At 63.4% G+C, this 57,671-nt stretch carries 48 protein-coding genes and 1 other RNA gene (1 of these 49 running past the window's edge); 21 read left to right on the forward strand and 28 right to left on the reverse strand.

Annotated elements, in window-relative coordinates:
* Positions 1 to 444, forward strand: a 444-nt coding sequence (locus AC1D1Y_RS08335) for a sodium/proton-translocating pyrophosphatase (RefSeq protein WP_477681933.1), incomplete at its 5' end; no start/stop codon positions are given.
* 100 nt (positions 445 to 544) lie between these two features.
* Here AC1D1Y_RS08335 and AC1D1Y_RS08340 read toward each other — a convergent pair.
* On the reverse strand, positions 545 to 2,692 hold the full coding sequence (locus tag AC1D1Y_RS08340; protein WP_477681934.1) for an AAA family ATPase: 2,148 nt from the start codon (positions 2,690 to 2,692) through the stop codon (positions 545 to 547).
* Between the two features lie 286 nt (positions 2,693 to 2,978).
* On the opposite strand from AC1D1Y_RS08340, the gene AC1D1Y_RS08345 reads away from it, so the two are divergent.
* The 5 genes from AC1D1Y_RS08345 (at position 2,979) to moeA (ending at position 8,563) form a co-directional block, all read left to right on the forward strand.
* Complete coding sequence (locus AC1D1Y_RS08345; RefSeq protein ID WP_477681935.1) at positions 2,979 to 4,412, forward strand: aldehyde dehydrogenase family protein; 1,434 nt, start codon at positions 2,979 to 2,981, stop codon at positions 4,410 to 4,412.
* Positions 4,413 to 4,508: 96 nt separating this feature from the next.
* On the forward strand, positions 4,509 to 5,270 hold the full coding sequence (locus AC1D1Y_RS08350) for an SDR family oxidoreductase (protein ID WP_477651591.1): 762 nt from the start codon (positions 4,509 to 4,511) through the stop codon (positions 5,268 to 5,270).
* A gap of 209 nt (positions 5,271 to 5,479) precedes the next feature.
* The gene (moaA, locus tag AC1D1Y_RS08355; RefSeq protein WP_477681936.1) at positions 5,480 to 6,607 is read left to right on the forward strand and encodes a GTP 3',8-cyclase MoaA; all 1,128 of its coding nucleotides are present in this window, start codon (positions 5,480 to 5,482) and stop codon (positions 6,605 to 6,607) included.
* Between the two features lies 1 nt (position 6,608).
* Positions 6,609 to 7,256, forward strand: coding sequence for a molybdenum cofactor guanylyltransferase MobA (gene mobA / locus AC1D1Y_RS08360; protein ID WP_477681937.1), 648 nt, complete (start codon positions 6,609 to 6,611; stop codon positions 7,254 to 7,256).
* Positions 7,253 to 8,563, forward strand: a complete 1,311-nt coding sequence (gene moeA / locus AC1D1Y_RS08365; protein WP_477681938.1) for a molybdopterin molybdotransferase MoeA — start codon at positions 7,253 to 7,255, stop codon at positions 8,561 to 8,563. The genes mobA and moeA overlap by 4 nt, the downstream gene beginning before the upstream one ends.
* 30 nt (positions 8,564 to 8,593) lie before the next feature.
* Here moeA and AC1D1Y_RS08370 read toward each other — a convergent pair whose 3' ends face one another.
* The 5 genes from AC1D1Y_RS08370 to AC1D1Y_RS08390 form a co-directional block, all read right to left on the reverse strand.
* Positions 8,594 to 9,832 carry a hypothetical protein gene (locus tag AC1D1Y_RS08370; protein ID WP_477681939.1) on the reverse strand — a complete coding sequence of 413 codons (1,239 nt, stop codon included), beginning with the start codon at positions 9,830 to 9,832 and terminating at the stop codon, positions 8,594 to 8,596.
* A 57-nt stretch (positions 9,833 to 9,889) separates the two neighbouring features.
* Positions 9,890 to 13,054 carry an efflux RND transporter permease subunit gene (locus AC1D1Y_RS08375; RefSeq protein WP_477681940.1) on the reverse strand — a complete coding sequence of 1,055 codons (3,165 nt, stop codon included), beginning with the start codon at positions 13,052 to 13,054 and terminating at the stop codon, positions 9,890 to 9,892.
* Positions 13,055 to 13,087: 33 nt separating this feature from the next.
* On the reverse strand, positions 13,088 to 14,506 hold the full coding sequence (locus AC1D1Y_RS08380; protein ID WP_477681941.1) for an efflux RND transporter periplasmic adaptor subunit: 1,419 nt from the start codon (positions 14,504 to 14,506) through the stop codon (positions 13,088 to 13,090).
* 267 nt (positions 14,507 to 14,773) lie between these two features.
* Complete coding sequence (gene rnhA, locus AC1D1Y_RS08385; RefSeq protein WP_477681942.1) at positions 14,774 to 15,256, reverse strand: ribonuclease HI; 483 nt, start codon at positions 15,254 to 15,256, stop codon at positions 14,774 to 14,776.
* A 68-nt stretch (positions 15,257 to 15,324) separates the two neighbouring features.
* A complete protein-coding gene (locus AC1D1Y_RS08390) occupies positions 15,325 to 16,149 on the reverse strand; it encodes a class I SAM-dependent methyltransferase (protein WP_477651583.1) in 825 nt (274 codons plus the stop codon).
* A gap of 27 nt (positions 16,150 to 16,176) precedes the next feature.
* Here AC1D1Y_RS08390 and AC1D1Y_RS08395 point away from each other — a divergent pair, with 27 nt between their 5' ends.
* Both AC1D1Y_RS08395 and AC1D1Y_RS08400 read left to right on the forward strand, forming a co-directional pair.
* Positions 16,177 to 17,028: a hydroxyacylglutathione hydrolase gene (locus AC1D1Y_RS08395; protein ID WP_477681943.1), complete on the forward strand. Its 852-nt coding sequence runs from the start codon at positions 16,177 to 16,179 to the stop codon at positions 17,026 to 17,028.
* On the forward strand, positions 17,025 to 18,572 hold the full coding sequence (locus tag AC1D1Y_RS08400) for a transglycosylase SLT domain-containing protein (protein WP_477681944.1): 1,548 nt from the start codon (positions 17,025 to 17,027) through the stop codon (positions 18,570 to 18,572). The genes AC1D1Y_RS08395 and AC1D1Y_RS08400 overlap by 4 nt, the downstream gene beginning before the upstream one ends.
* A 19-nt stretch (positions 18,573 to 18,591) precedes the next feature.
* Here AC1D1Y_RS08400 and AC1D1Y_RS08405 read toward each other — a convergent pair whose 3' ends face one another.
* From AC1D1Y_RS08405 to dnaX, 8 genes are all read right to left on the reverse strand, one after another.
* Entirely contained in the window at positions 18,592 to 18,744 is a 153-nt protein-coding gene (locus tag AC1D1Y_RS08405) for a DUF3096 domain-containing protein (RefSeq protein WP_477651576.1), read from the reverse strand.
* 165 nt (positions 18,745 to 18,909) lie between these two features.
* Positions 18,910 to 19,749, reverse strand: a complete 840-nt coding sequence (locus tag AC1D1Y_RS08410; RefSeq protein WP_477681945.1) for an ABC transporter permease — start codon at positions 19,747 to 19,749, stop codon at positions 18,910 to 18,912.
* A 2-nt stretch (positions 19,750 to 19,751) separates the two neighbouring features.
* Positions 19,752 to 20,579, reverse strand: coding sequence for an ABC transporter ATP-binding protein (locus AC1D1Y_RS08415; RefSeq protein WP_477681946.1), 828 nt, complete (start codon positions 20,577 to 20,579; stop codon positions 19,752 to 19,754).
* A 203-nt stretch (positions 20,580 to 20,782) separates the two neighbouring features.
* Entirely contained in the window at positions 20,783 to 21,832 is a 1,050-nt protein-coding gene (locus AC1D1Y_RS08420) for an ABC transporter substrate-binding protein (RefSeq protein WP_477681947.1), read from the reverse strand.
* A 154-nt stretch (positions 21,833 to 21,986) separates the two neighbouring features.
* Positions 21,987 to 22,400 carry an MAPEG family protein gene (locus AC1D1Y_RS08425; RefSeq protein ID WP_477681948.1) on the reverse strand — a complete coding sequence of 138 codons (414 nt, stop codon included), beginning with the start codon at positions 22,398 to 22,400 and terminating at the stop codon, positions 21,987 to 21,989.
* A gap of 84 nt (positions 22,401 to 22,484) precedes the next feature.
* Entirely contained in the window at positions 22,485 to 23,111 is a 627-nt protein-coding gene (gene recR, locus AC1D1Y_RS08430; protein ID WP_477651571.1) for a recombination mediator RecR, read from the reverse strand.
* A gap of 141 nt (positions 23,112 to 23,252) precedes the next feature.
* Positions 23,253 to 23,576 carry a YbaB/EbfC family nucleoid-associated protein gene (locus AC1D1Y_RS08435; protein ID WP_411882079.1) on the reverse strand — a complete coding sequence of 108 codons (324 nt, stop codon included), beginning with the start codon at positions 23,574 to 23,576 and terminating at the stop codon, positions 23,253 to 23,255.
* A gap of 81 nt (positions 23,577 to 23,657) precedes the next feature.
* Complete coding sequence (dnaX, locus tag AC1D1Y_RS08440; RefSeq protein WP_477681949.1) at positions 23,658 to 25,499, reverse strand: DNA polymerase III subunit gamma/tau; 1,842 nt, start codon at positions 25,497 to 25,499, stop codon at positions 23,658 to 23,660.
* Between the two features lie 232 nt (positions 25,500 to 25,731).
* Between dnaX and AC1D1Y_RS08445 the strand changes: the two genes are divergently transcribed.
* The 5 genes from AC1D1Y_RS08445 (at position 25,732) to AC1D1Y_RS08465 (ending at position 31,299) form a co-directional block, all read left to right on the forward strand.
* Complete coding sequence (locus AC1D1Y_RS08445; protein ID WP_477651569.1) at positions 25,732 to 25,974, forward strand: acyl carrier protein; 243 nt, start codon at positions 25,732 to 25,734, stop codon at positions 25,972 to 25,974.
* A 95-nt stretch (positions 25,975 to 26,069) separates the two neighbouring features.
* Positions 26,070 to 27,824 (forward strand): HAD-IIIC family phosphatase, encoded by a 1,755-nt coding sequence (locus AC1D1Y_RS08450; protein ID WP_477681950.1) that lies wholly within the window; start codon positions 26,070 to 26,072, stop codon positions 27,822 to 27,824.
* 1 nt (position 27,825) lies between these two features.
* The gene (locus tag AC1D1Y_RS08455) at positions 27,826 to 29,325 is read left to right on the forward strand and encodes an SDR family NAD(P)-dependent oxidoreductase (RefSeq protein WP_477681951.1); all 1,500 of its coding nucleotides are present in this window, start codon (positions 27,826 to 27,828) and stop codon (positions 29,323 to 29,325) included.
* The gene (locus tag AC1D1Y_RS08460; protein WP_477651566.1) at positions 29,318 to 30,253 is read left to right on the forward strand and encodes a class I SAM-dependent methyltransferase; all 936 of its coding nucleotides are present in this window, start codon (positions 29,318 to 29,320) and stop codon (positions 30,251 to 30,253) included. The genes AC1D1Y_RS08455 and AC1D1Y_RS08460 overlap by 8 nt, the downstream gene beginning before the upstream one ends.
* Positions 30,229 to 31,299 (forward strand): hypothetical protein, encoded by a 1,071-nt coding sequence (locus AC1D1Y_RS08465; protein WP_477681952.1) that lies wholly within the window; start codon positions 30,229 to 30,231, stop codon positions 31,297 to 31,299. The genes AC1D1Y_RS08460 and AC1D1Y_RS08465 overlap by 25 nt, the downstream gene beginning before the upstream one ends.
* Here AC1D1Y_RS08465 and AC1D1Y_RS08470 read toward each other — a convergent pair.
* On the reverse strand, positions 31,296 to 32,795 hold the full coding sequence (locus AC1D1Y_RS08470) for an MBOAT family O-acyltransferase (protein WP_477681953.1): 1,500 nt from the start codon (positions 32,793 to 32,795) through the stop codon (positions 31,296 to 31,298). The genes AC1D1Y_RS08465 and AC1D1Y_RS08470 overlap by 4 nt on opposite strands.
* Before the next feature lie 331 nt (positions 32,796 to 33,126).
* Here AC1D1Y_RS08470 and ffs point away from each other — a divergent pair.
* Positions 33,127 to 33,223, forward strand: an RNA gene (gene ffs / locus AC1D1Y_RS08475) — signal recognition particle sRNA small type.
* Positions 33,224 to 33,357: 134 nt separating this feature from the next.
* Here ffs and AC1D1Y_RS08480 read toward each other — a convergent pair.
* The 3 genes from AC1D1Y_RS08480 to AC1D1Y_RS08490 are packed head-to-tail and all read right to left on the reverse strand — an operon-like array spanning position 33,358 to position 35,551.
* Entirely contained in the window at positions 33,358 to 33,834 is a 477-nt protein-coding gene (locus AC1D1Y_RS08480) for a low molecular weight protein-tyrosine-phosphatase (protein WP_477681954.1), read from the reverse strand.
* Positions 33,835 to 33,850: 16 nt separating this feature from the next.
* Complete coding sequence (locus AC1D1Y_RS08485) at positions 33,851 to 34,132, reverse strand: hypothetical protein (RefSeq protein ID WP_477651562.1); 282 nt, start codon at positions 34,130 to 34,132, stop codon at positions 33,851 to 33,853.
* Between the two features lie 27 nt (positions 34,133 to 34,159).
* Complete coding sequence (locus AC1D1Y_RS08490; RefSeq protein ID WP_477681955.1) at positions 34,160 to 35,551, reverse strand: TIGR03862 family flavoprotein; 1,392 nt, start codon at positions 35,549 to 35,551, stop codon at positions 34,160 to 34,162.
* A 421-nt stretch (positions 35,552 to 35,972) separates the two neighbouring features.
* On the opposite strand from AC1D1Y_RS08490, the gene AC1D1Y_RS08495 reads away from it, so the two are divergent.
* Positions 35,973 to 37,115, forward strand: coding sequence for an ABC transporter substrate-binding protein (locus AC1D1Y_RS08495; protein WP_477681956.1), 1,143 nt, complete (start codon positions 35,973 to 35,975; stop codon positions 37,113 to 37,115).
* Positions 37,116 to 37,136: 21 nt separating this feature from the next.
* Here the strand turns inward: AC1D1Y_RS08495 and AC1D1Y_RS08500 are convergent, their stop codons facing one another.
* Genes AC1D1Y_RS08500 through AC1D1Y_RS08510 form a run of 3 tightly spaced genes read right to left on the reverse strand, consistent with a single transcriptional unit; the run spans position 37,137 to position 43,644 of the window.
* Positions 37,137 to 37,769, reverse strand: a complete 633-nt coding sequence (locus AC1D1Y_RS08500; protein WP_477651558.1) for a hypothetical protein — start codon at positions 37,767 to 37,769, stop codon at positions 37,137 to 37,139.
* A 44-nt stretch (positions 37,770 to 37,813) separates the two neighbouring features.
* Positions 37,814 to 41,116, reverse strand: a complete 3,303-nt coding sequence (locus AC1D1Y_RS08505) for a UvrD-helicase domain-containing protein (protein WP_477681957.1) — start codon at positions 41,114 to 41,116, stop codon at positions 37,814 to 37,816.
* Positions 41,113 to 43,644 (reverse strand): PD-(D/E)XK nuclease family protein, encoded by a 2,532-nt coding sequence (locus tag AC1D1Y_RS08510; protein WP_477681958.1) that lies wholly within the window; start codon positions 43,642 to 43,644, stop codon positions 41,113 to 41,115. Before AC1D1Y_RS08510 ends, AC1D1Y_RS08505 begins: the two co-directional genes overlap by 4 nt.
* A 239-nt stretch (positions 43,645 to 43,883) precedes the next feature.
* On the opposite strand from AC1D1Y_RS08510, the gene trxA reads away from it, so the two are divergent.
* From trxA to AC1D1Y_RS08540, 6 genes are all read left to right on the forward strand, one after another.
* Entirely contained in the window at positions 43,884 to 44,216 is a 333-nt protein-coding gene (trxA, locus tag AC1D1Y_RS08515) for a thioredoxin TrxA (protein ID WP_007875124.1), read from the forward strand.
* 245 nt (positions 44,217 to 44,461) lie between these two features.
* Positions 44,462 to 45,724, forward strand: coding sequence for a transcription termination factor Rho (gene rho / locus AC1D1Y_RS08520; protein ID WP_007875125.1), 1,263 nt, complete (start codon positions 44,462 to 44,464; stop codon positions 45,722 to 45,724).
* A 104-nt stretch (positions 45,725 to 45,828) separates the two neighbouring features.
* Positions 45,829 to 47,523 (forward strand): FxLYD domain-containing protein, encoded by a 1,695-nt coding sequence (locus AC1D1Y_RS08525; RefSeq protein WP_477681959.1) that lies wholly within the window; start codon positions 45,829 to 45,831, stop codon positions 47,521 to 47,523.
* A gap of 159 nt (positions 47,524 to 47,682) precedes the next feature.
* On the forward strand, positions 47,683 to 47,970 hold the full coding sequence (locus AC1D1Y_RS08530) for a type B 50S ribosomal protein L31 (RefSeq protein WP_411879876.1): 288 nt from the start codon (positions 47,683 to 47,685) through the stop codon (positions 47,968 to 47,970).
* A gap of 183 nt (positions 47,971 to 48,153) precedes the next feature.
* The gene (locus AC1D1Y_RS08535) at positions 48,154 to 49,935 is read left to right on the forward strand and encodes a hypothetical protein (protein ID WP_477681960.1); all 1,782 of its coding nucleotides are present in this window, start codon (positions 48,154 to 48,156) and stop codon (positions 49,933 to 49,935) included.
* A complete protein-coding gene (locus AC1D1Y_RS08540; RefSeq protein ID WP_477681961.1) occupies positions 49,932 to 51,302 on the forward strand; it encodes an MATE family efflux transporter in 1,371 nt (456 codons plus the stop codon). Before AC1D1Y_RS08535 ends, AC1D1Y_RS08540 begins: the two co-directional genes overlap by 4 nt.
* Here AC1D1Y_RS08540 and phoR read toward each other — a convergent pair.
* From phoR to pstS, 7 genes are all read right to left on the reverse strand, one after another.
* The gene (phoR, locus tag AC1D1Y_RS08545; protein ID WP_477681962.1) at positions 51,299 to 52,663 is read right to left on the reverse strand and encodes a phosphate regulon sensor histidine kinase PhoR; all 1,365 of its coding nucleotides are present in this window, start codon (positions 52,661 to 52,663) and stop codon (positions 51,299 to 51,301) included. The genes AC1D1Y_RS08540 and phoR overlap by 4 nt on opposite strands.
* On the reverse strand, positions 52,660 to 53,385 hold the full coding sequence (phoB, locus tag AC1D1Y_RS08550; protein WP_431096707.1) for a phosphate regulon transcriptional regulator PhoB: 726 nt from the start codon (positions 53,383 to 53,385) through the stop codon (positions 52,660 to 52,662). Before phoB ends, phoR begins: the two co-directional genes overlap by 4 nt.
* 7 nt (positions 53,386 to 53,392) lie before the next feature.
* On the reverse strand, positions 53,393 to 54,094 hold the full coding sequence (gene phoU / locus AC1D1Y_RS08555) for a phosphate signaling complex protein PhoU (RefSeq protein WP_411879881.1): 702 nt from the start codon (positions 54,092 to 54,094) through the stop codon (positions 53,393 to 53,395).
* A gap of 19 nt (positions 54,095 to 54,113) precedes the next feature.
* Positions 54,114 to 54,893 carry a phosphate ABC transporter ATP-binding protein PstB gene (gene pstB, locus AC1D1Y_RS08560; RefSeq protein WP_007871927.1) on the reverse strand — a complete coding sequence of 260 codons (780 nt, stop codon included), beginning with the start codon at positions 54,891 to 54,893 and terminating at the stop codon, positions 54,114 to 54,116.
* Positions 54,894 to 54,920: 27 nt separating this feature from the next.
* On the reverse strand, positions 54,921 to 55,784 hold the full coding sequence (gene pstA, locus AC1D1Y_RS08565; RefSeq protein ID WP_477651550.1) for a phosphate ABC transporter permease PstA: 864 nt from the start codon (positions 55,782 to 55,784) through the stop codon (positions 54,921 to 54,923).
* Positions 55,781 to 56,746 (reverse strand): phosphate ABC transporter permease subunit PstC, encoded by a 966-nt coding sequence (gene pstC / locus AC1D1Y_RS08570; RefSeq protein ID WP_477681963.1) that lies wholly within the window; start codon positions 56,744 to 56,746, stop codon positions 55,781 to 55,783. The genes pstA and pstC overlap by 4 nt, the downstream gene beginning before the upstream one ends.
* Positions 56,747 to 56,862: 116 nt before the next feature.
* On the reverse strand, positions 56,863 to 57,671 hold the 3' portion of the coding sequence (pstS, locus tag AC1D1Y_RS08575; protein WP_477681964.1) for a phosphate ABC transporter substrate-binding protein PstS. The gene runs 235 nt beyond the window's last position; the window shows 809 of its 1,044 coding nt (coding positions 236-1,044); its start codon lies off the right edge, out of view — the gene reads right to left on this strand; it ends in the stop codon at positions 56,863 to 56,865.

The raw sequence follows: 57,671 nt of genomic DNA on the forward strand, positions 1-57,671 counted from the left end.
GCCCGCCCGCAAGCCCTGGGCGGCCTGCTGATGGGCACCATCGTGACCGGCCTCTTCGTCGCGATCTCCATGTGCACCGGCGGCGGCGCCTGGGACAACGCCAAGAAGTACATCGAAGACGGCAACCACGGCGGCAAGGGCTCGGAGACGCACAAGGCCGCCGTGACCGGCGACACCGTGGGCGACCCCTACAAGGACACCGCCGGCCCGGCCGTGAAYCCGCTGATCAAGATCATCAACATCGTGGCGCTGYTGATCGTCCCGCTGGTGATGAAGTTCCACGGCGGTCCCGCCCAAGCAGCACCCAGCGCTCCCATGGCCGAACCCGCCGCCGTGAGCGCACCGGCCGCCACTCCCACGGCGCCGGCCATGCCGGCCCCGGCGCCCACGCAAGCGCCCGCCGCAGCTGCCACGCCAACGCCGGCGGCACCCGCTTCCCGCTAGCCGGATAAAGCGGCTACGGCCCCAAGCAAAAAGCCCTGCACTGCAGGGCTTTTTCTTTGTAGGCACACAGCAAGGCTGCAGCGGCGTGGCCGCCAGCCGGTCAAGCCGGCATCAGTTGGCCCGCCCCTTGCCCAACCTCCAGCAACGCCGGCGCCGCGAGGAATTCGAAGCGGCGAATCTCGCTCAGCGCTTCGCTGAGCGTCATCTCACCGGATCGCATCAGGCACCCGGTCAGGTGCTCCGTCAGGCCGGTGTATTGCGCCAGGACAGCCTTGGTTTCGCTGAAAAGCCGCTCGCTCTGGGCCTCCATGATGCTGCGCGTTTCCTCGTCCGGCGGGGCCGTGCCGCCGTCCTTGACGAGCGCTGCATAGTTCAGCCGGGTCTTGCGGTACATGCCCATTTCCGCCACCGCATGGTGCAACAGCCGGGTCACGCGCGTGATGTCGTTGTGGGCGCCGCCCGTGGTGCCGTCCTCTCCGAAGAAAAGCTCTTCATTGGCCATGCCGCCCAGCAGCACGCGCACTTCATGCTCCATGTCGCCTTTGGTCTTGAGGAGATTGCTGTCCTGTTTGTGCAGCACAAAGCCCAGCGCGTTGTTGCGCGGATTGGCTTTGAGTGAAATTTTGATGGTGTTCATGTCGGCTTGCAGGGCATCCCAGTTGCCGCCTGCCAGCTTGCGCTGGTGGTGAAAGTCCATCAGGAAGTGGCCCCACTCGTGCACGGCGATGATGCGCCGGTCCCGCTCGCGTTCCTTGGTGGTGTTGTCGTTGACGTTGCCCACCAGCACGCGCTCGGCGGCCTGCATCAGGGTGTGCGCGCCTATCATCTGGCCCGACTGCACCGCGATGATGCCGGCCTGGTTGACCATGGTCTCAAGGTCGGCCGGGCTGCAGCCTTCCGTCAGCTCGACAAAATGGCGCAGGTCCATGTCCGGCAGCACTTTTTCCGCGCGCTGGCGCAGGTAGTGGCCTGTGATGGCCAGGCGCTCCTGCTGGTTGGGCATGCGGAAATCGACCTTCATCTGGAAGCGGCGCAGCATGGCCTCGTCCATCTGCAGGTTGGCCGAATTGAAATTGGACGCCACGATCCAGATGATTTCGGCATCCGACTTGGTCCGCACGCCGTCCAGGATGGCCAGCAGCATGTTCTGCGTGTCGTCGTCGTATTTCCGGTTGCCGCCGCGCCGCATGAAAAGGTCTTGCGCCTCGTCGAGGAACACGATGCAGCGCTTGCGCCGGGTGGCTAACGCCAGGATGCGCGACAAGGTGTTGGAGCCGCCGGCGACATAGCCGGTCTCCAGGTTGGCGGCTGAATGGAAAAGAATCGGCAGGTTCAGCTCCTTGGCCAGGTAGCTGGCCAGCTTGGTCTTGCCGGTACCCGCCGGGCCGCTGAACATCACGTTGAAGGGCTTGTTCACGCCATACGCCGCATATTCAAGGCGGCGTTCGTACTGGTCGCGGATCTGCGCGACCTCGGCCTTGATGTCGTCCATGCCGACCAGGTCCTCCAGGTCGCCGCTGATTTGCTGCGGGGAAATGAACTTGAGGGACTTGCGCTGCCCGCCCACCTGGAACCACAGGAAGGCCAACAGGCCCACGGTCAGCGCGGCGGACACCAGCGCGCTGGCGCCGCCTTTCCAGGCGTCCTGTTCGGATTGCGGGCGCGCCTCGCCGAAACGCTGCTCGAGGCGTGCCAGCATGTCCTTGCTGGCGCCGTCAAGCGCGGCTTGCGGCACAAAAGCCAGCTTGCCGCCCCAGGGCGCCGTCACGGCTTTGTCGGCCAGTATCTTGGTCTCCATGTCCGAGGGGTAGTAGGCGTACTGCCGGCCCTCCGACTCGACCAGCACAAAGCGCTCGGAAACAGTCCAGAGAATCGGGCGGTAAATGATGGTGATGCGCGCGACCGGGTGGGTCTCGAGAAAACTCAGCACCGAGCCGCTTCCGAAGACCACCGGCAACGTGGTGTTGTAAGCCCAGGCCGCCTCGGCGCCTTGCCCCGCCGCCGTCATCGCCTTGACCTCCAGGCTCAGCTTCTCCTGGCGTTCCAGGGTGGACCAGGCGTAGTAGCCGCTGGCGGGAATCATCAGGGCAACACCCAGCACGGCCAGCTTCATGCCCAAGGTCTGGATTGCCAGCCAGTCGCGCAGGCGGGCCGCCAGGGCTTTCAGCCAGGCTTGCACGCCGGAGCCGGCGGTGGGTGCATCGCCGGCGGGAGCGGCATCGGTCGCGCATGAGGTGGGATCGGTCATCGCAATATGAGTCCAGATTGCGGCCCGCAGTTGCCGGCTGCGGCCGCGGTTTGCGCCCGCGGGGCGCAATGTGGGCACCGTTCCCGTTTGTAGGAATTGGCGAGGTGCGTGTGTAGGTTCAATCCTACAGAAAAGCCCATTTCCCCACAGCAAAAATGTTGTAAACGAGGCGTCCGCGCACCACGCCAAGACGTGAAAAACACACGCTTTTTTTAACCGTTACCTTCGGCCGGCCGCGAAGGCCTCGGCCGGCGCCCGCGCGGCCGGTTTCAAGCAAAATCAGGCGATGCAGCTCAATTACATCGCCAACGCCTCCCTCCCCTCCGTCTCAGGCAAGACCATCCCCGTCATCGACCCGTCCGACGGCCAGGTGTTCGACGAAATCCAGCGCAGCAACGCCCACGACATCGACACCGCCGTGCGCAGCGCGCGCGAATGCCTGGAACTGGTGTGGAGCCGCTTCAACGCCGCCGAGCGCGGGCGCCTGCTGATGCGCCTGTCGGCCAAGGTGGCCGAACACGCCGAGGAACTGGCCCAGCTAGAGCAGCGCGATTGCGGCAAGCCGACCAAACAGGCGCGCGCCGACGCGGCGGCCCTGGCGCGCTATTTTGAGTTTTATGCCGGCGCCTGCGACAAGCTGCACGGCGACACGATTCCCTACCTGGACGGCTACAGCGTGATGACCTGGCGCGAGCCGCACGGCGTCACCGGCCATGTGATCCCCTGGAACTACCCGATGCAGATCTTCGGCCGCAGCGTGGGCGGCGCGCTGGCCGCGGGCAATGTCTGCGTGGTCAAGCCGGCCGAGGACGCCTGCCTTTCCCTGATCCGCGTGGCGCAGCTCGCCGCCGAGGTCGGCTTTCCGGCCGGCGCCATCAACATCGTGACCGGCTACGGCCATGAAGTGGGCGACGCGCTGGCACGCCACAAAGGCATAGACCACATCAGCTTCACCGGCAGCCCGGCCGTGGGCACACTGATCCAGCAGGTGGCGGCCGAGCGCCACTGCCCCGTCACGCTGGAGCTGGGCGGCAAAAGCCCGCAGATCGTCTTTGCCGACGCCGACCTCGACGCCGCGATTCCCGCCATCATCAATGCCATCGTGCAAAACGCCGGGCAGACCTGCTCGGCAGGTTCCCGCCTGCTGGTGGAGCAGGCGATTTACGAGCCGCTGCTGCAGCGCCTGGGCCATGCCTTTGAAAACCTGCGCGTCGGCCCCGCCGCGATGGACCTGGACGTGGGCCCGCTGATCCGCCAAAGCCAGCAGCAGCGCGTCTGGGATTTCCTGAGCGACGCGCACGTCGCCAACATCGCCATGGTGGCCCAGGGCCAGATCGTCGACGAAGCGCCCGAGACCGGGTTTTACCAGGCCCCCACCCTGCTGCGCGACGTGCCGGCCACGCACCGGCTGGCGCAGGAGGAAGTCTTCGGCCCGGTGCTGTGCGCCATGAGCTTCAAGGACGAAAACCACGCCGTGGAACTCGCCAACGCCACCCAGTTCGGCCTGGTCACCGGCATCTGGACACGCGACGGCGCGCGCCAATTCCGCATCGCCAAAAGAGTCAAGAGCGGCCAGGTTTTCATCAACAACTACGGCGCCGGCGGCGGCGTGGAGCTGCCCTTCGGCGGCGTGAAGTCCTCGGGCTACGGACGCGAAAAGGGCTTCGAGGCCCTGTACGGCTTCACGACGCTGAAGACTGTGGCGGTGCGCCACGGCTGAGTGCCCCACCCGGCCTCCCTCCCGGTACGGCCCCAGGGCCGGGATGTAATAAGCTCACGTATCAGTTACTAAATCAAAACACCTGGAGACAAACCCATGCGGGTCAAAGACAAATCCATCATCGTGACCGGCTCCGGTGGCGGTATCGGTGAAGGCATCGCCCGGCGACTGGCGGCCGAGGGCGCCAAGGTCATCGTCAACGACATCAATGTCGCCCTGGGCGAAAAAGTGGTGGCCGCCATCGTCAAGGCCGGCGGCACGGCATCCTTCTTTGCCGCCGACGTGACGAAATCCGCCGAGGTCAAGGCGCTGGTCGATGCCGCCGTGCAGCGCTACGGCCGGCTCGACGTGATGGTCAGCAACGCCGGCTGGACGCACCGCAACCAGCCCGCGCTCGACGTCAGCGAGGACGACTTCGACAAGTGCTATGCCATCAACGTCAAAAGCATTTACCTGGCCACCATCCACGCCACGCCGGTGTTCCGCAGCCTGGGCGGCGGCAGCTTCATCAACATCGCCTCCACGGCCGGCGTGCGCCCGCGTCCGGGCCTGACCTGGTACAACGGTTCCAAGGGGGCCGTCATCACCACCTCCAAATCACTGGCGGCCGAGCTGGGGCCTGACAACATACGCGTCAACTGCATCAACCCGGTGTTCAACCCCGACACCGGCCTTTCCGCCGATTTCGCCGGTGGCCCGCTGGACGAAGAGCGCAAGGCACGCTTTCGCGCCAGCATCCCGCTGGGTCGCTTTTCGACTGCACTGGACGTCGCCAATGCGGCGCTTTACCTGGCCAGCGACGAGGCGGACTTCATCAGCGGCGTGTGCATCGAAGTAGATGGCGCCCGTTGTGTGTAGGAATCACCGTGCTCTGGCATGGGGCTCCCCCATCAGCAGGGGCCGCGGAACCGGCTTTGCCGGGCCGCAAGCGCCGCCCCCCCGAGGGGGGAGCAGGCTACACGAAGTGAGCCTGAAAGGGGGAGAGTCAATCTCTCTTTGGGGATAAGGCCTCGTTTTAGCGTCCGAGACGGGCCAATGGAGTAAATTCTCCCCTTGGGCCCCTCACGATGACGACCGAAAAAATCATTCCGCTGGCAGACATCCGCTACGCAAGCCGCGTGCCGCACATCCCTGCCCGGCTGGCGGCGCCCACCGGCCTGTTGAGCGACACGCGGGGCCGGCCGCTGCGGGACTTGCGCATCAGCGTGACCGACCGCTGCAATTTCCGCTGCAGCTACTGCATGCCGCGCGAGGTATTCGACAAGGACTACGCCTTCCTGCCGCAGACCTCGCTGCTGAGCTTTGAGGAAATCACCCGCCTGGCCAAGGTGTTCGTGGCGCACGGCGTCGAGAAAATCCGCCTCACCGGCGGCGAGCCGCTGCTGCGCAAACACCTCGAGGTGCTGGTCGAAATGCTGGCGAAGCTGCAGACGCCGCAGGGCAAGCCGCTGGACATCACCCTCACCACCAACGCCTCGCTGCTCGCCAAAAAAGCCCAGTCGCTCAAAGATGCCGGCCTGCAACGCGTCACCGTGAGCCTGGACGCGCTGGACGACGCCACTTTCCGCCGCATGAACGACGTGGACTTCCCGGTGGCCGACGTGCTCAAGGGCATCGAAGTCGCGCAAAAAGTCGGCCTGGCGCCGCTCAAGGTCAACATGGTCGTCAAGCGCGGCACCAACGATGCGGAAATCCTGCCCATGGCCCGGCACTTCCGCCACACCGGTGCGGTGCTGCGTTTTATCGAATACATGGACGTGGGCGCCACCAACGGCTGGCGCATGGACGAGGTGTTGCCCTCGGCGCAGGTGGTGGAGCGACTGAACGCCGAGTTCCCGCTCACCGCCATCGACCCCAACTACACCGGCGAGACCGCCGAGCGCTGGCGCTACGCCGACGGCGCGGGCGAGATCGGCGTAATCAGCAGCGTGACCCAGGCTTTTTGCGGCGACTGCAACCGGGCGCGGCTGTCCACCGAGGGCAAGCTGTTTTTATGCCTGTTCGCCAGCCAGGGGCAGGATTTGCGCGCCCTGCTGCGCGGCGGCTATGCCGACGAGCAGATCGCCGCGGCCGTGGCCCACATCTGGCAAGGCCGAGACGACCACTATTCAGAGCTGCGCGCCGCGCTGCCCGCGGATACCAGCATGCCCGACAGCAGCGGCAAGCGGGTCGAGATGAGCTACATAGGCGGATAACGTGACCAGCAACAGCCACAACACGACACTGCACGCCGAAGCCATCACCGGCCTGATCCTGGCCGGCGGGCGCGGCTCGCGTATGGGCGGCGTCGACAAGGGCCTGCAGAATTTCAACGGCGTGCCGCTGGCCCTGCACACGCTGATGCGGCTCTCCCCGCAGGTCGGCGAGGTGATGGTCAACGCCAACCGCAACCTGGCCGCCTATGAGGCCTTCGGTGTGCCGGTCTGGCCCGACAGCACCGGCCTGGGCGAATTCGCCGGGCCGCTGGCGGGCTTTCTCACCGGCCTGGAGCGCTGCGAAACGCCCTACCTGCTGACCGTACCCTGCGACACGCCCCTCTTTCCCGACGACCTGGTGGAGCGCCTGGCCGAGGCTTATGTGCGTGACGGCGCCGACTTCGCCRTGGCCTCCGCGCCCGAGGAAGACGGCCAGCTCAGGCCGCAGCCGGTGTTTTGCCTGATGGGCACCCACATGCTGGAAAGCCTGGTGTGCTTTACGCACGCGGGCGGCCGCAAGATAGACGCGTGGACGGCACAGCACAAGACCGTGGCCGTGCCCTTCGACCGGCCCGGCGACGATGCGCATGGTTTCTTCAACGCCAACACCCTGGCTGAGCTGCACCAGCTCGAATCGCGCCTGCCGTGAAGACGCTGGACCAGATCGCCGCGGAGCTCCAGGGCTACGACCCGCAAGCCCTGTCGGCCGGCCAGGTGCTCGACTTCCTCTCCCGGCTGGTGGCGCCCGTCCAGGATGCCGTCAGCCTGCCGCTGTTCGAGGCCCTGGGCCGGGTGCTGGCCGAGGACGTGGTCTCGCCCTTTGACGTCCCGCCGCACGACAACTCGGCCATGGACGGTTTCGCCTTTGACGGCAGCCGGCTGGCCCCGGACACTGCGCTGGAGCTGCGGGTGGCCGACGGCACGGCGCTAGCCGGCAAGGCCTGGCAGGGCAGCGTCCACCCCGGCCAGTGCGTGAAGATCATGACCGGCGCCATCATGCCGCCCGGCCTGGACACTGTGGTGCCACAAGAGTTCGTCAAACCGCAGCAAGACAGCGAGGGTGCGCGCATCAGCATTCCGCCCGGTCTGCTGCGCGCCGGCGACAACCGCCGCCTGCGCGGCGAAGACCTGGCGCAGGGATTGCCGGCGCTGCGCCAGGGCGAAATCCTCACGCCGGCCCGGCTGGGGCTGGTGGCCTCCCTGGGCCTGGCCACCCTGCCCGTCTGGCGGCCGCTGCGCGTGGCCTACTTTTCCACCGGTGATGAAATCCTCTCGCTCGGCGAGGCGCCGCGCGAAGGCGCGGTCTACGACAGCAACCGCTACACCGTCTTCGGCATGCTGAGCCGCCTGGGCTGCCAGGTCATAGACATGGGCGTGGTGCGCGACGACCCGGCCCTGCTCGAAGCCGCTTTCACCGAGGCCGCCGCGCGGGCCGATGCCATCATCACCTCGGGTGGCGTCAGCGTCGGCGAGGCCGACTTCACCAAGGCCATGATGAAAAAACTCGGCGACGTGGCCTTCTGGCGCATCGCCATGCGGCCCGGCCGCCCCATGGCCGTGGGGCGCATCCCGCCCGTCAGCAACCAGGGCGGCAACTCCAATGGCGCCATCCTGTTCGGGCTGCCCGGCAACCCGGTTGCCGTGATGGTCACTTTTTTAGCCTTTGTACGCCCCGCCCTGCTGCAGATGATGGGCGTCAGCGCCGCGCCGCCGCCGCTGCTCAAGGCCCGCAGCACGGAAGCGATACGCAAAAAAGCCGGCCGCACCGAATACCAGCGCGGCTGGGTTTCAACAGCGCCCGACGGCTCTTTACAGGTCAAGACCACCGGCAGCCAGGGCTCGGGCGTGCTGCGCTCCATGGCCGAGGCCAATGGCCTGATCGTGCTGCATCACGCGCAGGGCAATGTCGCAGTCGGCGACGAGCTTGATGTGCTGATGTTTGACGGCGTCCTGTAGATCCAGTCGAATGCCGCGGCGCCGGCGGCCCTAGTCGTTCCGCGGCTCCGGTAGCGGGGGCAAGTCTTCGTAGCCGAAAAAATAGGGCACCACCCGAAAGCTCATCAGCAGGCCGCCGTTTTCCGGCGTGGTGCTCAGGCGTTCATAGTCCTGCGCGGCCAGGGGCTGTATTTTTTCGGCATCGCGTTGCCGGCTGAAAACACCGTGGCGCCACTGATAAACCTCACCGAGTTTTTCCTGGTAGGTGTAGTGATGCTGGTTGTCGTTGTAATAGTCGTCAAATCGGTTGCCGCCCAGATAGATCGCGTTGGAGCCTTCATAGCCCGTCTTCTGGCTGGTGCCCGGGTCGGTGTTCAGGAAATAAGCCCAATCCCCCGGGACAAAGTTGCCGGCCGCAACACCGCCCACCATGCGCAGGACCTTGCCCGGCCGTTCAAGCTCCAGCGGATCAAAATCAGCTTCAAAACTCCACATGCGGCCGGGTTCCAGGTCGACCAGCGGCTCACCGTCGGCCAGCAATCGCCGCTCCACGGTGCGTGCCCTGCCTGCGTCCCCCTTGACGCGGCGAAAGTAATCCAGCGCACCTTGGGCAAACACCACCTTGGTCGCGGCGTAGCAGCCTATCTCGTACTTCCCCTGCTCAAAAAACATGTCGTTGAGCGCTTGATGCAGAGGGGTGCGGAGTTTGGGCGTGCCATTGACCCAATAGCGGGAATTCCACTTGGCAGGACCGCCCTCGGGCCAGCCCCATTCCAGCACCTCGGCCCAGATCACCGTGTTCTGGCGGATGCCAACGTGGTCGACCAGGGCCTGCACATCGCAGGCCTTTCCCCTGAACTCGGTCAAGCGGCCCGGGTGCAGCAAGGCCAGCAGGATTTCTTTCTTCGAGACGGTCTTGAGCTTGCGTGTCTTGTTGTTTTTCACAGGCACCAGCACCGTCTCGTCCTTGATGGCCAATTCCGGACGCTGCGCCAGCAACAGGGTGCTCACGGCAGCGCCTGAGCCCAGCAGGGAGTACGTCATGGTCCCTCGCGGCTTGTCGAAGGTCTCCTGAACCAACCGGGCCGGAATGCCGAGCCGCTGGAGATACCGGAACATGTCGGGGCTGAGTTGCGCAAGCTGGGAGGGCGAACAGAAAAACTGCAGGCCATAGGCCCCCGCGACGGCCGTCTCCTGCGCCCGCGCGGAAACCGCCAGGCCGGCCGCCAGCAGGAATGGAATCAGGAAAGAAGCAAGGGTACGGATTCGGCCCGCAGGGTGTGCGGTCAAACCGGCTTTCTCATCACCATGCCAGGAGCTCTGTGCGGCGTGTGCGGCATCTTCTGGTCATTTCGCCACGTACTCCGGGTGCTCAAGGTGTTCATCGGGCTGCTCTTTGGCAATGGTTTTGTTCGCGCCCGGAATGGCCTTGCGGGCAAACAGGGTGTACATCGTGGGCACCACGAAGACGGCCAGCAAACTGCCCAGCGACATGCCGCCCACGATCACCCAGCCGATCTGCGTGCGGCTTTCGGCGCCGGCACCGTGTGACATGGCCAGCGGCAGTGCCCCCAGCACCATCGCGCCGGTGGTCATCAGGATGGGGCGCAGGCGCTGGGACGAGGCCTTGACCACGGCGTCTATCATCTCCATGCCCTGCCCGCGCAGCTGGTTGGTGAACTCGACAATCAGGATGCCGTGCTTGGTGATCAGGCCGACCAGCGTGATCAGCCCGATCTGGGAATACACATTGAGCGAGCCGCCCGTCCACTTCAGCGCCAACAGGGCGCCCAGCATGGACAAGGGTACCGACAGCATGATCACAAGCGGGTCGATAAAGCTCTCAAACTGCGCGGCCAGCACCAGGAAAATAAACAGCAGCGCCAGCACAAACACAATGGCCAGCGCGCCCTGCGAGTTGCGGAATTCGCGCGAGGTGCCATTGAGGTCGGTGCTGTAGCCGGTCTTGAGCACCTTGGCGGCGGTCTGGTCCATGAACTTGAGCGCTTCGCCCAGCGAGTAATCGCCCGAGAGGCTGGCGGTAAACGACACCGAGCGCCGCTGGCCGAAGTGGTTGAGTTCGCGCGGCGAGACGCTTTCACGCACCTTGACCAGCGCCGACAACGGAATCATGGCATCGTTGCGGCCACGGACATAAATACGATCGATGTCGTCGGGCGTGGTGCGGCCGCTGGCCTGGGTCTGCACGATCACGTCGTATTGTTCGCCGTCGCGTTTGTAGCGCGTCACGTTGCGCCCGCCCAGCAGGGTTTCGATCGCCTTTGCCACCACCTCGACGCTCACGCCGAGATCGGCAGCCTTGTCGCGCTCGACTTCAATGCGAAGCTCGGGCTTGTTCAGGCGCAAGTCGACATCGACCGAGACGATGCCCGGGTTCTTGGCGATCTCGTCCTGCATCTGGCGCGTGACGGCATTGAGGTTCTGGTAGCTGTCGGAGGTCTGGATCACGAAGTTGACCGGGCGGTCGCGAAAGCCCTGGCCAAGCGAGGGCGGCGTGATGGTGAAGACGTTGACACCCGGCAGGGCATTGAATTTGGGCTGCAGTTCGCGCGCCATGTCCATGGTCGAGCGCTTGCGTTCGTCCCAGTCCACGGTGCGGTAGACCACACTGGCTTGAGCTACCGTGGGGTTGCCGACGTTGCCGAAAATACGGTCGAACTCGGGAAACGGCTGGCCCATTTTTTCAAGGGCCTGGGCATAGCGGTTGGTGTAGTCCAGGGTGGCGCCGTCCGGTGCGGTGACGTTGGCCAGGATGACCCCGCGGTCCTCCATGGGAGAGAGCTCCCGCTTCATGCCGGGAAAAACCAGCGCGATGGCCAGCGCGCTGAGCGCCATGACACCGATGACAATCCAGCGCGCCTGGAAGGCAAAGGCCCTGAACTTCTGGCCCCAGCCCGGGGTGTCGCCCGAAGGTTCCCAGCGCTTGGTGACCACCCATCGCAGCACCGAGCCGTACCGGTCGGAGATTGACGTCAACACCCGCTCCATGAAGCGGTCAAAACGATTCGGCTTGGGGTTGTGCTTGAGCAACTGGGTGCACATCATGGGCGTGAGCGTGAGCGCGACAAAGCCCGACACCACCACCGCGCCGGCCAGCGCCAGCGCGAACTCCACGAACAGCCGCCCGGTACGGCCCGGCGTGAACGCCAGCGGCGCGTACACGGCGACCAGCGTGGCCGTCATGGTGACCACCGCGAAGCCGATCTCGCGCGCGCCCTTGATGCCGGCCGAGAACGGGTCCATGCCCTCCTCGATGTGGCGGAAGATGTTCTCCAGCATCACGATGGCGTCGTCCACCACCAGGCCGATGGCCAGCACCAGCGCCAGCAAGGTCAGCGTGTTCACGGTAAAACCCGCCAGGGCCATCATCGCGAAGGTGCCGATCAAGCTCACCGGGATGGTGATGATGGGAATGATGGAAGCGCGCATGGTGCGCAGGAACACAAAAATCACCAGCGCCACCAGGATGATGGCCTCGGCGATGGTGCGGTAGACGTTCTTCACGGACCGGTCGATGAACACCGAGTTGTCGTTGGCGATGTCGATCAGCACGTCGGGCGGCAAATCGGCCTTCAGCTTGGGAATGGCCTCGCGCACGCCTTTGGACAAATCCAGCGGATTGGCGGTGGCCTGCCGGATCACGCCGATCGCCACGGCCGAGCGGCCATTGAGCCGGACGGCCGTGCGCTCGTCGGCGGCGCCCTCTTCCACCCGGGCCACATCACGCACCTTGACCGAAAAGCCGTTGACGTTCTTGACCACGATGTCGCTGAACTGGGCGGGCCTGACCAGGTCGGTCTGCGAGGTCACGCTGAATTCGCGCTGCTGCGACTCGATGCGGCCGGCCGGCAACTCCAGGTTGCTGCGGCGGATGGCGTCCTCGACGTCCTGCGTGGTGAGGCGGTAAGAGGCGAGCTTGTCGGTGTCCAGCCAGACGCGCATCGCGTACTTGCGCTCGCCGAAGATGCGCACGTCGGCCACGCCGGTGACGGTCTGCAGGCGCGGCTTGACGATGCGGTTCACCAGGTCGTTGATCTGCAGCGGCATCATCGACTCGCTGGAAAACGCGATCTGTATCACCGGGAAGGCGTCGGCCTCGACCTTGGCGATCACCGGCTCCTCGATGGCTTGCGGCAGGCGGTTGCGGACACGCGAGGTGCGGTCGCGCACCTCGGCGGCGGCGGAATCGGCGTCTTTTTCGAGGCGGAAACGCACGCTGATCTGGCCCTGGTCGGCGCGGCTGATCGAGGTGATGACATCCACCCCGTCAATGCCGGCGATGGAGTCTTCCAGAGGCTTGGTCACCTGGGATTCGATCACTTCCGCGGAGGCGCCCACATAGCGCACGCTCACGGTCACGACCGGCTCGTCGATCTTGGGGTATTCGCGCACCGTGAGGCGGTTGAAACTGACCGCCCCTATCAGCACGATCAGCAGCGACAGCACGGTGGCGAAGACCGGACGGCGTATGGAGACTTCAGCGAGTTGCATAGGTGTCTGTGAAAGCTTCTGGCCGGTCGGCGCTCAGGCCGGGTCGCGCGCCGGCGGGCCGGACGGGCCGCGCTCGGCGGGTGCCACGCTGCGCACCGGAACCAGTGCGCCGGGAGCCTCCGACACCACCACGCCGCAGGGATTGGGGCCGGCCAGGGGGGCTTGCTGGGCTGCGGGGGCCGCCGCGGTCGCGGCAGTCTTCACCGGCGCGGCGGCCTCGGGAGCTGCGGGGGCGGCCGTTGCCGGTGAAGCGGGGGACGCCGGCGATGCGGGTGAAGAAGCGCCGGCGGCTGATTTTCCATTGCCCGCGCGGCTGGCGGCATTCGCGGCCAGGTCCACCACGCTGACCACCGTACCATCGCGCTGCACGCGCTGCTGGCCGGTTGCGACCACGACGTCACCGGGTTCCAGGCCTTCGAGGATTTCGACCTTGCCCGGGCTGCGCAGGCCGACCTTGACTTCCACGCGTTTGGTGATTCGGGTCTGCCCGTTCGGGCCCTCCAGCAGCTTGATGACGAACTGCCGGCCGCCCTGCGGAACAATCGCTTCCTCCGGTATCACCCGGGCGTTTTCACGCACGCCGAACACCGCGTTGACGCGGGCGAACATGCCGGGGCGCAGCTGCAGCTGGCGGTTGTCGATGCAGCCGCGAATGCCGATGGAGCKGCCGTTGGCGTCGATCAAAGGGTCGATGGCCTGGATCTGCGCGTTGTACTTGCGCCCGGGCAAGGCGTCGATGTCGAGCGTCGCCGTCTGTCCGCGCCTGACCTTGTTCTGGAAGCGCTCGGGCAAGCGGAAATCGACAAAAATCGCTTCAATGTCCTCGATGTTGACGATGTCCGCGCCGTCCTTGAGGTAGTCGCCGACGTTGACCAGGCGTATGCCGGCAATGCCGTCAAAAGGCGCGATGATTTTCAGGCGCGCCGCCGTGGCCTTGGCCAGCGACAGCTTGGCTTCGGCCACCTGCAGGTTGGCCGCGCTTTCATCGAGGGAACGCTGGCTGATGAAATTTTGCGCCACCAGCTCCTGGTTGCGCTTCTGGTTGGCCTGGGCGATGGAAAGTTCGGCCTGGCTTTGCTGCACCTGGGCCAGCGGCAGCTGGTCGTCGAACTGCACCAGCACCTGGCCTTTGCGCACACGCTGGCCGTCGGTGAAATTGAGCTGGGTGATGCGCCCGCTGACCTCGGGCCGCAAGACCACGCCGCGGCGCGAACGCAAGCTGCCCACGGCCTGGGTGTCGTCCGACAGCCTGGCGATTTCCACCCTGGCGGCTTCCACCGTGACTGGTTTTCCCGCATTGGCGCCATTGCCACCGGCACCACCGCTGCCGGCAGCCGAAGGCGCAACCCCGGTAGCATCCGGCGCCTTGGGTTTCTGGAGCCACCAGGCGGCCCCCGATGCGACCGCTATGCCCGTGACGGCGACCGCTGTGTAGAGTGCTTTTGATGCCATGGGGAGGAAAACTTGTTATACAAAGAGATACAAAGTTCCAATGTAGCAGGACACCATGGCGCGCGCAGCCTTTTCCGTCCTCTGCCAGGGGCAAGCGCGGTAGCTTTACAACGGCTTTACCAATCGGCCGGCGCGGCCGCGAAGCCGTGGATGCTACGTACGCTTATGGTGCGTGCCCGGGCTCGGGGATGTGCGCCGGCCGTCCCTGCTTGGTGCCTGTTTTCGCGCACATGTTCCCGCGGCGCTCCAGGCCCGCCCAAGCCGCTGTTACAAGCGGCCCAGCGCGCGTTCCACGCCCTTGTTGGCCAGCGCATCGGCGCGCTCGTTGCCGGGATCGCCGGCATGGCCCTTGACCCAGCGCCAGTCGATCTTGTGGCCGCTGCCGCTCACCAGCGCATCCAGGCGCTGCCACAGGTCCACGTTCTTCACGGGTGCCTTGGCCGCCGTGCGCCAGCCCCTGGCCTTCCAGCCGTGTATCCACTCGGTGATGCCTTTACGCACGTACTCGCTGTCCAGGTACAGGGTCACGCTGCAGGGCCGCTTGAGTGCCGTCAGCGCCTCGATGACGGCCATCATTTCCATGCGGTTGTTGGTGGTGCCGAGTTCACCGCCGAACAGCTCCTTTTCGGTGCCGCCCTGGGACAGCAGAACGCCCCAGCCGCCGGGCCCGGGATTACCCTTGCATGCGCCGTCGGTGTAGATCACGACGGGCTGGGGGATGGCTGCTGGGCTGGTGGATAAATCGGTCATGCGTTGTGTTTGCTTTGTAAAACGAAAACGCCGGGCCCATGCCCGGCGGTGAAAAAAGAAAAATCAGCTCAGGCCGGCGGCCGCAAGCGGACGGCCGGCTCCTTGTTGGCCACAGCCGCCGGCGCCGCGGCCGGCGCCTTGCGGGTTTTCCACGCGGGCTCCAGCAGCCGGACGCCCCGCACGCGCTTGACCGCCGCGAGAAAGTACACAGCACCGAAAATCGGCCACCAGCGCTCGCCTGCCGCGTCCATCCACTCGAAGCGGTCCAGCCAGGCCTGGCTGGTCAGCGCCGGTCGGTAGCAGCCGAAGCGCCCCGACTCTACCTCAAAGTCCAGCAGCCTCAGCCAGTCGCGCAGCCGCCAGTAACCGATGAAGTCTCCCGTGCTGGGCAAAAACAGCTTGTCGTAACCCCAGCGCTGGTACAGATGGCCGCGGCGTTGGCGCAGGCCCCAGAGGCTGGTGGGGTTCAGCCCGCTGATGACCACGCGGCCCTCGGGCACCAGCACGCGGCTGACTTCGCGCAGCGTGGCGTGCGGGTCGCGGCTGAGCTCCAGCGTGTGCGGCAGCACCACCAGGTCCAGGCTGCTTTCCGGGAACGGCAAGGCGCCCGAGTCGGTCAGCAGGGCCGCGCGCCGGGAACTTGCCGCGGGGGCGGCAGTCGCACCAAGAGCCGGTGAAGGCGCGGCGGCAGGAGCAAGGGACTCGAGCGCCAGCCATTTGTGCGGCATGCGGTTTGCTTGCAGGGCATCGAGTTCCGGCAGGCCCAGCTGCAGGGCGTGGTAGCCGAACACGTCGCTCACGGCCTCGTCGAAATGCGTGCGCTCCCAGCCCAGCAGATAAGCGCCGGGCGGCGTCTTCAGCCAGTCGGTCAAACCTATAATTTCAGAGCTCATCAAGTTCCAACCACCGCATGTGCATGTATGTTTTTGATCCCGATTCCCGCCTTTGACGACAACTACCTCTGGTTGTTGCATGACGGCAAACGCGCCCTGGTTGTGGACCCGGGAGATGCCGGGCCGGTGCTGCGCACCCTGGACGAGCACGCATTGCAACTGGAGTCGATTCTAGTCACGCACCACCATGCGGACCACACAGGCGGCGTGGATGCCCTTCGCGAAGCCACGGGCGCCCAGGTCTGGGGCCCGGCCACCGAGCGCATTCCCCAGCCTTACACACACCTCAAGGGCGGCAGCACGGCCAACGCGCTCGGCCTCGATTTCCAGGTGATTGACGTGCCCGGCCACACGGCGGGCCACATCGCCTATTACCTTGCCCCCACGCTTTCCGCTTCGCGTGATGCGCTGCCCCCCGAGGGGGCTCATCCGGCTTGGGGCGGCCCGGCGCCGGATGGCCTTGCCGTGGACGGCCAACCCCTGCTGTTCTGCGGCGACACGCTGTTCTCGGGCGGTTGCGGGCGCCTGTTTGAAGGCACGCCGGCGCAGATGCTGGCCTCACTCGACAAGCTCGCCGCCCTGCCCGGCAACACCGTGGTCTGCTGCACCCATGAATACACGCTCAGCAACCTGCGTTTTGCCATGGTCGTGGAGCCCGGCAACGCCGACCTGGCGGCCTACCAGGCCCAATGCATACGCCTGCGCGAGCAGGGGGTGCCGACCCTGCCGAGTTCGATAGCGCAGGAATTGCGGATTAATCCCTTCTTGCGGACGCGGCAAGCCACTATCATGGCGGCTGCCCGGCACTTTGATGCGTCGGCCCGTGACGAGACCACCGTATTTGCCGCCATCCGGCAGTGGAAAAACCAATTCAAATGACGCCACATTCCCGCACCACTGCCGCTTCAGTCCCTTCCTCCTTCTCTTTTTTCCGCCTTGTTTCGCTGGCCGCCGTCCTCGTCACGGCGCTGCTGGCGGGTTGCGCCACCCAGGCGCCCGGCCTGCCCAGCGACCCGGTGCTGACCACCGGCGGCCCCGCCACCAAACCGCTGCTGCCCAGCGGCCCGCTGCAGGCCATCACGCCGGGCCAGGCAGGCTCGCACCAGAACGTCGCCTCCACCGAGCCCCCCAAGGAACTCTGGGACCGCATACGCCGCGGCTTTGCCATGCCCGACCTGCAAAACGAACTCGTCACCGATCGCGAGCAGTGGTATGCCAGCCGGCCCGACTACATCCAGCGCATGACCGAGCGCTCCAGCAAATACCTGTTTCACATCGTTGAAGAGCTCGAGCGCCGCCAGATGCCCACCGAGCTGGCCCTGCTGCCCTTCATCGAGAGCGCCTTCAACCCGCAGGCCGTCTCCAGCGCCAAGGCCGCCGGCATGTGGCAATTCATGCCGGCCACCGGCAAGTATTTCGACCTGAAGCAAAACGCCTTCCGCGACGACCGCCGCGACGTGCTGGCCTCCACCCGCGCCGCGCTGGACTACCTGCAAAAGCTTTACGGCATGTTCGGCGACTGGCACCTGGCGCTGGCCGCCTACAACTGGGGCGAAGGCAGCGTGGGCCGCGCCATCGCCAAGAACCAGCGCGCCGGCCTGGGCACCACCTATGCCGACCTGAACATGCCCGCGGAAACCCGGCTCTACGTGCCCAAGCTGCAGGCCGTCAAAAACATCGTCGCCAATCCGCAGGCTTTCCGCGCCGAACTGCCGCTGATCGAAAACCACCCCTACTTCCAGCAGGTGCTGATCACGCGCGACATCGACGTGGCCCTGGCCGCGCGCCTGGCCGACGTCAAGATCGAGGACTTCAAGGCGCTGAACCCTTCGGCGCACCGCCCCGTCATCATCGCCGCCGGCACGCCGCAGATTTTGCTGCCCTGGGACAACGCCACGGTGTTCCAGCGCAACTTCGAGGCTTACACCCAGGGCCAGTACGCGAGCTGGACCGCCTGGACCGCGCCCAGCACCATGAACCCGGCCGAGGCAGCGCGCCGCACCGGCATGAGCGAAGCCGACCTGCGCGGCGTCAACAACATTCCGCCGCGCATGCTGATCAAGGCCGGCTCCACCCTGCTGGTGCCGCGTTCGGCCAAGGTTGAAAACGACGTCACCTCCCACATCGCCGACACCGCCCAGGTGTCCTTCGCGCCCGAAATCGTCACGCGGCGCACCACCGTCAAGGCCCGCAAGGGCGAATCGGTGGCCACCATCGCCAAACGCTACGGCCTGAGCGCCGCCAGCGTGGCCGAATGGAACAACGTCAGCGCCTCCAGCGCCTTCAAGGTCGGCCACCAGGTGGTGGTGTTCCTGCCGGTCAAAAGCCATGCCGCTTCGGCTGGCCGCGGCAAAGGCAAAAGCAGCGTGAAGGCCGTCAAGCGCAGCACGGCCAAGCCCGTCGTGAAATCCAAAAAACGCTGAAGCCCCAGGCCTCCCGCCGCTAAAGCTTGAGGGTGCCGACGCCGAACAGGCCTATCAGGCCGATGACGATCAGGTAGATCGCCACGATGTAGTTGAGCAGGCGCGGAATGATCAGGATCAGGACGCCCGCGATCAGGGAGACAAGCGGGCCTATGCTGAGAGAAAGGTTCATGGCGTTTTCCTTGGAGTTTTGGATGCCGGCCTGCCCGCCTCCCCTTGCGCGGCGGCAAGGAGGCCCGGAATGGCGCAAGTCCGGCCTTGACTGTAAGCAGGCAAGCAGCCGGAGACTGTAGGACGACAGGAACTTGCGGTACAGGGAAAGGGGATGCGCAAAGCGTCAGAGCTTTTCCGTCTCGCCGCTGCGCGGCTGCCACTTCATGAGGCGTTTCTCGAGCCGCCCCACGATACCGTCCAACACCAGCGCAAAGGCCGTCAGCACCACGATGCCGGCGAACACGGTGTTGACGTCGAAGGTGCCCTCGGCCTGCAGGATCAGGTAGCCCACCCCGCGCGCCGAGCCCAGGTACTCACCCACCACCGCGCCGACAAACGCCAGGCCCACCGAGGTGTGCAGGCTGGAGAACACCCAGCTTGTGGCGCTGGGCAGGTACACGGTGCGCAGTAGCTGCCGCTGGTTGGCGCCTAGCATGCGGGCATTGGCCAGCACCACCGGACTGACTTCCTTGACGCCCTGATAGACGTTGAAGAACACGATGAAAAACACCAGCGTGACGGCCAGCGCCACCTTGCTCCAGATGCCCAGGCCCAGCCACAGCGAGAAGATGGGCGCGAGGATCACACGCGGCATGGAGTTGGCGGCCTTGATGTAGGGATCCAGGATGGCGCTGGCCGTGGGCGCGAGCGCCAGCCACAGGCCGCAGGCCAGGCCCAGCACCGTGCCTATGCCGAACGCCAGCACGGTCTCCAGCAAGGTCGTGCCCAGGTGCAAATAAATGTCGGCATTGCCGGGCAGCCCGTCGGGAAACAGCGCGCTGGGGCCGAACCCGAAAGGCATGAACCAGCTCCAGACCCGGCCCGCCACCTTGATAGGCTCGCCCAGGAAAAACGCAATCTTCTGGTCACGCGAAGCGGCGTGCCAGACCAGCAGGATGACGACCAGCAGGCCGATTTGCCAGGCGCGCAGGTTTTTTTCAGAAGGATTGATATGCCGCCACATACTCAGGCGGCCTTCTTCAGTTGCTGCGCATAACCCTTGAGCACCTCGTCGCGCAGCACGTTCCAGATCTGCGTGTGCAGCTCGACAAAGCGCGGCTGGTGGCGCACCTCGGCCACGTCGCGTGGGCGCGGCAGGTCGATCGCGAACTCGCCCATGGGGTGCGTGCCCGGGCCGGCCGACAGCACGACCACGCGGTCGCTCATGGCGATGGCCTCGTCGAGGTCGTGGGTGATGAAGAGCACCGCCTTCTTTTTGGCGGCCCAGAGTTCCAGCACCTCGTTTTCCATGAGCTGGCGGGTCTGGATGTCGAGCGCGCTGAAAGGCTCGTCCATCAGGATGATGTCCGGGTCCAGCGCCAGCACCTGGGCCAGCGCGGTGCGCTTGCGCATGCCGCCCGAAAGCTGGTGCGGGTAGCGGTCGCCGAAGCCGCCCAGGCCCACGCGCTCCAACCAGGCCTGCGCCTGGCGGCGCGCCTCGTCGTCTGGAATACCGCGGTACTGCAGGCCCATCATGACGTTGGCCAGCGCGCTGCGCCAGGGCATCAGGGCCTCGGTCTGGAACATATAGCCGGCGCGCGTGTTGATGCCGGCCAGCGGCTGGCCAAAGACCCTGACCTCACCCGACGAGGCCTCGAGCAGGCCGGCGCCTATGTTGAGCAGTGTCGATTTGCCGCAGCCCGTCGGCCCGACGACCGAAACGAATTCACCGGCCCGTATGCGCAAGGTGGTATCGCTGACCGCCGTGTAGCGCTGGCCCGCATCGTCGCGCGAACGAAAGGTGCAGCTGATGTCGATCAGCTCCAGGGCGTAGGCGTTGTCGGGTTCTGGCATGGCGGGAGCTTACAGCAAGCTGCCTGCGCGAGGCAGCTCAACGATGAAGGATTGGGGGAGCAACGAACGAGCGACGGGGGCATCTGTCTTCACCAGCAGGGGCCGCGGGACTGGCTTTGCCAGACCGCAGGCGCAGCACCCCGATACACAAGCAAGGGGCAGCGCGCCGCAGGCTCGAAGTGGGGAGCGTGGGGGCTCCAGGCCTAGGCCTTGAATCGGTCCTTGGCCTTGCGGGCGAACTCGTTCGTATAGGTCTTGGCGATGTCTATCTTGTCGGCCTTGATGCTGGGGTCAAAGCTTGCCAATGCCTTGAGCGCCGTGCGCGCGCCGTCGTCGGGGATGATGCCATCGAGCGAAATCGCCTCGCGCACCTTGTTGAACGAAGCCAGGTAAAGCGCACGGTCGCCGAGCAGATAGCTCTCGGGCACGGTCTTGATGATGTCGCCCGGGCCGGCGGTCTGCAGCCACTTGAGGCCGTGCACGATCGCGTTGGCCAGCGCCTGGCAGGTGTTGGGATTCTTTTGCACGAACTCCAGCGGCGCATACAGGCAGCCCGCCGGCATGGAACCGCCGAAGACTTCCACCGTGCCCTTGAGCGTGCGCGTGTCGCTGATGATCTTGACCTCGCCTTTTTGCTCGAGCATGGTCATCACCGGATCGGTGTTGCTCATCGCATCGATCTGCCCCGATCGCAGCGCGGTCAACGCGCCGGCCGCCGTGCCCACGCCGATAAAACTCACGTCGCCGGGCTTGAGGCCCGCGCGCGATAGCACCAGGTTGGCCATCATGTTGGTCGACGAGCCCGGCGCCGACACACCGATCTTCTTGCCCTTGAGGTCGGCCAGGGTCTTGTAGTTGGGCATGTTCTTCGTCGAGATGCCGAAAGCGATCTGCGGCGCCCTGCCCTGCAGCACAAAGGCCTGGAACATCTGGTTCTTGGCCTGCAGGTTGATGGTGTGCTCAAACGCGCCCGAACACACGTCGGCCGAGCCGCCCACCACGGCCTGCAGCGCGCGCGCGCCGCCGGCAAAGTCGCTGATCTCGATGTCCAGGCCCTCGGCCTTGAAGTAGCCCAGTTGCTCGGAGATCGTGAGCGGCAGGTAATAGAAAGCGGCCTTGCCGCCGACTGCAATCGCGATCTTGCTCTTCTCGGGTTTGGGCTGGGCGCGCAGCGATGGGAATGCCAGCGTCGCCACAGCCAGCGCAGTGCCGCCGGCAAAGCCGCGGCGGGAAATCAGGGGATGGCGGTTCATGCAAAGCCTCTCTTCTTGTGGATGGCACAAGCTTATCGAGACGTAAAAAAACCCGCATCGGGGTCATCCCGTGCGGGTTTTTACCAAAAATGAGGTGCTCGGGGTTACCAAAGGTTACCGCGGCCGACGCACTCTCCGCGCGCGTTTGATCTGTTTAGCGGTAGCCCGAAAAGAGGATGCAGATGTTGATGAAGAGCGCGACGGCCCAGACAGCCGAACGCGCTTTGGCCAGGTCGGCCACGTACATCATGATGTAGGCGATGCGCAGAAAGACAAACAGCAGGGCCAGGATGTCCAGCCGCGTCTGCCCAGCTTGCAGCAGGTGCGCGATGATCACCGCCGCGAAGAAAAAAGGCAGCGCTTCAAAGGTGTTGTGCTGGGCCGCATTCGCGCGGCCGCGCCAGTCGGTTTGCCGCGCCAGCCAGCCGCGCGGGTTGTGGTTGTCAAMGCCGCCGTCGCGCCGGGGCGTGCCCATCATGCCGTATTTGGCCAGCGCCGCGCAGGCGATAGGCAACAGGGCCGCGATCAGGACACACCAATAGGCAATGGTGAAGCGTGCGAATGTCATGGGTGGGTTCCTTTCGTTTGTTGTTGTGTCGTTGCGGCCGTTGCGATCATGGCCTGGCCGCAATCAAAAAAATATCGCCGCCCCTCAGCGGCGGTCCACCAGCGCATGGGCAATCGTGCCCAGGTCCACGTATTCAAGTTCGCTGCCCACCGGCACGCCGCGCGCCAGGCGCGTCACCTGCACGCCGCGGCTTTTGAGCGCCTGGGCGATCACATGCGCCGTGGCCTCGCCTTCGGCCGTGAAGTTGGTCGCGAGGATCACTTCCTGCACCTCGCGCGAGGCCGGCGGCAAGGCCTCGCCGCGCTCGTCCTTGGGCACGACGCGGTCGAACAGCTTTTGCAGGCCGATGTCGTTGGGGCCTATGCCGTCCAGCGGGCTCAGCTTGCCCATCAGCACGAAGTACAGGCCCTTGTAGGCCAGCGTGCGCTCCAGCGCCGCCTGGTCGGCCGGCGTCTCGACCACACACAGCTTGCTGCGGTCGCGCTGCGGGTTCGCGCAGGTGGTGCAGAGCTCCTGCTCGGTCAGGGTGTTGCACAGGCTACAGTGCCGCACGCTGCCGACCGCATGCTCGAGCGCGCGCGCAATCTGCAAGGCGCCGGGTTTGTCATGCTGCAGCAAATGAAAGGCCATGCGCGCCGCCGACTTGGCGCCCACGCCCGGCAGCTTGCGCAGCGCCTGGGTCAGGCCTTCGAGAGCGTTGGAATCAGCCATGGTGGAAGTTAATGCGGCGCAAGCGTGTGCCTGCACGAGATCAGCCGGGGCCGCGGAACCGGCTTTGCCGGGCCGCAGGCGCAGCGCCCCCTCGGGGGGCAGAGAGCTACGCGCAGCGAGCGAACGTGGGGGCCCACAGTTTTAGAAGGGGAGCTTCATGCCGGGTGGGAGGCCGGCTGTCAGCTTGCCCATCTTTTCCTGGCTGACTTCCTCGGCCTTGCGCACGGCGGCGTTAAAGGCCGCGGCCACCAGGTCTTCGAGCATGTCCTTGTCGTCGGCCAGCAGGCTGGGGTCGATCTCGATGCGCTTGACGTCGTGCTTGCAGGTCATGGTGACCTTCACCAGGCCGGCGCCGGCCTCGGCCGTCACTTCCACAAAAGCCAGCTCGTCCTGGGCTTTCTTGAGGTTGTCCTGCATGGCCTGGGCCTGCTTCATGAGGCCGGCGAGTTGTCCTTTGTTAAACATGGCGTGTTCCTTTTGAATCGTGAAATCGGGGAGTTTGGGCGGTGTCGGGTGTTTGCAATGCGTGCTTGCGACTGGCTTTAATCATATCGACTTGGCGGCCAGCGGCCGTATGCTGCCGGGGACAATTTTCGCTCCCCAGTCGCGCATCATGTCCTGCACCAGCGGGTCGTTTTGTATCAGTTCTTCCGCCGCGCGCTGGCGCTCGGCCGCGGCGGCGCCATTGCGGCGGGCCGGGGTGTCGGTGACCGGGCCGACCTCCACCACCAGCTTGAGGGCCGGGTCGCCCACATGGGTTTGCAGGGCGGCCTGCAGCTTTTCGCGCGCGGCCGCCTGGTTCAGCGACTCGCGCTCAACCCGCAGCGTCCACAGCGCGCCGTCCTGGCTGCGCAGCTCCGACTGCAGGCCCAGCTCGCGCGTCAGAGCCGCCACGGCCTCGGCCGCGACCATCTGGTTGACGGTCTGGCTCCAGGCTTCGCCCAGGGGTACGGGCACCAGCGGCGGGGGCGTGGTCGAAGGCGCGCTGGCCGGCGGGCGCTGTGGCGGTTGCGGGGGCGCAGCCTGCACAGGCGGCGGCTCCGGCATGGCCGGCGCGCTGGCGGTGACATGGGGGGCAGCCTGCGCGCGCTCGGCCTGGGCAGCCGGCGCCGGGGGGGCTGGAGGCGCCACAGGCGGCCTTCTTTCAAATGCAGGTGCCGGGGCCGGCGCTGCCGGCGCAGGTGCGGCGACCGGCGCGGGCGCAGCAGCCCGCGCGACCTCAGGCTGGGGCTTTTTTCCGGGCTCGGCGGCACCCCCCGCTTGGGTGCTGGCCGAAGAAGCCGAGGGTTTGAAGGCCAGCAGGCGCAGCAGCACCATGGTCAGGCCCGCGTATTCGTCGGGCGCCAGGCCCAGCTCGCCGCGGCCGTGCAGGCACAGGCTGTAGAGCAGCTGGGTTTCGTCGGCCGGCAGCGCGCGCGCCAGCCGCGCCGTCTCGGCGATGTCCGGGTCGGCATCGTCGCCGCCCTCGCCCATCTCCGGCACCGCCTGCAGCACCGCCATGCGCTGCAGCACCGTGGTCATTTCTTCGAGCGTGGAGGCCGCGCTCAGGCCGTTGAGGCGCAGCGCCTCCGAGGTTTCCACCACGGTCTTGCCGTCGCCGCGCGCCAGCGCATCGAGCAGGCGGTACACATAGCTGCGGTCCACGCTGCCCAGCATGGTGCGCACGCTGGTTTCGTCGAGCGAGCCCGAGCCGAAGGCAATCGCCTGGTCGGTCAAAGACAGCGCATCGCGCATGGAGCCGCGCGCCGCGCGCGCCAAGAGGCGCAGCGCCTGCGGCTCGGCCGGAACATTCTCGACGCCCAGCACCTGCGTCAAATGCTCCAGAACGGTCTCGGGGGCCATGGGCCGCAGGTTGAACTGCAGGCAGCGCGACAGCACCGTGGCCGGCACCTTCTGCGGGTCGGTCGTGGCCAGCACGAACTTCAGGTATTCGGGGGGCTCTTCCAGCGTCTTGAGCATGGCGTTGAACGCCGTGTTCGTGAGCATGTGAACTTCGTCGATCATGAAGACCTTGAAGCGCCCCACAACGGGTTTGTAAACCGCTTGCTCCAGCAGTTGCGCGATTTCATCGACACCACGGTTGGACGCGGCATCCAGTTCCGTGTAATCCACAAAACGGCCGCTGTCGATGTCGGTGCAGGCCTGGCACACGCCGCAAGGCGTGGCCGTGATGCCGCCCTGCCCGTCCGGGCCCAGGCAGTTCAGCGACTTGGCCAGGATTCGCGAAATCGTCGTCTTGCCCACACCCCGCGTGCCAGTGAACAGGTAAGCATGGTGCAAACGCTTGGTAGCCAGCGCATTGCCCAGGGCCTGCACCACATGCGACTGCCCCACCATTTCCGAGAAATTTTTGGGGCGGTATTTACGGGCTAGGACGAGATAGGACATGGAACGATTCTAAAGCGCTATCACCCCACTACTCACAGACCTACGTCAAGTCCCACCTCAGCTTTTGTCTTGCAACTAAAATGGTGGAAGAGATCTCGCGACCCCATTTCCACATCCTCCAGTCGAGGGTGAATCGGCTCCGCCTGCTAAAATATTTGCCAACGCCGTCAATGACTAGCAACCATCGCCAAGTTGCTTCAACTCCTCATCTCCAACTTACCCCGGAAATTTTATGCCACAGATTGAACAACGCCTGCAAACCTTGATGCGCGATGTGTTTGACAACGATGAAGTCATCTTTGACCGTGAGTTGACTGCGGATGATGTTGAAGGATGGGATTCACTTGCGCACGTACATTTAATTGTTGCAGCGGAACGCGAATTTTCAATTCGAATCACTGCAAGTGAAGTGCATAGGCTAAAAACTGCGGGTGATCTGGTTGACTTGGTTCAGGCAAAAATCCAGGGCAACTAAACTTCGTTAACTAAAAAATGCCAAGCCTTCGGTCAAAGATCCACACGGCAATCGAGGCCAGTCCACGGGAAGCTCTCTCCTTAATTCTTGATGCCTTGTCCGCACAAGACTTCAATCCAAGTCAAGCCCCGATGCTGGCTCGAAGTCTAAGCAAGATTTCACTTGAAACGTTCGTAGAAGCTGGGTTCTTAATCAAGAAAATAGCGGTCCTGTCAGGGTATACATTTCAGGCAGTACAGCCATGGCTTCAACTGCAGTTGTTGAAACGTGGAATTTTTGCGCAATTGTGGGTTTCCGAGTATGGCCTGCATGAACAAGCGATTCTTTCGCAAGACCGTGAACTGCAACTATTCGCCCCCGATCTTTGTTACTTTTATGTTGGGCGAGAACATCTGCATTTTGAAGAACTCGAACCTGAAATCGAGCGCTGGCTTTCGCTTTGGAAAGCAGCGCATCACCTCCTGGATTGCGAAATCATTGCCAATGATTTTGAACTCGAAGACGTCGGAGCATTCGGTAACTACGAAGTCAAATATGCCAAAAGCGTCACCAACTACATCCTGGACGTTAATCGAGCACTTGCCCTCCAAGCTCCGTCGTACGTTCATTTCAACGGCGTGTCTGCGATGGCCAGATTCCACGGCGGGAGAGCATGGCGTGACGATCGGCTATACGACCTCTCCAAAATTCCGGTCGCTGAGCCATTTTGGACGGTCTATGCAGACAACTTAGCCGCCGTCATCGCTGGCGTATACGGCAAGAACAGAAAATGCCTGGTGCTCGATCTCGACAACACACTTTGGGGGGGCGTGATTGGCGACGATGGAATTTCTGGAATTCAAATTGGCGAGGACTCCAGCGGAGGCGAAGGATTCAGAAGATTTCAGACCGCGATCAAGGCATTAAAAAATAGGGGCATTCTGCTTGCAGCCTGTAGCAAGAATGATCTCGATACAGCGCAAGAGCCCTTTCTCAAGCGCAGCGAAATGGTTTTAAAGCTTGAAGATTTCAGCTACTTCTGCGCAAATTGGCAGCCAAAGGATCAAAACCTAATAGACATTGCGGCCGCCCTGAACATTGGCCTGGATTCCATGATATTTGTGGATGACAATCCCGCCGAACGGGAGATAGTTCGCCGGAGCCTGCCGCAAGTGGCCATTCTCCCCCTACCCGACGATCCCGCAGAATATGCTCGTGCCCTCGGGCAATGCAAGTTGCTTGACGTTGTCGCATTGACTCAGGAGGACATGAATCGCACCGCGTCTTATCGGTCAGCAGTTGAACGGAGTTCTGCTCAGCTAAAAGCTGGCGATTACAACGAGTATTTGCGCGACCTCCAAATGACAGGCAGTGTCTCACCATTTGATGAAATCAATATCCCCCGTATAACTCAACTAATAAACAAGACCAATCAATTCAATCTAACGACACGCCGGTATACAGAAACGCAAATTCGAGGATGGATGAACGATGCATCGGCATTGACTTTCATGGTAAGGCTCGAGGATCGTTTTAGCCAGTACGGCCTGATTTCCGTATTTATGGCAACTGTAGAAAAGCAATATCTCAGCATCGACACCTGGCTAATGAGCTGCAGAGTATTGAAAAGAGGGGTCGAGCGTCTACTTTTCAAGCGCATCCTGCAAAGCGCCTTAGACCTGTCTCTGAAAAAAATAATGGGACGCTATGTGCCCACCGCAAAGAATGGAATGGTTGCAGAACTTTATCTTGAACTCGGCTTTACCCTTGAAAAAACCGACCCTGATGGAAGTACGTTGTGGGTCTTCGACCTCAGTGCCAAAGAAACCATCAATGCCCAATTGAACCACTCAGTGTTTGTAGCGTCTTGATATGAAGTTCAGCGAACAGCAACTGACGATTTTTGCGCAACTGTCGCACGACATCAATCCTCTTCATCTGGATGAGCAATACGCTCACTCCACCCCTTTTGGGCGCCGCGTCTTCTACGGCTGCGCTGCCGTGCTTTGGTCGCTTGGTCATTGGGCAAAAGGACGCGCGTTTCAGTTGGAATTCATAAAGGTGAATTTCAAGAAACCCTTATTTCTGGACGAAGAATATCAAGTTCAAATCGAAGACAAAGGGCATCAAGTCGTCGTTCGTATCCGGAAGAATGCAAGCATTCGCATGAGTTTGAGCTTTACTTGGGCGAATGCTTCATCTGCAAGCATCGAAATGCGCCCAAGAAAATTCTCCCCCCTGCTAGCGGCCAGGGCCGGAATTAACTTTAAGGATGACATACCTGAAATCATAGAAGAGGCCAGGCGCTATCAGATTGATATCAATGCAATTGAGAAATTAGCAAATGACTTCGAGTTGCGGGTGGAGCAACTCCCAATGCACCAGATTGAGGCGATATGCTGGGCGAGTTATTTGGTTGGCATGCAGATTCCAGGTCGACAGGCTTTGTTCACCAATTTCGAGTTTACTTTCGACAACAAAATCGAAGCCACACAGTTCAACTTGAGCGCCCTAAGTGCGGAGCTTCAMGAACAATTCAATCACATCGAAATTACAGGGATGGGAGCGGGCATAGTCTCATTCAACATTGTCTCGTGGGTTCGTCCCGAGCCCGTTCGATTTGACTTGTCGACCTTGCAAGCAGCGATCGGAATATCAAATAAATTCGCTGGAAAGACCATACTTGTCACTGGAGCAAGCCGCGGACTGGGTTCAGTCCTGGCGCGCGCCTTTGCGCTTCACGGCGCTGATGTAGTTGTTAACTATCGATCAAACACCGCTGAAGCCTTAAGCATAAAACAAGACATAGAGTCACTAGGAAGAAAAGCCACGCTAGCTCAAGGCGATGTCTCTACCTCTATTGGCGTGGAGGCAGTTCTAGGAACCATAAAAAGAAATGCCATCGAAATCGACGTACTCATCAATAGTGCGTTACCCCCACCGATTGCCGCGAGCCTGCCGGAGCAATCGGAAGAAGACGTGTTGGCTTATGTATCCATCGCTTTGGGCATTACCGTACGAACTAGCTACGGGTTGCTTCAAGTACTTAAGCCAGGCGGGACATTTCTAACGATTTCATCGATTTTTGTCGTGCATCCAGAACCAAAATTCAGCGCCTATACGGCTGCGAAATGTGCAATTGAGGGCTGGATTTGTGCGATCGCAAGGGAAATTCCGTCAAAAAACTTTGTTATCGTGCGCCCCCCTCGTATGCTGACCGACATGACAAATGCCTCACAATCCTCTCGCGGTTATGCGTCGGCCAGCGAAGTTGCATATCAAATCATCTCTGCAATGACTCCGGGAACCGCGCCTGGAAATATGAAATACCTTGATCTACCGGAAGCAAAAAGAGAGAACATCGATGAATGAACAAAGTCAACTGCTTGCAGATTTCCCGGAAGATTCATCATTAAGAGTCTTGATCGACGCCACCCTCAAATTGTGGCCCGAACATAAAAAATTCCTCGGTCGTGCGCTGATCTCAAGGACTGCGCAAGAGCTGGAGGATGCTCATGAATTCGCCGAACTCATTTTGAGGATAGCCGGAGATCACCTGCCAAAATATATTGAGAGCTACCGCTGGATGTGCGAGGAATTCACTCGTGAGCAGTTGCACTTCTCAAGAACTGGCACATATCGGTTCTCTCTCCTCAATCAAGTCGAGAGCTCAGTTTATGGCAAGCCGGACTACATGACGAAATACATGGACGGTTTATTAATCTCGCAACTCTATTGGAGCAACCATCGGGGCGCAGCCAGCCTGCTCAAGCGCAGCTTCTTTTCCTCAAATAAACCCAATAGTCGACATCTGGAGATTGGCCCTGGACATGGATTGTTTATGTATTTTGCGGCCAAATCCGGGCGAGTGTCTCGCCTTTCGGGCTGGGATATTAGCGACACATCATTGAAATTGACTCAACACTGTCTCGACAAACTAGGCATCAAGATGGAAATCGACTTCAGTTTGCGGGATGCCGCCGCTGGAACGGTTACAGAAACTTTTGACAGCATAGTGCTGAGTGAAGTATTGGAACATGTAGAAGACCCACTCTCTTTACTCAAAGGTGTCGCTAAAAATCTTTCCTCAGACGGTCGGATTTTTATCAATGTCCCGGTGAACTCGCCCGCACCGGATCACATTTACCTGCTCAATTCGCCGGCCGAAGCTACCGCGCTTGTCGTGGCTTCCGGTTTGAAAATCATCGAAAACCATTTGTTTCCTGAAACGGGAATGACGGTTGAACAGGCTGTGAAAAGAAAAGCCACCATCTCATGCGTGATCATCGCTTGTCCATGACAAGTCCTAGACGCTATCTACTCGCGTTTTTTCTAACGGCTATTGTTGTCTCAGCGAGCCTTATTGCGGCGGGTCAATATAGTCTGCGTGCCAATACAGATAACTATCTGGCAAGCCTTCGTGAAAACAGCTCGTTTGGCTGTGCAACCGCCGGTTTGACTCAATCAGAGTTATTTTTTATTGGCGACTCTCACAGCTATGCTGGATGGAACTTCAACAATGTGAGCCAGCTCACGGGAACGCCGAATATTTCAGCTTGCATGATGGGGGCTCTGTATCTCGAAACACTGCCAGCAATCATGCAGAAATTTCGGGAAAATAATGGCTACCCAAAGAAGATCGTCTACGGTACCAGTATCTGGCAATTCACCAATCGCAAGGGGAAGGAAGCCCAGCTGGCTCAGCACACAAATCTGCTGAATACCTTTCGTTCCCGATATAACTTGGCTTCAGCCAGGGACATGATCAAGCTCGCATATAAGTGGAAAGAGCATCCGGAAACCAGCCCGGGAAAGGCATTGCAAAGAACACTGTCGACTCATTTCATCAAGGTTGAATCAACTCGCGAATCGTCCGCCACCGGCCTAATAGAAAAAGAATCGACAGAGTCAAAATTGATATGGAAAGAGAATCAAAAGAGCATTGTGTTCGAGGCAAACATAAAAGAAAAGATTGATGCTTTTTGCAAATTAATAAATCGGGAAGGTATCGATCTGTATGTAATTGATCTCCCGGAAAGCCCATACATGATGGCTAATTACAAAAAAGAAGATCTGCGAACCTACGAGCAAATACTTCAACAATTTCGGCAATGTTCACAGAACATAGTCATGAGTGACGCCGCATCTTATGGCCTTGGCAATCGCCATTTTATCAACCGCTCGATGATGGATAGTTTTCCCTATGAGTCTCTTCCAGACGGCACATCCGGCATATCGCTACCCTATCTGTACGACATTGATCATATGAACTTAATCGGCGCTACCAAGTTCACACAGATTGCAGTGAAAAGACTCGGCCTATTGAAGGAAAAACCAGCCTATTAAAATTGGAAGTAAATAAAATTCACTGTTTTTTCGCCTATTCCAATCAGAGAAAACACCGCGCCTATACCTGCAGCACACCCCCACCATACATTCGGTCGCCATTTTAAAAAACGGTGCAACTGACTCAGCTTGGGCCGCAGCTTTTTATCCAACTCTAATTCTTGAGAATAATCAGCCATCCACCACAAGATATTGGGCAGGAATAAGACTATCGCAATCCATGGCAGTACTGCGATATAGGCGTTAACAATCGAGCCAGAGGAAAGCGTGTTAAGGCCGGAGTGCATTGTTCCAGTGCTCCCCCCAGTGGAGGAAAGCATTCCTTGCAAATATATCCATGCACTTCTTGGCGTATCAGCCCGAAAGATGACCCAAGCAACAACGACGCAAAAGAAGGTCAAAACTTTGGATGCGACTCGTCGAACAAGATTTCCTGTAGCGGAATTGGTCTTTTTTATCCATCTTCGGCAGACTGACTGCCATAGGTAATGCACGCAGATATAGACGCCCATGAGCAGCCCAAAAAGAACATAGTTATTGCCTGCCCCGTGCCAAAGGCCTGCAATCACCATTGTTAGCATAAGTGCAGGATAGACACCCCAGCCCCAACCCCGGCGCGCTGTAAATAGGGCAAGTGGGGTAAAAAGGTATTCGCGCAAGAATTGCGACAAAGTGACATGCCACCGCCGCCAAAGGTCACTTATATTTACTGCCTGATATGGGGATGCAAAATTTACGGGCAACCGAATATTGAATAGCAATCCCAAGCCGATTGCCATTTCTGAATATCCTGAAAAGTCGTAGTAAATTTGGACAATAAAGGCGAGTATCCCAAGCCAAGCCTCTAGAAAAAAGGGTTTAACGCCTTCAGAAGCAATGCTGAATGTTGCATCTGCATAAGGAGCCATTTGATCGGCAACCAGCACTTTTTTTGCTAGTCCAATGATGAAGAACGTCAAGCCGACACTGATGTTCACTATTTGTGGCCGGAAAAACTCCGAAGACTGAAACTGTGGCGCGAGACTTTTGTGGTGAACGATCGGCCCGGCAATCAAATGTTGGAACGTGGTCACAAACAACATGTAATCCAAGAGACTGTATTCCTTCACCTTTCCTGAATACGCATCAACCAAATATGCGATTTGCGTAATTGTGAAAAAGGAAATTGCCAACGGAAGCACGATATGTTCGGCTCTCAATGTACCGGCGGTAAGTGCATTTATCGTTTCAATGAAAAATCCGGTGTATTTGAAGTAGCTAAGCGCCAGAAGATTTAGCGAAACGCCGATAAGAAGCAAAGCCTGCCTCAATTTATCCGTCGCTCTTTCCCCGGGAGACAGCCAACGCCCCAATGAAAAATTCAATAGGACTGAGCCTAGTAGCAATGGCAAATAATTGGCGTCCCAATAACCGTAAAAAAACAGAGAAGCCAAGACCAGAAAAAGTGACGCGCTTCGCTTGTACCCAAAAGCACCGAACAGAAAGAAACCGGCCAATGTGCAGGGAAGAAAAAGGAAAATGAAGTCGTACGAGTTAAATAGCATGTGCGCCCAAAACTGGTCTGGCAGGTTGGCTATCCTATGCGAGTTAGCACCGGTAGCGTTTTGAATCGATAAATAATACAACCACCGAGATCAAGGTTTGAAATGCCTAGTCTTTTAGTGAACGCGCTGAAGAAATTATCTTCGCGAGAGGCTAAGGCCATAATTGGCAAAAGCTGAACACGATTCATAAAAGCTTCGCCGATATATCTATGGCCACCGCAGCGATGCGGTTTGTAGCTGGTAGGCCCTTGAATCTTCCTCCCCTGCCCTTACAATAGCTATTGACGGGCCTTCCCGCATGGTAAAGCGGCCAACCGGGTCAGGTGGGGAACCAAGCAGCCCTAACTGTGGAGCCAGTGCCGGGGTCAAGGCTCGTCACCTTATTCACCTCAAATCCGCGTTTCTTGCGGGTTTTATTCCCAGAGCGGCGTTCAAAAGACCTCTCGCAGGCTCCACCGGCAGCAAAGCGCCTATGTACCGGATTGCAAATCCGGCCAGCCTGGATATCGTCCCGCTACAGTCGCTGCTCAACGTGGCGCATTAGCCCCTCGCAAGCATCCTCCACCAAGTCCAGCACCTGCTCAAAGCCATCCTTGCCGCCATAGTAGGGATCAGGCACCACCGGGCTGTCATGCTTCAAGCAAAACTCCGTGAGCCTGCGCACTTTGTGAAGATGCTCAGCGGGACATTCCTCCTGCACCAAAGCCAGGTTGTCCCAATCCATGGCCAGGATCAAATCGTGGCGCTCAAAATCCGCATCCGAAATCTGCCGGGCCCTGAGGCCTGAGAGGTCATAACCTCGCTTGGAGGCATGCGCCTGTGAGCGCTCATCGGGCGGGTTGCCGGGGTGGTAGTTGTGCGTGCCGGCTGAATCGACCTGCACCCGGCCGCCCAGGCCGCGGTCCAGAACTTTCCGCTGGAACACGCCGTGGGCCGTGGGGCTGCGGCAGATGTTGCCCATGCAGACAAAGAGGATGGAGTACCTCTTCATCAGATGAACGGCGCGGCTATTGGGCCGCCTCTTCGATCGCCTCGGTGGTCTGCAGCGCATGCTGCGCGATCTGCGCCGAGGCCAGTGCCAGCGAGGCGAGCGCGTAGGTGCCGCTGATGATGCCTTTGTAGGCCACTTCGGCCGCAATGGCGTCCTGGCCCAGGCCTTCGGTGGCGGCGACGATGCAGGCCTCGACGCTGTCCAGGCCGGCGTCACCAAAGAGCTCTTCGCCTTCGTAGCTCACGCGGTATTCGAACTCTTCCTGCATCATGGGTTCGATGTTGAAACGGACGATCATGGCTTTCCCCTTTTCCGGAATATTGGATTACAGGCCGAAGTGCGCGATGACGCCCTGCCCCGCGGCGCGGCCGCTGGCGAAGCAGGCGGTCAGCAGGTAGCCGCCCGTAGGCGCTTCCCAGTCCAGCATCTCGCCGGCGCAGAACACGGGTTGGCCGGGGCCTTGGAGCTTTTGCAATTGCAATGTCGCATCCATGGCTTCGAACATCACACCGCCTGCCGTGCTGATGGCTTCGTCTAGAGGCCGGACGGCGGTTACGCGCACCGGCAAGGCCTTGATGCCGGCGGCCAGGCGCACCGGGTCGGCGATGGCGTCTTTGCCCAGCAGTTCATACAACATGGCGGCCTTGATGCCGTCGAGATTCAAACGGCTCTTGAGGTGGCTGGAGAGGGAGCGCGAACCGCGCGGGTGGCGCACTTCGACCAGCACCTGTTCGACTGATTTGTCGGGCAGCAGGTCCAGCATGAAGGTGGCGCTGCCGTGGGCGGCGATCTCGTCGCGCAGCAAATGGGATGCGGCATAGACCAGGCTGCCTTCGACGCCGGTGGCGGTGGCGATGAACTCGCCTTTGCGACTGAAGCTGCGGCCGCGCGAGTCCGTGAAATGGATGGCGACGGACTTGAAGGGCTGGCCGGCGAAGCGGCTGGCGAAGTGTTCGGTCCAGCCGGTGTGGGGCTGCGGGCTTTTGCCTATGAGCTCCTGCAAAAATTCACGGCGAGTTTCGCCGGGGTCGGCAATCGCCTCCTGCAATTGCGCGGGGCTGTCGGGCCGCGCCGCGACGTCAAAGCCGCAATTCGCAGGCAGCAGCGGCGCGACCGCTACGCCGCGCGCGGCCAGCAGCGGCACCCAGGCGCCGTCGGAGCCCAGCCGCGCCCAGCTGCCGCCGCCCAGGGCCAGCACCACGGCATCGGCCTGCGCCAGCACTTCGCCGGCGGGTGTTGAAAACCTGAGCGCGCCGTCGTCGGCCCAACCCAGCCAGCGGTGCCGCATGGAAAACTTCACGCCGGCATTGCGCAGGCGCTGCAGCCAGGCACGCAGCAGCGGCGCGGCCTTCATGTCCTTGGGAAAGACGCGGCCGGAGCTGCCGATAAAGGTTTCCACGCCCAGGGCCTCGGCCCAGGCGCGCAGCTCGGCCGCGCCGAAGGCGGCCAGCAGGGGCTGCAGTTGCGCGGCGCGCTCGCCGTAGCGGCTGAGGAAAATCTGCGGCGGCTCGGAGTGCGTGAGGTTGAGCCCGCCTATGCCGGCCAGCAAAAACTTGCGGCCCACCGAAGGCATGGCGTCATACACCTGCACGGACACGGCAGCCCCGGCGCCGGCCAGCGTCTCGGCGGCCATCAGGCCGGCGGGGCCGCCGCCGATGACGGCCACGCGCAATGCGGCGGCGGGTGTTGATTCAAGAGGAGATGCGCCAGGTGTCAAGGGGATTCCGCGTGCAGCGGTCACAGGTTAAGCAGGGAAGAAAAAACCGAAACGTTCGCGGTGGCGAAGGGCAAAGCGTCAAGGACGGACGCGCCGGGTCGGAACAGGGATGACCCGATTATTACAGGGGCGCGACAAAGGCTCGCCGGGGGCGGCATGGCGCGCGCGCATTTCGCGAGATCAGGTCTCTCCAAAAAAGGCTTGGCGCAAGCGCTCCGTGATTTCCTGGCAACAGGTGCGGATGGCAAAAACACCCACTCTTAGTACGAACAACTTAAGCAAATCTCAGAATCTGAGACTGGCCCGAAAAATTGTTCGATGAACCCGATCTTCCTCACCAAAGCGCGGCATACCCCATGCTAGGATTAATAAGCGTGCTTACCATCTCGGAAATCGCGCGTCCTAAAAACCGGAGACCCGATTGAACAAGCCGACCGCCCTTCCCTTCGCCCGCAGGCGTTTTCTTCAGCAATGCGGGACGGCCGCGGCGGTCTTCGCGGCGCCTTCCTGGGCCCAGTCCCGCACCCTGCGCCTGGGCACCACGGTGGACCAGACCGGCCTTGAAAAAGGCATTGGCGGCGACCTGGTGAAAGGCGCGACGGCCTATTTCAACGCCCTGAACAAGGCCGGCGGCATCAACGGCGCCAAGGTCGAGCTGGTCACGGCGGACGACCAGTTCAAGCCGGACCTCGCCAAGGCCAACGCCCTGGCCTTCCAGGCCGACAACTCGGTGCTCGGCATCCTGAGCCCGCTGGGCACGCGCCCCTGCGCGGCCATTGTGGAAACCATTCGCGACTTCGCGGTGGTGGGCCCGGTGGCCGGCGCCGCGGCGGTGCGCAAAAACAGCCCGCCCAATGTGTTCTGGGTGCGCGCGACCTTCGACGCCGAAATCGAAAAACTGATCCACACCGCCGTCACGCTGGGCACCACGCGCATCGGCATCGTGCACCCCAAGGACCCGCTGGGCCTGTCCATCCTGGCATCCTTCCAAAAGGTGATGGCCGAGGTGAAGCTGGAGCCGGCGATCATCGCCACCACGCCGACCAACACCAGCACCGACGTGGAACCCGCGGCCAAGGCCATCGCGAAGGCGCAGCCGCAGGTGGTCATCATGGTGCTGTCGGGCGTGGCGCCGCTGTTCGTGAAAGCCCTGCGCGATGCGGGCGGCACCAGCACGGTCTACGGTTTGTCCAACGCGGCCAGCGCCGTCAATATCACGGCCATGGGCGAGAAGGCGCGCGGCGTGGGTTTCGCCATCATCGTGCCCTCGCCGGTGTCCAATAAAAATACGCTGGTGCGCAGCTACCAGGCCGACATGCAGGCCAGCGGCTGGAAGGACTACACGCTGTTCGGCCTCGAAGCCTATGTCAACGCACGCGTGATGGCCGAAGGCCTGCGCCGCGGCGGCGCCAAGGTGACGCGGGACTCGCTGATCAATGCGCTGGACGGCATCACCAACTTCGACCTGGGCGGCATGCGCGTCAGCTATGGCAACGGCAACCGCGTGGGCAGCACCTTTGTCGACGTGGGCGTGGTGGGCTTTGACGGCCGGCTCTTGACCTGACCGGCTCTTCGAGCACCCTGTTTACATAGGTGGCGCAAAGCCGTTGCGCCCGACGATCACGCGCAGCGCGGTCGGCTTGCCGGCTTGCTCCTGCGCGGTGATCATGACTTTGGCGCCGGGCACCAGCAAGACGTTTTCGTCGGCCTTGCCGGGCTTGAAGGACACCACGGGGGCATTGGGCGGAACGATCACGGTTTTTTCGCCGTCCTTGTAGCGCAGCGTGAGCTTTTGCCCGCCGGGCACCGTGGAAGGCGCGGCGGCCAGGTCGGCCACCGTGGCATTGGTCATGGTGCTCTCGGGTCGCAAGTCCCAGGGGCGATGGCCTTCGCCGGTGCCGCGCGCGGCTTCGGGAAACACCACCACTTCAAGCGCCAGCTGGCTGCCGTCGGCCTGCGGCATGGCGGCCGTGCCTATGTAGCTGCCGGGCTTGATGTCGGCCAGCGCCAGCGGGTAGACCTCGGAGACGTCCATCGCGGCGGGTCGCACCAGGGTGATGACTTCGCCGCTGCGTTCCCTGACCGTGAGGCTGGTGGCATCGACTTTTTCAATCGTGGCGCGCAGGCGCAGTGTGGGGTTGGCGGGCGCCTGCGCCATCGCGAGAGGAATGGCGGCCAGCAAGGCCAGTGAAACCGTCAGATGCTTGAACTTGAACATGGTTGCCTTTCAATCGGCAGGGGTGCCGGGCAAGTTTGGTGAGATCACTCCACCACGACCACAGTTCCCTGCCCCGTGAGAAAAGCCGCCTTGACCGGCGCGCCCGGGTAAATGCGCTGGACCGCCGCGCGATAGGCCTGCAGCTGCGCGACCAGGGCGGGCTGCCGCTGCGGGGCGACGGCCGATTTGTAGTCGAGCACCCACCAGTGGCCTTCATGGCCCGCGTCCCTGCGCTGCACCAGGCGGTCCAGCCGCAGCGCCTGGCCGGCGTAGACCAGGTCGACCTCGTTGCCCTGCCAAGCCAGCACCTCGGGCCGCCAGGCCCAGGCGCCCTCGCCCGCCAGGATGCGGCCGGCCAGCGAGGCCGACTGCGCGGCCTGGGCCGGGCTCAACCTGAATTCGCGGGCCGCGGCCGCCACCTGTTCGGGCGACAGCGCGCCGCCCCATTCGAGCAGACGGTGCATGCCCTTGCCTATGCGCGCTTTCAGGGAATCTTCGTCCACATGCTCAAAGGCCGGGGGATCCGGCATCAGGCTTTCGGACAGCTCCGGCAGTTCGGGCAGGTAGAACACGCCGGCATCCGCAGCCTCAGGGCGCAGGCCGGCGCTTTCATCGACCACGGGTGCGGGTAGTTCGGCCAGCAGGCCCTGCAGGCGCTGCCACCAGCTTTCGGTGGTGGCGCGGTAGGGTTCTATGGACGAGATGACCAGGGTGTGGCGGGCACGCGTGAGGGCCACGTACAACGCATTGAGTTCTTCACGCTTGCGCGCGGCCTGCTCGGCGGCCAGGGCATCGGCGGCGCAGGCCGGCGGCCGGCTTTCGCTGACCAGGAACACAAACTTGCGCGGCTCGGTCGCCTCGCCGGGCCAGTCGACCAGCACGCCCATGCTGTCGGCGTTGCGCTCGACGGTATCGGTGTCCAGCAGCAGCACGGCATCAGCCTCCAGGCCCTTGGCGCCGTGGATGGTCAAAAGGCGCACGGCCTCGCTGCTGACGGTGGCCGGCGCCTGCGTGCCGCCGGCCTTGAGGGCGCGCACAAAACCATAGGGCGTGGCGTAGCGGCCGCCGTCCAGTTCGAGCGACACGCCGAGCAACGCGCGCAAATTGGCCAGCACCGCGCCGCGCTGCGCGGCAGGCGCGGCGGCGCCAAAGCGCGCGAGCACGTCGCCATCGTCGTAAATGCCTTGCAGCGCGTCGTGCGGCGGCAGGCTGTCGAGCCACCCTTTCCAGCGCGCGAGTATTTCGCCCAGGCCCTGCAGTTCGGGCGTCAGCAGTTCTTCTTTCTGCAGCAGCGCGTACCAGGGCGCGCCGTGTTCGCGCTGCAGCAGCGCGAGTTGCACCAACTCGTTGTCGGCCAGGCCGAAGAGCGGCGAGCGCAGCGCGCGCGCCAGCGACAAATCATGCTGCGTCGAAACCAACACGTCGAGCAGCGCCACCATGTCGAGCACTTCGCAGCAGTCAATCAGTTCGGTTTTTTCGCCGACCTGGGCGGGGATATGCAGGGCCCGCAGTTCGTCCTGCAGCGGCAGCAGGCCGGCGCGTTTGCGCGACAGCACCATCACGTCCTGGGGCCGCAGCCCGCCGGCGATCTGTTCGGATATCCATGCCGCGGCCTGGCGAGCCTCCCGCGTGCGCAGGGTTTCCTCGGGCAGTTCACGCGGCATGGTCAGGCTGTCGCGCCAGCCGGCGGCCAGCGGCGAGGCGTCTTCTTCGTCCTTGTTGCGCGGAATGGCCGGCAACCGGCCCACGGCGCCGGCCAGGCCCGAGGCTGTGGTGTGTTCGCGAAAGCCGTCATAACCGTCGGCCTCGCGCGCCGTGGCCATGGCGGCATTGACGGTGTCGATGACGGCCTCGGCGTTGCGGCGCGTGTGGTCGCAGCTGAGCAAATCACCGCCCAGGCCGTGCACCACAAAAGCCTGCGCGGCGCGGAACACCTGCGGCTCGGCGCGGCGGAAACGGTAAATGCTTTGTTTGGGGTCGCCCACCAGGAACACGCTGGGCGCCGTGCCCGCGCCCGAATAGCCGATGAGCCAGGCATACAGGGCCTGCCACTGCAGCGGGTTGGTGTCCTGGAACTCGTCGATCATCAGGTGCCGTATGCGCGCGTCCAGGCGCTCCTGCACCCAGCCCGAGAGCACGGGGTCGGCCAGCATCAGCAGCGCGGCACGCTCCACGTCGTTCATGTCGACCCAGCCGCGTTCGCGCTTGAGGGCGGTGAATTGCGCGATCAGCACGCGCGTCAGTCGCGCCAGGCGCTGCTGGTATTGCCAGGCGTCGTGCTGCTGGCGGGCGGCGGCCACGCGCAGCACCAGGTCCTGGGCAATGCGCACCTGTTCGATGCCGATGATTTTTTCGCCGAACTTGCGCGGCGTGCCTTTTTCGGTCAGCAGGGCCGCAATGGCGGCCGGGATGTCCCCTGCCGTCAGCGCCTGTTCGAGCTCCACGCCCTTGGCCGAGAACGTCGGCGCGCTGGCGCGGCCCAGCGCGATGGCGGCATCCCTCAAGGCCTGCCGGTGAAAGCGGTTGGTGCTGAGCAGCTCTTCGGGTTCGTCCAGGCCGCCGAATTCGGTGAACTGCGCGGTGAAGGGCTGCACCGAGGCAGCGATCACGCCTTTTTCGTCGGCCAGCGTGAACTCGGTGCGCTTGTCGAGCGCGGCCTGCAAGGCCTTGTCGGCCTGGAAGCGGCCGTGCGCGAGCACCACGGCCTCGAAGTCGGCCTTGAGCGCGGCATCGGCTGCGACCGCCGCGTAAAAGCGCCGCCAGACCAGCGCGCGCGCGGGGGCGTCATCTTCCAGCAATTCGTAATTGACAGGCAGCTCGAGCCGCTGCAGCACCGCGACCGGCGCGCTGCGCAGCAGCGCCGCGAACCAGCTGTGGAAGGTGCGTATCTGCACCGAGCGCCCGCTGGCCAGGATGGAGCGGTACAGGCTGGACAGCTGCTCGCGCACCTGCTGCGCGGCGTTGCGGCCCTTGGCGCTGCCGAGGTCCAGCTGCACGCCGCGCATTTCAAGCTCGCGCTGCAGGGTCGCGTCGTCGGCATGGGCGAAGGCCTTGAGCCAGTCGTCCAGGCGTTCACGCATTTCGCCGGCGGCTTTTTTGGTGAAGGTGATGGCCAGGATTTCATGCGGCAAGACCTGCTGCCCGGGCGCGGCGGTGGCGCCGTCCAGCAGGGCGCGCACGATGCGCGAGACCAGCATCCAGGTTTTGCCCGCGCCGGCGCAGGCCTCGACCGCGACGCTGCGGCGCGGGTCGCAGGCAATCGCGTAAAACGCCTCGGCCGAGACCGGCTCGCCGTTGCATTCGTAGGCGGCGGCGTGGGCGATCAAGGTGTTGGACGGTGGGGTCATGCGCCCTCCTCCCCGGCCATGGCTTCCTCGTCCAGGCTCCAGAAGTCCTTGCGACACAGGCCTCGGGCGGCGCAATAGTCGCAAGCCTTGCCCTCGCCCAGCGCCGGCAAGGCCGCACCGCGTGCGATGCGGGCCATGTCGGTCAGGATGCTGTCGATCAGTTCATCGCGCAGGCCGACGATCTCGGCTTGCTCATAGGTTTTGGTCGGCTCTTTTTCGCCGAGGTTGACGTAGGCCGCGGCCAGGGTGTCGTCGCTCATGAGCGCGGCGTAGAAGGCCAGCTGTGTGTCTTCCTGGCCGTTCTTGATGCGCTCGGCGGTGGTGGCGCGCGGCTCGGTCTTGTAGTCGATGAGCAGCGCGTGGCCGTCGGCCTGGCGGTCTATGCGGTCCAGCTTGCCCAGCAGCGTGAGTTCGCCCAGCGGCATTTCGCGCCAGACCTCGGCTTCGTCAAAGGTGGCGCCGGTCGCTTCATGCCCGGCCAGCCAGGTCAGGTAGCCCTCGCGCACGCCGGGCCAGGCGGCGGCAAAGGGCAGGAACTCGCTTTCGCCGAGCGCCAGTTCCTGCGCAGCCTGGTCGGCTGCCGCGTTGATCATGGTCACGCGCACGGCCGGGTCGTCCGTGGGCGTCGCTTTGAGCGCCTCATGGAAATGCCGCAGCAGGCTGTGCAGCCAGTTGCCGAAATCGCGCTTGCCGAGTTCGCTTTCCAGCTCCTCGGGCTCCTGCAGCTTGAGCTGGCGCAGCGCAAAAAAACGGTAGGGACAGCGGCGCAGGTCTTCGTAGGCGCTGGCTGAGAGCCGCGTGAGAGGCAAGGCCTCGCCGGTCGGAAAGGGATGTGGCGTGGGCTCAATCTCCACGGCGCGCAGGCTGCGCGGGTCGGCGGCGAGCTCGGTCTCTTCGGGTGCCTCATCGCGTGCCAGCAGTAGTTCCTGCACAAAACCGCTGGGGATCAGGTGCTCGCCGGATTCACTGGTGCGCCAGAGCACGTCGACCCGCGGCGCCTGCAAGGCATAGCGCCAGGCCTGGCGGGCCGCGGCGGCCAGGGTTTCGCGCGAAGACAGGCCCAGCAGTTCGCGCTGGGTAGGCGTCCAGGGGCCGGCGGGTTCGGGCGACACGGGTAGGCGGATCTCGTCGCAGCCGGGCAGCACCACGGCGCGCATGGGCCGGCCCAGCAACTGAGGCAGCGGCAGAATCACGACCTGCTCGGCCGGCGGATGCGGCGGTGCGAATTTGCCGCCTTCGAGGGCCTGGTTGGCCCACTGGGTGAAATCGTTGAGGCGCATCACCGGCGAGGCCTGGAATTCAGCCTCGGCGCCTTCGTGCAGCCGCAGCACCTCGAGCACGGCCTGGCCGGCCTCGTCCTGCGCCAGTGCCTCCCACTGGCCGGCCGCTTGCAGCGCGGCGCGCAGGTCACGCAGCCACACGGCCAGCGGGCGGGCGCGGGCCAGGGGTGCGCGCAGCGCATTGGCTTGCAGGGCCAGCGGCTGGGTGGCCAAAAAAGCCGGCGGCGCGATGTCTTCGGCCGCGAAGGGGGGCAGGTCGCGCCAGGCGCGTACGCCGACGCGGCGCAGCTCGGTCTCGGCGGCCGTCACCAGCATGGCCTCAAAAGCCGGCGCATTCTTGAGCCAGTCCAGCACGGCGTCGGTGGAAGCGTCCCAGGGCAAGGCACGCAGCAGGCTCATGAGGCCGGCGGCGGCGCGTGTGGTGGAAAGCTTCCAGCCGGTTTCGTCGCGCATGGCGATGCCGCGTTCGGCCAGCATGGCGCCGACGCGGCGCGTGAGCTGCCGGTCCTGCGCAATCAGGGCGACCGGGCTGCGCCCTTGCGCCAAATGGGCCAGCACGCAGGCGGCGGCGCGGCCGGCTTCGTCTTCGGCGTCCTGGGCGGCGTGCAGCGCGGGCGGCGGGCTGGCCTCAAAGGGAATGCACAAGGGGATGGACAGCGAGCGTTCGCCGAAGTGCGCCTTGAGCGCCTCGGTCAGCGGGTCGGCCTGGAAGCCTTCGAGTACAGCGAACAGCGAGGGCTGGGCCTGGAACAGGCGGTCCGTGGGATAGGCCGAGGCCGCGGCCCAGGCCAGGGCGATGCGGCCCACGGCGGCCTCGAGGGCCAGCACCGGGGAATCCAGGCCCGCACCCAGGGCCAGCGCGAGCCGTTCGCTCCAGGCCCGGCGCCTGGCCGGCATGACGGCGCAAGCGACGCCGGCCAGGCTCCAGGCAGCCTCGACCAGGCGGCCGGCCAGCGCATCCTGCTGGCCGCCCAGCCCGGCCCGGTCCAGCAGCGAGGCGGCCGTCAGCATGTCGACGGCCACGTCCATGCGCAGATCGTCGCCCGAGGGCGTGAACAGGCCCAGCATGCCGCCCAGGCCGCCGGCCCAGTTCATGGTGGTCTCAAAACGCGGGACAAAAAAGGTCTCGCCGGCCTGCGCGGCCCAGGCCTGGCGCGCCTGCTGGATCAGCTGGGCATAGGGCAGCAACACGACGGCCTCGGCCGGGTGCACGCCACGCGCCGCGATCGCTTCGGCCAGCCGGGCCATGGCCTGGCGCCAGCAGAGCGCATCGGGCGGGGCAGCGTCGGTATGAGCAGGTGGCAYTACAGGGTTTGGCGACGGGCAACAGGGGGAAGGATCAGGGCGGGCCGCATGCGGATTGAGCGGATGGCTATCAGGGTGATAGCCCCTGCCCGCCCGACCCGGCTACTTGCTTTCTGCCACAATGACTGCAACTTTAGCCCCGTACCGTATCGTAACCATCCTAACCAGACAAAGGAGCCGCCATGGCGAGCGAACTGATCAAACATACCACCGATGCCACCTTCGAAGCCGATGTGCTGCAATCCTCCAAGCCCGTGCTGGTGGACTACTGGGCCGAATGGTGCGGTCCGTGCAAGATGATCGCTCCGATTCTTGACGAAGTGGCGACCGGCTACGACGGCAAGCTGCAGATCGCCAAGATGAACGTCGACGAAAACCGCGACATCCCCGCCAAGTTTGGCATCCGCGGCATCCCCACGCTGATGCTGTTCAAGGACGGCCAGCTGGCCGCCACCAAGGTCGGCGCCATGAGCAAGGCCCAGCTGACCGCGTTCATCGACCAGCAACTGGCCTGAACGTTCACGCGCTGACCGGGAAGCACGGCCCAGGCCGCTTCCCGATCAGCGCAGCCCCGCCGGCCGGGGTCCGGGCACCGGAAAACAGCCGCGATTTCCCGCCTGAATTTCCTGTCATAATGTGCTTTATTCACCGGTCGGCCCCTCGCCGCCCGGTTCGAGTTCCCGGTTTGTAAGCCATCTTCTGCGGCTTCTTTTCAAACCTCCCCCGTTTTCCATCAATGAACTCCGCAAGGAGTAATTCCATGCACTTAAACGAACTCAAGGCACTGCACGTGTCTGAAGTCCTCAAGCAGGCCGAAGCCCTTGAGATCGAAAACGTCGGCCGCATGCGCAAGCAGGAGCTGATGTTCGCCATCATCAAAAAACGTGCAAAAACCGGCGAGACCATCGTGGCCGACGGCGTGCTGGAAGTGCTGCCCGACGGCTTCGGCTTCCTGCGGGCCCCTGATTCGAGCTACACCGCGTCCACCGACGACATCTACATCAGCCCCAGCCAGATCCGCCGCTTCAACCTGCACACCGGCGACATGATCGAAGGCGAAGTGCGTACCCCGAAAGACGGCGAACGCTACTTTGCGCTGAACAAGCTCGACAAGGTCAACGACGGCCTGCCCGAGGACAACAAGCACAAGGTCATGTTCGAGAACTTGACCCCGCTGTTCCCGCGCGAGCAGTTCAAGCTCGAGCGCGACATCAAGGGCGAAGAAAACCTGACCAGCCGCATCATCGACATCGTCTCGCCCATCGGCAAGGGCCAGCGCGCCCTGCTGGTGGCGCCGCCCAAGTCCGGCAAGACCGTGATGATGCAGAACATCGCCCACGCCATCACCGCCAACTACCCCGAAGTGGTCATGATGGTGCTGCTGGTGGACGAGCGCCCTGAAGAAGTGACCGAAATGCAGCGCAGCGTGCGCGGCGAAGTGATCTCCTCAACCTTCGACGAACCCGCCGCGCGCCACGTGCACGTGGCCGAAATGGTCATCGAGCGCGCCAAGCGCCTGGTCGAACTCGGCAAGGACGTTGTCATCCTGCTGGACTCCATCACCCGCCTGGCCCGTGCCTACAACAACGTGCTGCCCTCCTCCGGCAAGGTGCTGACCGGCGGCGTGGACGCCAACGCGCTGCAGCGCCCCAAGCGCTTTTTCGGCGCAGCCCGCAATATTGAAGAAGGCGGCAGCCTGACCATCATCGGCACGGCCCTGGTCGATACCGGCTCCCGCATGGACGAGGTGATCTTTGAAGAATTCAAGGGCACCGGCAACTGCGAAATCCACCTGGACCGCCGCCTKTACGARAAGCGCGTGTTCCCGGCCATCCACCTCAACCGCAGCGGCACCCGCAAGGAAGAACTGCTGCTGGCCCCCGAAATCCTCCAAAAATCGCGAATTTTGCGCCAATTCATGTACAACATGGACGAAATCGAGTCCATGGAGCTCATGCTCAAGAACATGAAGGCCACCAAGAACAACCACGAGTTCTTCGACATGATGCGCCGGGGCGGCTAAACAGCCTGGCGCGGGGCATGCCATTGCGGCATCCGCCCGGCGCCCGCCAGTAGCCTGCCGGGTTCGCGGGCCGTTTCATCAATTCCGGCTTGCAAGGCCACGCCATGACCACTGTTCTCCAAACGCTGAAATGCTCGGAATGCGGTAGCGGTGCATTGCGGCGCACCGATCTGAACCAATACGTCTGCGAACACTGCGGCGCGCGGTCGGTCATCGAGGACGGCGTTTCCGACCGTTTGGACCGCGTCCTTGAACAGGTCAAGGACGCCGCAGCCGAACGCCTGGCGGCAGAGCAGTCGCGCAACCTCAGGATATCGGCCGAGAAACTCTTTCAATATGGTTTGATCACGGCCGCGGTGGTCGTGGTCTTGGGCCTGCTTTTCGCCGCCCTGAACCATTTCAGCACGAAGGAACAGATCGCCGACGGTTCGCGCGCCAGCCTCCCGGAGCCGGACCGCGCCATTCCCGTCGGCGGCCTGAAGCTCGACGAAGGGCGCCAGGTGCTGGTCGGAAGCGGCAGTTCGGCAAAAGCCAAGCTACTGGTGATCGCGCGCAACGAGACCGGCAAGCCGCTCGAGCGCCCCGGCATCACGGCGGTTCTGTATTCCGAAGGCGGCAACAAGCTCGGCACCGCCAGCGAAACCCTGCCCGCGAGCCTGCTCGCTGCGGGCGAAACCGCACCGGTGCTGATTGATCTTCCGGGCGACAAAACAGTCACCCGCCACGAGTTGCAGGTGCAGCGCCTGAGCACTCCCCACCGCTCGGTCGAGGGGCCGCGCCTGGCGTTTTCGCGCGTCCGGCTTGTCCAGGATGGAAAAAGCGACCTGCGCCTGGCGGGCCGCATCGTCAACACGCGCAAGGACGTGGCGCTGGTGGCGTGCGAAGTGCTCGTGACGGCCTACGACGACACCGGGGCCATCATCGGATTTGGCCGCGGCTACGCGCAGTCCGGCGAAGTCAAACCGGGCGAGCGGACGGCCGTGGATGTGCGCATCCCGCGTTTTGGCGGCAGCGCCGCCGCCGTTGCCGCCTGGGATTACCGCATCAGCTACGCCGTCAAGACCGACGAAAGCAGCCGCATACCGGTCATCAGCGCCGATCGGGTGATACGCACCAACGGCGCACCCGAGACTTTTGGCGCCGGCTTGCGGATGAGCACCGAGGACCTGCTGGCCGAAGACAGCGAGCGTTTTGACCTGAGCCAGCTTGAATTGCTTCCGCTTGTGGCGGGCCGGAGCCAGATCCAGCGGCCCCTGTACCTGACCGAGGTGGTGAACCGCAGCAAGGACATGATCGCCGTGTCGCCCGGCGGCGTGATCTCGCATTACGACGGCAGCCAGCCTGGCGGCTCCGTTTCCATGGAAGAGATCGCCTACCTGTATCCCGGCGAACGCTTTCCCATCCGGCTGGAATCCCCAAAAACCGGCCGGATCACACAAACGCGCGTCGAATGGAAACCTTCGCGCCGGGCCGCGCTGCCGGGCTCACGCACGCCCCTGATGGTCCAGGTGGAAGGAACACGCGCGCAAACCGGCAGCGTGCTGCTCAATTTCAGCCAGCGCTTCAGCTACAAATATGTCGAGATCAAAGGGAGCGTCAAAAACGCCGGAACCGCCATTGTGCGCAAGCCGCGGGTCTGGATCAGCTTGCGCGACCGCGACGGCCGGCTGACGGGTTTCGGGCGGGTCGACAACCTGCCGGCCATCTCGCCGGGAGAAAGCGTGCCATTTCAGGTGGATGTCGAACAAAACGGCGGCGATTTCAAGGCAGTCAGCTCTTTTTACCAGAGCACCGAATAGCCCCCGGAGCGGCCTGGGTGCCGGCGCCCGGCAAAGCGCCCCTGCCGGGCGCCAAACCGGCACCTTGTTGGTGCCCCAGCTTTTATGCGATAATGTGCGGCTTAGCGGAAAGTGCCCAGGACTGGCTTGTGTGGCTCCCGCATCGAACAAGGAAAGATCATGAAAGAAGGCATTCACCCCAATTACCGCGAAGTTTGTTTCCTGGACCTGTCCAACAACTTCAAGTTCGTCACCCGCTCCTGCGTGAACACCAAAGAAATGGTGAAAATGGACGACGGCCGCGAACTGCCCCTGTACAAGCTCGATACGTCCAGCGAATCGCACCCCTTCTACACCGGCACGCAAAAATCCGTGGACAACATGGGCGGCCGCGTCGAGAAATTCCGCAACCGTTTCGGCAAGACCACCGCCGCCGCCAAAGAGGCCGCGCCCGAAGCTGCGAAGTAAGCTGCGAATTCTTTCGCCAGCCTGCAAAAAGCAGCCTGAATTTCAGGCTGCTTTTTTTTCGGCAAAATTTGCCAGGAACTGCAAAGCCCCGCGGCCCGGTTTGACGCAAAATCAGCGCTGGCCCAGGATGCCGGACTGACGGCCATTCCCACCACTCTCGCCTTTCGCCGATCCCCAACCGTTTTGAACAAACCTTCCCCCGCCATCATTGCCCAGTCCGCCGTGCGCCGCCTGCCGCGGCTTGCGCTGCTGCTGTTCTGCGCGGCCTATGTGCTGCCGGGCTTCCTGGGGCGCGGGCCCTGGAAAAACGAGGACATCGCGGCCTTCGGCGTGATGCGCGAACTGGCCTCCACGGTGGCCAACTGGCTGCAGCCGCAGCTGCTGGGCCGGGCCACCGAATTTGACGCGCTGGCCCCCTACTGGCTGGGCGCGATCGCGATCAAATGGCTGCCTTTCCTGGACCCGGCCCTGGCGGTGCGGGTGCCGTTTGTGGGCCTGCTGGTGCTGAMCTTGCTGGCCACCTGGTATGCCGTTTATTACCTGGCCCGCAGCCCGCTGGCCCAGCCGGTCGCCTTCGCCTTTGGCGGCGAGGCCAGCCCCGTCGACTACGCCCGGGCGATCGCCGACGCCGGCCTGCTGGCGCTGATCGCCAGCCTGGGACTGGCGCAGCTCTCACACGAAACCACGCCGGCGCTGGCGCAACTGGGCTTCACGGCCCTGGCCTTCTACGCCATGGCGGCCAGCCCCTATCGCCGCGCCACCAAAATCCTCGGGCCGGCCTTCGGCCTGCTGGTCGGCCTGGCCGGGCTGACCCTGAGCGGCGCCCCCACGCTGGCCCTGCTGCTGGGCGTGGGCGGCGCACTAGTGGAATGGACCCACATGCACTGGGGCACCGACCAGAAAGACCCCGCTGCCAAACAACAGTCCTGGCACTGGGTGCTGCTGATCACCGGCATCACGCTGGGCGTCTCGCTGCTGGCCTATGGACTGGACCTCTGGCGCTGGCGCATCCACCTGCCCGGCTCTGACGACGCCACCGCCTGGCGGGACTGGCGCAGCCTGGGGCGCCTGCTGCTGTGGTTCACCTGGCCGGCCTGGCCGCTGGCGATGTGGACGCTCTACCGCTGGCGCCGGCAGCTGGCCAGCCGCCATGTCGCCCTGCCGCTGTGGTTTGCTACCATGGCCGTGGCCGCCACACTGACCACCACAGCCTCCGACCGCAGCCTGCTGCTGAGCCTGCCCCCGCTGGCCGCACTGGCCGCCTTCGCGCTGCCCACACTCAAGCGCAGCGTGGCCTCGCTGATCGACTGGTTCACGCTGCTGTTTTTCACCGGTTGCGGCATCATCATCTGGGTGGTCTGGATCGCCATGCAGACCGGTGTGCCGCGCCAGCCCGCCGCCAACGTGGCCAAGCTCGCGCCCGGTTTCGAGCCCAGCTTTTCCTGGCTGGCCTTTCTTTTCGCGCTGGCCGCCACCCTGGCCTGGACCTGGCTCGTCAAGTGGCGCGCCGGAGCGCAACGCGCGGCCGTCTGGAAATCGCTGGTGCTGCCGGCCGGCGGCGCCACCCTGTGCTGGCTGCTGCTGATGACGCTCTGGATGCCGCTGCTCGACTATGCGCGCAGCTTCGCACCCTTGTCGCGCCAGATCGCCAGCCTGGTGGACAAAAACGCCTGCGTCGAAATCTACGGCATCGGCAGCGCCCAGGCCGCCGCCCTGCAATACCACGGCCAGCTCGAGCTGCGCCAGGCCGACGCGCAGGCCAGCTGCCCCTACCTGATCGTCGATGTCGAAGCCCAGCCCACGCTCAGCAGCAGGGTCAACCTGCCCGACTGGGCTTTCCAGGCGACGGTGCGCCGGCCGACCGACAAGACCGAGAACGTGCTGCTCTACAAGCGGGTCAGCCAGGACACTCCGGCCAAAGCACCGGCTCCTTCCCGCCGCGCCAACGGCAAATCCAAGCCTTGAGCGAACTCAAGGTCATCAGCCGGCACGCGGGCACGGTGCTGGTCGGGCAACTGGCCATCATGGCATTCGGAGTGGCCGACACCGTGATCGCCGGCCGCTACAGCGACCAGGCGCTGGCCGCCCTCTCCGTGGGCTCGGCCCTCTATGTCAGTGTGTACGTGGGGCTGATCGGCATCGTGCAGGCGCTGCTGCCCATCTGGTCCGAAATGCTGGGCGCGCGGCGCCATGAAGCCGTGGGTGCTTCCGTGCGGCAAAGCATGTACCTGTGCGCCTTCATCGTGGCCGCGGGCATGGCCGCGATGCTGTTTCCCGGCGCGCTGCTGCGCTGGGCCCAGGTGCCCGAGCTGATGCGCGATGAAGTCCAGCATTACCTCGCGGTGCTGGCCTTCGCGTTTGCGCCCTCGCTGCTGTTTCGCATCTACAGCACCTTCAACCAGGCGCTGGGCAAGCCGCTGCTGGTCACCTGGCTGCAGGTCGGCGCCCTGGTGGTCAAGATCCCGCTGTCCATCTGGCTGGTAGCCGGCGGCGCCGGCGTGGAGCCCATGGGCGCCGTGGGCTGTGCCTGGGCCACGCTGATCGTGAACTACCTGCTGCTGGTGCTGGCCGTGCTGATGCTGCGGACCCGGCCGATGTACACCCCTTACCGCCTCTGGGAACGCATGGAGCGCCCCGACTGGTCGCAGATCGGCAATTTCGCCCGGCTGGGCATTCCGGGCGGGCTGGCCTACCTGGTGGAGGTGACCTCTTTCACGCTGATGGCCCTGTTCATCGCGCGCTTGGGCACGGTCGCATCGGCCAGCCACCAGATCGCGTCCAGCGTGGCGGCGGTGCTCTACATGATGCCGCTGTCGATGGCGATTGCCTGCAGCGCGCGCGTGTCCTTCTGGATAGGCGCCGGCCGCCCGGACTATGCCAAACGAGTGGTGCTGCTGGGGCTCAAGCTCACCGGGGTAGCGGCGCTCACGCTGGCGGCGTTTGTCTCCATGGCTGGGCCCCTGCTGGCGAGCTGGTACTCGGGCAGCCCCGAGATCGTCGCGCTGGCCTCATCGCTGCTGGTCTGGGTGGCTTTCTACCATGTGGCCGACGCGACGCAGGCGCTGACCGCATTTTTGCTGCGCTGCTACCGCATCACCATCGCGCCGCTGGCGCTTTATGGCGTGTTGCTGTGGGGACTGGGCTTGCTGGGCGGCTACCGCCTGGCCTATGAGGGCATCGCCGGCCATCCGGCCACACAATCGGCGGCCAGCTTCTGGGCCGCCAGCACGGTGGCCATCGCACTCGTGGCCGCCTGCTTCCTGGGCCTGCTGTGGCACGCCGTCAGGCGCAGCCTGCGGGTGGCGCCGGTGGTCCAGGCCAGCCAGGCCTAAGCGGCCTGGGCCACCTGAACCCGGCGCACGCGCGCGGCCGGAAAGACGATGGAAAAGCACGAGCCCTGTCCCGGCTCGCTTTCAATCTGCAATTCGGCGCCGTGGCGCTGCGCCACGTGCTTGACGATGGCCAGGCCCAGGCCGGTACCGCCGGTCTCGCGTGAACGGCTGCGGTCTATGCGGTAAAAACGCTCGGTCAGGCGCGGCAGGTGTTCGGGCGCGATGCCGGGGCCGCTGTCCTTGACCTTGAATTCGCCGCGGCCGTCTTCCAGCAGCGTCCAGCTCACGCGCACCATGCCGCCCTCGGGCGTGTAGCGCACCGCGTTGGTCACGAGGTTGGACATGGCGCTGTAAAGCTCGGTCTGCACGCCGGCGATTTCCGACACCGGGCCGGCATCAAACTCCAGCCTGTGCCCCTGCGGCGCGATCACCGCCGACAAGGCCCTGGCCTCCTGCTCGCACTGGGCCAGCAGCGCGCCCAGCGTCATCCAGTCGGTGGCGCCCGGAAAAGGGCTGCCTTCCAGGCGCGACAAGGTCAGCAGATCGCTGACCAGGGTCTGCATGCGCTGCGACTGCTGCGACATCAGCGCCAGGTAGCGGGCGCGCTCGGGTTCCTTGAGCGGCAAGGTCTGAAGGGTTTCGATAAAGCCGGACAGTACCGTCAGCGGCGTGCGGATCTCATGCGACACATTGGCCACAAAATCGCGGCGCATGGCTTCGGCCAGTTCCACGGCCGTGATGTCGCGCGACAGCAGCAGCTTGCGGTCCTTGCCGTAGGAATGCACGTGGACCGACAGCTTCACCGGGCGCGCCGGCGTGCTGGCGCTGCCCGGAATGACCACGTCGTGCTTGAAGTTGCCCGCCGCCACGTAGGCCTTGAAGGCCGGGTCACGCACCAGGTTGGCGATGTGCTGCAGGACGTCGCGCTGGGCGTCGAAGCCGAAATGCTGGCTGGCCATCTGGTTGCACCATTCAATGCGGCCCTGGGCGTCGAGCAGCACCACACCGCTGGGCGAGGCCTGCATGGCCGCCAGGAATTCGTCGAGGCGGGCCTGGCTTTCCTGGTATTGCTGGTCGCGGTTCTTGAGCAGGCGCCGGGTCCGGTCCGCGACTTCGCCCCAGACGCCGGGCATGCTGGGGGCGCTCCCCGCCATCACGGCCGGGGTGTCGTTGTTCTGTTCGGTGCGCAGCCAGCGCAGCAGACGGTTGATGAAGAAGCTGTCGATCACCAGCCAGACCAAGGCGCCCACCGCCAGGCCTATGCCCAGCCCGAAGCTCAGGCCGTTGACGGTGCGCGCCCAAAAGCCCAAGCCGCCGCCAACAATCATGCAGGCGGCAAAAACTATCCAGCGGTTGATCATGCGCTGGATTGTGCCGCAGCGACCGGGTTGTTGGCTGCCATCGCGGTCAGCCGGTAACCGGCGCCTCGAACGGTTTCCACCATGGTGCCCGCAGCGCCCAGGGCCTCGCGCAGGCGCTTGACGTGGACGTCGACGGTGCGTTCTTCAATGAAGACGTGGTCGCCCCAGACCTTGTCGAGCAGGGAACTGCGGCTGTGCACGCGTTCGGCATGCTTCATCAGGTAGTGCAGCAGCTTGAACTCGGTCGGGCCCAGCTTGAGCTCCTGGCCCAGGTAAGAGATGCGGTGCGTGGCCGCGTCCAGGACCAGCCCGCCCACCGTCACGCTGTCGTTCACCGACTCGGGCGCGCGGCGGCGCAGCACGGCGCGTATGCGCGCCAGCAGTTCCTGTGTGGAAAAGGGCTTGGTGATGTAGTCGTCGGCACCGGCGTCCAGCCCGGCAACCTTGTCGGGTTCGTCGCCGCGCGCCGTCAGCATCAGGATGGGAATGCTCTTGGTGCGTGCCTGCTTGCGCCAGTGCCGGGCAAGGGCCAAGCCGCTTTGCCCCGGCAGCATCCAGTCGAGCAGGATGGCGTCGGGCAGCACGGCGTCGAGTTCGCGCTGGGCCGACACGCTGTCTTCCGCCACCACGGGGTCAAAGCCGCCATGCCGCAGGTTGACGGCAATCAACTCGGCGATGGCCGGCTCGTCTTCAACGATCAGTATGCGTGGCAGGTGTTTCATTCCGTCTTTACTTTACTGCAGACTCTATTTGTTCCATGGGGGTGTGCCGTACATCAGCCCCTTTGACGATGTAGATGATGAACTCCGCGATATTCTTGGCATGGTCGCCCACGCGTTCTATGGCCTTGGCCACGAAGAGCAGGTCCAGGCTCGGCGAGATGGTGCGGGGGTCTTCCATCATGTAGGTGATGAGCTTGCGGACAAAACCGTCGAATTCCTGGTCGATCTGGTCGTCTTCCTTGAGGATGGAGACCGCCACCGCGGTGTCCAGCCGGGCGAACGCGTCCAGCGCCTTGCGCAGCAGGCCGGAAGCCAGCTCCGCCGCGATGCGCAGGTCGGACGAAGGCAGGGCCCGGGCCGATCCGCTCTCGATGATGGACTTGACCATGCGCGCGATCTTCTCGGCTTCGTCGCCGGCGCGCTCAAGGTTGGCCGTGGTCTTGGAAATGGCGATCAGCAGGCGCAGGTCGCGGGCCGTGGGCTGGCGCCGCGCGATGATGGACGACAGCTCGCGGTCGATGTCGATTTCCATCGCGTTGACGCGCGATTCGGTTTCGATGACCTGGTTGGCGCTTTCGGCGCTGAACTGCGACAGCGCATAGATGGCCAGGCGAATCTGCGACTCGACGAGGCCGCCGAGTTCCATGACGCGCGAGGAGACGCCATTGAGTTCGCTGTCAAACTGGGTCGATAGGTGTTTATCAGGCATGTGTGCTCCCTAGTCCGTATCAGCCGAAACGGCCGGTGATGTAGTCTTCGGTTTCTTTACGTTTTGGCTTGAAGAACAGGTCTTCGGTGGCACCGAATTCGACCAGGTCGCCCAGGTACATATAGGCCGTGTAGTCGCTGCAGCGGGCGGCCTGCTGCATGTTGTGCGTCACGATAACCACGGTGTATTCGTTCTTCAGTTCGGCGATCAGCTCTTCCACCTTGGCGGTCGAGATCGGGTCCAGCGCCGAACAGGGTTCGTCCAGCAGCAGCACTTCAGGCTTGATGGCGATGCCGCGGGCAATGCACAGGCGCTGCTGCTGGCCRCCCGASAGGCTGGAGCCGCTCTGGTTGAGCTTGTCCTTGACTTCGGTCCACAGCGCGGCCTTGCGCAGGGCCCATTCCACGCGCTCGTCCATGTCCGAGGCGTTCAGGCTTTCAAACAGCTTCACGCCAAAGGCGATGTTGTCGTAGATCGACATCGGGAACGGCGTCGGCTTCTGGAACACCATGCCGACCTTGGAGCGGATCAGCGCCACGTCTTTTTTGGACGTCAGCAGGTTCTCGCCGTCGAACATGATCTCGCCTTCGGCGCGCTGCTCGGGATAGAGCTCATACATGCGGTTGAAGATGCGCAGCAGCGTGGACTTGCCGCAGCCCGAGGGGCCGATGAAGGCGGTGACCTTCTTTTCCGGGATTTCCAGGTTGATGCCCTTGAGGGCGTGGAACTTGCCGTAATAGAAGTCGAGGTTCTTGACCGAAATTTTCGATTGCTCGCGTTGTGCGGTGATGGTGTCCATCTTTGACCTTGTGGTGTTGTGTGGCTGTCAGTTTTTGGCTCGCGTCAGTACGCGAGCGAGGATGTTCAGGCCCAGCACGGCCATGGTGATCAGGAACACACCCGCCCATGCCAGTTGCTGCCAGTTCTCATAAGGGCTCAGTGCGAACTTGAAGATCGTCACGGGCAGGCTGGCCATGGGCTGGTTCAGGTCCGAGGTCCAGAACTGGTTGTTCAGCGCCGTGAACAGCAGCGGCGCCGTTTCACCGGCGATCCGGGCGACGGCCAGCAGGATGCCGGTCGTCACACCGGCGCGCGCGGCGCGCAGCGTGATGCTGGTGATGACCTTCCACTTCGGCGCGCCCAGGGCGTAAGCGGCTTCCCGCAGGCCCGGCGGCACCAGTTGCAGCATGTTCTCCGTGGTGCGGATGACCACGGGAATCACGATCAGCGCGAGCGCCAGGACGCCGGCCCAGCCCGAATAGGACTTGAACTGCGACACCACGACGGTGTAGACGAACAGGCCGATCACGATGGACGGCGCGGACAGCAGGATGTCGTTGACGAAGCGCGTCACCGAAGCCAGCATGCCCTTGGTGTTGTACTCGGCCAGGTAGATGCCCGCCATGATGCCGATCGGCGTACCCACAAAAGTGGCCAGCAGCACCATCAGGAAGGAGCCGTAAATCGCATTGGCGATACCGCCCTCTTCATTGGGCGCCGGTGTCATCTGCGTCAGCGTGGCCCAGGAGAGGCCGCCCACGCCCAGGCGTATGGTTTCCCACAGAATCCATGCCAGCCAGAACAAACCGAAGGACATGGCTGCCAGGGAAAGAACCAGCGCGATCCGGTTGACCCGCTTGCGCCGGGCGAACTTTGCCAGGCGTGCGTCTTCTTGCATCACGGCGCTCATGTTTTAACCCCTTCACTCTTTCGCAGCTGGGCCAGCAGCAGCTTGGACAGCGACAGCACCACAAAGGTGATGAAGAACAGCACCAGGCCCAGGTAAATCAAAGCAGCCTGGTGCAGGCCCTCGCCGGCTTCGGCGAACTCGTTGGCCAGCGCCGAGGTGATGCTGTTGGCCGCCTGGAACAGGCTCAGCGAATCAAGCTGGTTGAAATTGCCGATGACAAAGGTGACCGCCATGGTCTCGCCCAGCGCGCGTCCCAGTCCCAGCATGATGCCGCCGACCACGCCGGCCTTGGTGTAGGGCAGCACGACCTTGGAAACGACTTCCCAGGTGGTGGAACCCAGGCCGTAGGCCGATTCCTTGAGCAGCACCGGCGTGACCTCGAACACATCCCGCATCACCGAGGCGATGAAGGGAATGATCATGATGGCCAGGATGATGCCGGCCGACAAAATGCCTATGCCCACGGGAGGGCCGGACACCAGCGCACCCAGATAGGGCACGCCGGTCAGAAGGCTTTGCAGCGGCTGCTGCACGTAGGTGGCCAGGATGGGGCCGAACACCAGCAGGCCCCACATGCCGTAGACGATGGACGGCACGGCGGCGAGCAGCTCGATGGCGGTGCCCAGCGGCCTTTTGAGCCATGCGGGCGACAGCTCCGTCAGGAACAGCGCAATGCCGAAGCTGACCGGCACCGCAATGAGCAGCGCGATCAGCGAGGTGGCGAGGGTGCCGTAAATCATGACCAGGCCGCCGTACTCGCCCTTGACGGGGTCCCAGACGCTGCTGGTCAGGAAGCCGAGACCGTATTTGCTGATCGCGGGCCAGGCCCCGATCACCAGCGACACCAGGATGCCGGCCAGCAGGGCCAGCGTCAGCCAGGCCGCGCCTTGCGCTGCCCAGCCGAAAAGCCGGTCCGCCAGGGGACTTCTGCGCACGGCATTGCCGGGGGGAGGATTGGTCATGTCGCGTCCGGTCGCTTTGGCCGGGTGGTCAAAAGCGGCCCGGCTAGCCGGAAGTGTAGAGGACACGTGAGAAACCCCTGTGTTTTGTAAAGACTGCGGAAATCAGCAGGCCGTGCTTATTTATAGGCAACCGTCTTGCCGGATGCGTCCTTGATGTCGCCCCAGGCTTTTTCGATGATGGTCTTCACGGCCGCGGGCATGGGCACGTAGTCCAGGTCGTCGGCGGTCTTGTCGCCGTTTTTGTAGGCCCACTCAAAGAACTTGAGGGAAGCGGCGGCCTGGGCGGGCTTGTCCTGGACTTTCTGCATCAGGATGAAGGTGGCACCGGTGATGGGCCACGAATCCTTGCCGGGCTGCTCGGTCAGGATCTGGTAGAAGCTCTTGGACCACTCGGCACCGGCCGCGGCGGCCTTGAAAGCGCCGTCTTCAGGCGACACGAAGTTGCCGGCCGCGTTCTTCAGCTGGGCAAAGGTCATCTTGTTTTGCTTGACGTAGGCGTATTCCACATAGCCGATCGAGTTGGGCAGGCGGCCGACGAATGCCGCCACGCCTTCATTGCCCTTGCCGCCGGCGCCCACGGGCCAGTTCACTGCCGTGCCCTCGCCCACTTTGGACTTCCACTCGGCGTTGACCTTGCTCAGGTAGTTCGTGAAGATGAAGCTGGTGCCGGAACCATCGGCGCGGCGCACCGGTGCGATGGCGGCGTCAGGCAGGGGCAGCGTGGGGTTCAGCGCCTTGATGGCCGGGTCGGTCCACTTGGTGATCTTGCCGAGGTAGATGTCGCCCAGCACCTGGCCGCTCAGCTTGAGCTGGCCGGGGGTGATGCCCTTGATATTGACCACAGGAATCACGCCGCCGATCACGGTGGGGAATTGCATCAGGCCTTTTTTGGCCAGTTCTTCATCTTTCAGGGGAGCGTCGGATG

It is taken from the genome of Polaromonas sp. P1_G1 (assembly GCF_056405595.1).

Bases quoted from the DNA above. Each gene is read 5' to 3' on its own strand.
- AC1D1Y_RS08340 (WP_477681934.1), bottom strand. From the start codon at position 2,692: ATGACCGATCCCACCTCATGCGCGACCGATGCCGCTCCCGCCGGCGAT.
- AC1D1Y_RS08345 (WP_477681935.1), top strand. From the start codon at position 2,979: ATGCAGCTCAATTACATCGCCAACGCCTCCCTCCCCTCCGTCTCAGGC.
- AC1D1Y_RS08350 (WP_477651591.1), top strand. From the start codon at position 4,509: ATGCGGGTCAAAGACAAATCCATCATCGTGACCGGCTCCGGTGGCGGT.
- moaA (WP_477681936.1), top strand. From the start codon at position 5,480: ATGACGACCGAAAAAATCATTCCGCTGGCAGACATCCGCTACGCAAGC.
- AC1D1Y_RS08375 (WP_477681940.1), bottom strand. From the start codon at position 13,054: ATGCAACTCGCTGAAGTCTCCATACGCCGTCCGGTCTTCGCCACCGTG.
- rnhA (WP_477681942.1), bottom strand. From the start codon at position 15,256: ATGACCGATTTATCCACCAGCCCAGCAGCCATCCCCCAGCCCGTCGTG.
- AC1D1Y_RS08390 (WP_477651583.1), bottom strand. From the start codon at position 16,149: ATGAGCTCTGAAATTATAGGTTTGACCGACTGGCTGAAGACGCCGCCC.
- AC1D1Y_RS08395 (WP_477681943.1), top strand. From the start codon at position 16,177: ATGTTTTTGATCCCGATTCCCGCCTTTGACGACAACTACCTCTGGTTG.
- AC1D1Y_RS08400 (WP_477681944.1), top strand. From the start codon at position 17,025: ATGACGCCACATTCCCGCACCACTGCCGCTTCAGTCCCTTCCTCCTTC.
- AC1D1Y_RS08405 (WP_477651576.1), bottom strand. From the start codon at position 18,744: ATGAACCTTTCTCTCAGCATAGGCCCGCTTGTCTCCCTGATCGCGGGC.
- AC1D1Y_RS08410 (WP_477681945.1), bottom strand. From the start codon at position 19,749: ATGTGGCGGCATATCAATCCTTCTGAAAAAAACCTGCGCGCCTGGCAA.
- AC1D1Y_RS08415 (WP_477681946.1), bottom strand. From the start codon at position 20,579: ATGCCAGAACCCGACAACGCCTACGCCCTGGAGCTGATCGACATCAGC.
- AC1D1Y_RS08420 (WP_477681947.1), bottom strand. From the start codon at position 21,832: ATGAACCGCCATCCCCTGATTTCCCGCCGCGGCTTTGCCGGCGGCACT.
- recR (WP_477651571.1), bottom strand. From the start codon at position 23,111: ATGGCTGATTCCAACGCTCTCGAAGGCCTGACCCAGGCGCTGCGCAAG.
- AC1D1Y_RS08435 (WP_411882079.1), bottom strand. From the start codon at position 23,576: ATGTTTAACAAAGGACAACTCGCCGGCCTCATGAAGCAGGCCCAGGCC.
- dnaX (WP_477681949.1), bottom strand. From the start codon at position 25,499: ATGTCCTATCTCGTCCTAGCCCGTAAATACCGCCCCAAAAATTTCTCG.
- AC1D1Y_RS08445 (WP_477651569.1), top strand. From the start codon at position 25,732: ATGCCACAGATTGAACAACGCCTGCAAACCTTGATGCGCGATGTGTTT.
- AC1D1Y_RS08460 (WP_477651566.1), top strand. From the start codon at position 29,318: ATGAATGAACAAAGTCAACTGCTTGCAGATTTCCCGGAAGATTCATCA.
- AC1D1Y_RS08465 (WP_477681952.1), top strand. From the start codon at position 30,229: ATGCGTGATCATCGCTTGTCCATGACAAGTCCTAGACGCTATCTACTC.
- AC1D1Y_RS08480 (WP_477681954.1), bottom strand. From the start codon at position 33,834: ATGAAGAGGTACTCCATCCTCTTTGTCTGCATGGGCAACATCTGCCGC.
- AC1D1Y_RS08485 (WP_477651562.1), bottom strand. From the start codon at position 34,132: ATGATCGTCCGTTTCAACATCGAACCCATGATGCAGGAAGAGTTCGAA.
- AC1D1Y_RS08500 (WP_477651558.1), bottom strand. From the start codon at position 37,769: ATGTTCAAGTTCAAGCATCTGACGGTTTCACTGGCCTTGCTGGCCGCC.
- AC1D1Y_RS08505 (WP_477681957.1), bottom strand. From the start codon at position 41,116: ATGACCCCACCGTCCAACACCTTGATCGCCCACGCCGCCGCCTACGAA.
- AC1D1Y_RS08510 (WP_477681958.1), bottom strand. From the start codon at position 43,644: ATGGCCCGGCTGGCCGAAGCGATCGCGGCGCGTGGCGTGCACCCGGCC.
- trxA (WP_007875124.1), top strand. From the start codon at position 43,884: ATGGCGAGCGAACTGATCAAACATACCACCGATGCCACCTTCGAAGCC.
- AC1D1Y_RS08525 (WP_477681959.1), top strand. From the start codon at position 45,829: ATGACCACTGTTCTCCAAACGCTGAAATGCTCGGAATGCGGTAGCGGT.
- AC1D1Y_RS08530 (WP_411879876.1), top strand. From the start codon at position 47,683: ATGAAAGAAGGCATTCACCCCAATTACCGCGAAGTTTGTTTCCTGGAC.
- phoR (WP_477681962.1), bottom strand. From the start codon at position 52,663: ATGATCAACCGCTGGATAGTTTTTGCCGCCTGCATGATTGTTGGCGGC.
- phoB (WP_431096707.1), bottom strand. From the start codon at position 53,385: ATGAAACACCTGCCACGCATACTGATCGTTGAAGACGAGCCGGCCATC.
- phoU (WP_411879881.1), bottom strand. From the start codon at position 54,094: ATGCCTGATAAACACCTATCGACCCAGTTTGACAGCGAACTCAATGGC.
- pstA (WP_477651550.1), bottom strand. From the start codon at position 55,784: ATGAGCGCCGTGATGCAAGAAGACGCACGCCTGGCAAAGTTCGCCCGG.
- pstC (WP_477681963.1), bottom strand. From the start codon at position 56,746: ATGACCAATCCTCCCCCCGGCAATGCCGTGCGCAGAAGTCCCCTGGCG.